The following is a 55,067-nucleotide window of genomic DNA, read 5'->3' on the forward strand; positions in this document are numbered from 1 at the left end:
CCGCCTGGCCGATCTCGGCCTGGCGGCCAGCGCTGTATTCGCCGGCGACACGGCCGCGGATGCCGTGGGCAAAGTTGGCGATGGCCGCCAGCGGCGTGTTCAGTTCGTGCGCCAGAAAGGCCAGGGTCTCGTCGATCGCCATCAGCCGGTGCTGGCGCAGGGTGCGCTCGCGGTGGCGCTCGGCGGCGCGTGCCAGCACCTCGCGCAGGTCGGCCACGCTCAGCGGCTTTTCCAGGATGCGGAAGACTTCGCCGCTGTTGACCGTTTCCAGCAGCACATCCTTGTCGGCATAGGCCGTGACCAGGATGCGCACGATCTGCGGGTATTCCTGCGCCACCTGGCGCAGCAGCTGGCCGCCGTCGCGCCCGGGCATGCGGAAGTCGGTCACCAGCACCGCCACGCGGGCAGGGTCCGCGCGCAGCACTGCCAGAGCCTCGTCGGCGCCGTCTGCCACCAGCACCTCATAGTCGCCGCCGGCGGCCCGGGCGAAATACTTGCGGGCCATCTCCTCGTCGTCGACATAGAGAACGGCAAGCCGTGCCTGCTTCACTTCGCTCATGGCTGGTTACTCCGCACGCGGCAGGTCGAAGCTGAACGCGGTCCACTGGCCCAGTTCGCTCTCGGCATACAGCTGCCCGCCGTGGCGCTCCACCACCGCGTAGCTGATCGACAGGCCCAGGCCAAGCCCCTGCCCCACCTCGCGCGTGGTGAAGAACGGCTCGAACACGCGCGCCAGGTTTTCCTGGGGGATGCCAGGGCCGTTGTCGCGCACCATGATGTGCAGGCGGTGGTTGTCCCACCGGGCCGTGGTATGGATCGCCGGCGCGGCCGTGCCCGCCTTGCGCATGGCCAGCGCGGCATTCGAGAACAGGTTGATCAACACGCCGATGATGGCCGCCTCGTCGCCCAGCACCAGGGTGTCGGCAGGCAGTTCGCGGCTGAGGCTGACGCCGCGCAGCTCATGCGCGGTCAGCCGGATCGACGAATCGAGCGCCTTCTCGAACAGGAACGGCGTGCCTTCCACCTCGGCGCCCGGCTTGCGGTAGGCAAAGGTCTTGAGGTCGGAGACGATATGCTGGATGCGCTGCATCCCCTGCTTGGCGTCGACCAGGCACTCTTCCAGCGAAGGGTTCTCCTTGGCCTGCGGCTCTTCCATCGCCACCTCGATCGCCATCAGGCAGAAGTTGACCGGGTTGTTCACCTCGTGCAGCAGCCCGGCCGCCAGCGTACCGATGGCGGCCATCTTCTCCTGCTGCAGCATCTGGCCCTTGATGTCGGCCAGCCGGCGGTTGATCACCTCGAGCTCAGTATTCTTCTCGGCGACCTCGTCCTTCAGACGGAACAACATGAAGCGCGCCCGCTCGTTGAAGAAGGTATAGACCCCGCTGGCCGCCGCGGCGAACAGCAGGAACAGTGAATTGGCGATAAAAGCGCCCACCGGCTCGATGCCGCCGGGGTGGAACAGGCATGCCAGTACGTACAGCAGGTACGAGAGCACGCCGAACACCAGGTTCTGCCACAAGCCGAACGGCAGCGCGATGCCCGACGCGAAGATCGCGAGGTTAAGCCCGACGTAGTATGGCGACTGCGCCCCTTCAGTCTGCCAGATCATCCACGCAATCATGATCTGTGGCAGCAGCAGCCACGTCAGCGTCAGCCATGGCGCGAAGCGGCGCCCCGCAGCGCTGTACAGCACCACCACCACGCCCGCGATCAACAGCGACACCAGCACGCGCGCCACCCCGAAGGCAAGCTGCTGCTGCGGATACTGGCCGTAATCGAGTCCGACGCCGAGCAGAACCAGCGCGATCGCGGTATAGGCGCCGCCACGGCTGAATGCCAGGCGAAAGTCAGCCAGCTCGGACTGGTAGCCGGCGTAGAGTTGGTTGGTGCTCATGGCGTGCCCCGCAAGGACTGCTTCAGTCAATGGTGGCTTCCGCAAATACGTTGACGCCGGTGGCATCGCCGTAAATGCGGTGCGAGTGCGAATTTTCAGGCAGTAGCTGCGCCATGCCCGCGTCGTCGCGGTAGATCAGGTACCACTCCAGCAGGTGTTCCATGCCGAATTTCTCAGGATTGTCGACGTGGACGTTGGTTACCAGAATCTGCCCTCCGTGCCGCGAGCGGGAGGCGAAATACGAGAGTAGCCGCGTACACACCTTGTCGGACAGGTAGTCGAACAGGCCCGCACAATAGACCGCGTCGAACTCCCTTGCACTGGTATCGTCCGGCGAGATGCGCCGCTTGAGCAGTTCATGCACGGACTGGTGCACCATCTCGACGGCAACCTTGCTCCCGGCGCTGGTGGCCGAGCGTTCGATCGTGCTACGCGTGAACTCCAGCGTCTCTTCGCTGAAGTCGACCAACTGGAACGACAGCAGTTCGGGGTTGGGGTATTCGCGCACGAAGCGCTGGATCTCGAAGGCAGGGCCGCAGCCCACGTTGAGCACGCGGAACGGCCGGCCAGCGGCGCGCGCGCGATCGGCTTGGCGCGTCAGGAAATCGATCAGCAGTTCGATGCGGTTGCGGTGCGCGGTCGCCACCGCCGCCTTGAGGAAGGCGGTGTTGACGATCTGGAAATAGGTGGTGGGACCCTGCTGCGGGTCGTTCAGGATCTGGTTCACCATCTCGTAGTCGCCGGCATAGCCGAGCGGCTTGGTGAAGGTGCGGTATACGAACGGCGCCCGCAGCAAGAGCGGGTGCAGCGCCGACTGCGCGTAAGTGCGGTGCACCGGCGCGATCTCCGGATCCACGCGCTGGGCCTCGCCCTCAAGCCAATCCAGGTAGGTCTTTGTCTTGACCATGATGGGCGTGGCCAGCTCGTAGAAGACGTCCTCGCGGAGCTTGCCTTCAATCTTTGGCAGCGATTCGGTCATGTCGACCTGCTCGACCCAGCGCGACACTTCGGACAGGAACGCGCGCATCTCGTTGACCACGATCTGGTAGTCGCGCCGGATATTGAAGCGCGTGTCCCAGTCCTGCACAAAAAGCTCGGCTTCGCGCGCGACTGACTTGGGCTCGTTGGTCAGGTCCGTCAGTTCGCGCCACTCGTCGATCAGCGTCAGCGACACCACGGCGGTCAGGCCGGTGTTCACCAGGCTCATCACCACGGCCTTGCCGAGGTAGGCGTTCTTGGCCCCCATGCGGACGCTGAGTTCGCTCAGCACCTCGCTGACCTGCACGATCGAATACGGATTGTAGATTTCCATCACCAGAGACTTTCTCTGGAGATTGATGATCGTGCCCCGCACCTGCTCGCCCTGCGAGTTGCGGAAACCAACTACCGGATCGATTTGCGTTTTGGAATACACGGTATTGCGCCAGGGAAAACCGAGAAACGCTGCGGACCGTACAGGCAAGGCGGAACGGCCAGGTACAGCATGAGGGGCGAGGAGGTCGCGGGGATGGCTACCGGTATCGGGACATGCAGCGAATGCTCATAGTGATGCGCTTTAGCCGGTTGCGGGCATGGCTGCCCCCGCCTTGGCAGGAGTAGCATTGCCCCGATCAAGGAGGAATTGCCGCGGGCCATTGTACTGTGCCCGTCGGGGGTCGTACAACCAAGTGCCCTGGCAGGCGCCTGAATGATGCCGGACAACAAAAAAGGCCGGCATGGCCGGCCTTGACTGCCTGGAAGCCCGGCGCAGCGGGCTGGCACGCTCAGTCCGCGCGCACGCCTTCCACCTGGATGGCGAGCTTGACCTCGGGCTTGAAGCCCATTTTCACGCCATAGTCCAGGCCGAAGTCGGCACGGTTGAAATGGCCCACGGCGTCGGCGCCGCAGGCTTCGCGCTTGAGCATCGGGTGCTGGATGCACTTGAAGTCGCGGATTTCCAGCTTAACCGGCTTGGACACGCCGCGCAGCGTCAGCATGCCGTCAACCTCGGTCGGCACGTCGCCCTTGAACTTGGAGAACTTGCCCTTGTAGACGGCCTCGGGGAAGGCTTCCACGTCGAACATGTCCGGGCCCTTGGCGTGCTGGTTCAGCTTGGCATTGCCGAAATCGATCGAAGCCGGGTCGATCTTGACCTCGACCGAGCCCGCCTTGGCGGCACGGTCCAGCGTGACCACGCCGCTGGACTTGTCGAACTTGCCGCGCCAGGTCGACAGGCCGCCCAGGTGGTCGGCCTCGAAGCTCGGGTAGGTGTGGGTCGGATCGAGGTTGTACGTCACGGTATTGGCCGAAGCCACGCCGAAAGCGGCAGTTGCGGAAATGGCCGCGACGGCGGCAACGAGGAAACGCAGTTTCATGAAATCTCCCGACAAATCAGGTTGGGGCGGAACGTTCTCAGGAACGTCGATTGGGTACGTCAGCGGAATACCGGCCTTGCTTCCTACTTCTTGGCCAGCACGATACGGAATTTGATCTGCACGTCGTCGGCCACCACGGAAGTGTCCTTCCATTCGCCGTCGCCGATATTGAAGACCGTGCGCTTGATCGGCAGCGCGCCCTCGAACACCTGGACCGCGCCTTCCTGGCGGTAGGTGGCGGGCACCACCACGTCCACGGTCTTGCCCTTGATGGTCAGCTTGCCGGCCACGTCGTACTTGCCCGGCGTGCCGTTCTTGATGCTGGTGGACTGGAACACGGCCTTGGGGTACTTGGCGGCGTCAAACCAGTCCTTGCCCTTCACTTCCTTGGTGGTCTCGGCGTCGCCGATCTCGAAGCTGGACACATCGATCTCGACCTTGGCCGACGAGGTCGCCAGCTTGGCCGGGTCGAAGCTGACCGCGGCATCGAACTTCTTGAACTTGCCTTCCATCGGCACGCCAATCTGGCGCGCGACCGCGGTCACCGAGCTCTTGGCGGCGTCAACCTGCGCCCAGGCCAGGTTGGCGGCAATGCCGGAGGCGGCCAGGACGGCGGCGATGACGAGCGAGCCGCGGCGGGAATTGCGTTTCATCTCAAAAAACTCCTGTCAGGGTCGGCGCAGCGCGCCGCGGTACGGAAAAAGTTGGCCGGGGCGGCGCCTCAGCGCAGGAACGGCAGCATCCGGCCCAGCGTGCCGTCGCGGTCGACGAACTGGTGCTTGACCGCCGCCGCTGCATGGACAACGACCACAGCCGCCATCAGGTAGTTCAGCCAGATATGGACAAATTTCAGTACTTCTTTCAGTTCGTCGTTCTTTTCCAGCAGCGCCGGCATCTTCCACAGGCCCAGGTAGACCACCGGCACGCCCGCGGCCGAGCTGTAGAGGTAGCCGCTGATCGGCACGATCACGATCAGCAGGTACAGCAGGTGATGGGCGCCGGCCGCAGCCCTGGCCTGCCAGGCCGGCGTGCCGGGCGCCACCGGCGGTGCCGCATGGGTTGCACGCCACAGCACGCGCAGCACGGCAACCGCGAAGATCGTCACGCCCAGCCACTTGTGCCAGGAGTAGAGCTTGAGCTTGGTCGGCGTCAGTCCCGGAATGCCCGTCATGTACAGGCCGAGCCCGAACGCGGCGAAGATCGCCAGCGCAATGACCCAGTGCAAGGCGATCGCGGTGGCACCGTAGCCGGTGGGGGCATTGGCGGTAGAACGCATCGGATTCCTCTCGCTCGCGCAGGAGCGTTTCACAATTTTGGGGAAGGCACCGGCGAGGGCGGACCCGCCCGTGCGCTTACGATTCTCGCATTATTGCGGCGGGCTGTGCGCCGATGAAGGACAGTCCTTCATTAAGTTATTCAAATGCTTTGAAGTGACATTCTGTCGCAAGCGGCACAAAGCCGCAGCGACCTGCCGGCCGCGCTGCGCCAGAAAAGCAAAAAGCCATCCTCACGGATGGCTTTTGCAGCACGTCGCCCCGATTCGGGGGCGGAATGTGGCGTCAGATGCGCTCGGCCAGCACCACGGCCTTGCCGATATAGCTGGCGGGCGTCATGTCCAGTAGCAGCTTCTTGGCGTCGTCGGGGATCGCCAGGCCGTTGATGAAGGTCTGCAGCGCCTCGCGCGAGATGCCCTTGCCGCGGGTCAGCTCCTTGAGCTGCTCGTACGGGTTGGGCACGCCGAAGCGGCGCATCACGGTCTGCACCGGCTCGGCCAGCACCTCCCAGCAGTTGTCCAGGTCTTCGTCCAGGCGCTCGGGGTTGGTTTCCAGCTTGCCCAGGCCGCGCAGGCAGGCCTCATAGGCCAGCAGGCTGTAGCCGAAGGCCACGCCGATATTGCGCAGCACGGTCGAATCGGTCAGGTCGCGCTGCCAGCGCGACAGCGGCAGCTTCTCGGACAAGTGGCGCAGGACCGCGTTGGCCAGGCCCAGGTTGCCTTCGGAGTTCTCGAAGTCGATCGGGTTGACCTTGTGCGGCATGGTCGACGAGCCGATTTCGCCGGCCTTGGTCTTCTGCTTGAAATAGCCCAGCGAGATATAGCCCCAGACGTCGCGGTTCAGGTCGAGCAGGATGGTGTTGGCGCGGGCGATCGCGTCAAACAGCTCGGCCATGTAGTCGTGCGGCTCGATCTGGATGGTGTAGGGGTTGAAGGCCAGGCCCAGGCGGGTCTCGATCACCTGCTTCGAGAAGGCTTCCCAGTCGAAGGTCGGGTAGGCCGACAGGTGGGCGTTGTAGTTGCCCACCGCGCCGTTCATCTTGCCCAGCAGCTCGACCTGCTCGATGCGCTGGATCGCGCGCGCCAGGCGCGCGGCCACGTTGGCCATTTCCTTGCCCAGCGTGGTCGGGCTGGCCGGCTGGCCGTGAGTGCGCGACAGCATCGGCTGCGCGGCATTGAGCCTGGCCAGCTCGACCAGGCGGGCGTGCACGCGCTTGAGCGCCGGCACCACCACGCCCTCGCGGGCGCCCTTGAGCATCATGCCGTGCGAGGTGTTGTTGATGTCTTCCGAGGTGCAGGCGAAGTGGATGAACTCGCTGGCGGCTTCCAGCTCGGCGTTGCCCTTGACCTGTTCCTTGAGCCAGTACTCGACCGCCTTCACGTCATGGTTGGTGACGGCTTCGATTTCCTTGATGCGGGCGGCATCGGCCTCGCTGAACTTGTCCACCAGCGCCAGCAGCGCGGCCTCGGAGGCGGCCGAAAACTTCGGCATGTCGGGCAGGCCGGCCTGCGCCAGCGCGATCAGCCAGTGCACCTCGACCTTGACGCGGTTGCGCATGAAAGCGGCCTCGGACAGCCATTCGCGCAGCGCATCGGCCTTGGCGGCGTAACGGCCATCGATCGGGGACAGGGCGGTGAGCGGCGAAAGCGAAGAGGAGGTCATGCTGGAAACCGGGAAAAGGGAGGCAATGGAAGAAGGCGACGAACAAGGCGCGCCGCGGGGGCTGGCGCTGTCAGCGTTGGCGGCGGGAGGGATCGAAAAAGCGACTTTATGCGGCCGGATGCGTCCAAAACGCAATGCCGGCAGGCCCGCCGGCGCTGCGCAACGCGGGATTTTACCACCCCTGCCCCGGCTCCGGGCAGCGGTAAAGCGCCGCCGCGGGGCATCGGTGCGCAAGCCCGCATTCGCCACGCACCGCGGGTATACTCGCGCACGCCGTTCCAGTAGCCTGTTATGAAGTGCATCGGGCAAGCCGCGTGCCCCACCGCCGCTGCCGCAGAGCGACGATGCACTTCATAACAAGCTCAAGGGGAGAACATGAAGCTGTATGCGTCCCGGACCAGTCCCTACGCGCGCAAGGTGCGCGTGGTGATGGCCGAGAAAAAGATCGAGTGCCAGCTCATCGAAGAGGATGTCTGGTCGCCCGAGACCAGGATCGGCCAGTTCAACCCGCTCGGCAAAGTGCCTTGCCTGGTCATGGAAGACGGCGGCGCGATCTTCGATTCGCGCGTGATCGTCGAATATGTCGACACCTTGACGCCGGTCGGCCGGATGATCCCGCAGGGCGGGCGCGAGCGCCTGGAAGTCCGCTGCTGGGAGGCGCTCGCCGACGGCCTGCTAGACGCTGCGCTGCTGGTGCGCCTGGAGGCAACCCAGCGCGAGCCGCACGAGCGCAGCGAGCGCTGGGTGCAACGCCAGCGCGGCAAGATCGACGCGGCGCTGGTGGCCATGGCGCACGGCCTGGCCGACCGCCCCTTCTGCACTGGCACGCACTATTCGCTGGCCGACGTGGCGGTGGGCTGCGCGCTGTCCTACCTGGACTTCCGCTTCCCCGAGATCGCCTGGCGCGAGAGCCATCCCAACCTGGCGGCGCTGGAGGAAAAGCTGTCCAAACGCCAGTCGTTTATCGATACGGAGCCGCCGCGCGGCTGATCCGCAGCGGCCGACAAGAAAACACCCGCCTCGAGCGGGTGTTTTTTCGTGCAGCGGCAGCGCTTACTGGATGATGCCGCCGCCCAGACAGATGTCGCCGTCATACAGCACCGCCGACTGGCCGGGCGTAACCGCCCATTGCGCCTCGGCAAACCCGAGCGTCAGCGCGTCGCCGTCCACCGCCTGCACCGTGCAGGCGGCATCGCTCTGGCGGTAGCGCGTCTTGGCCGCCATCGGCGCGCCCGCGGCAGGCGGCTCGCCGGCCACCCAGGACAGGTCCGACGCGGTCAGCACCGGCGTCAGCAGCCACGGGTGGTCGTGGCCCTGCACCACGTAAAGCGTATTGTTCGCCATATCCTTGCGCGCCACATACCAGGCATCGCCGTTGCCGTCGCGGCTGCCGCCCAGGCCAATGCCCTTGCGCTGGCCCAGCGTGTAGAAGGCCAGGCCGATATGCTCGCCCACGACCTTGCCCTCGGGCGTCTTCATCGGGCCCGGCTTGGTCGGCAGGTAGCGGTTCAGGAAATCGCGGAACGGGCGCTCGCCGATAAAGCAGATGCCGGTGGAGTCCTTCTTTTTCGCGTTCGGCAGGCCGATCTCGGCGGCAATCTCGCGCACGCGCGTCTTGGGGATCTCGCCCAGCGGGAACAGCGTGCGCGACAGCTGCGCCTGGTTCAGCCGGTGCAGGAAGTAGCTCTGGTCCTTGGTATGGTCGAGCGCCTTGAGCAGCTCGAACCGGCCGGCCGCGTTCTGCCGCACGCGCGCATAGTGGCCGGTGGCGATGGTTTCCGCCCCCAGCGACATGGCATGGTCGAGGAAGGCCTTGAACTTGATCTCGGCATTGCACAACACGTCCGGGTTGGGCGTGCGCCCGGCGGAGTATTCGCGCAGGAAGTCGGCAAAGACCCGGTCCTTGTACTCGGCGGCAAAGTTGACCGCCTCCACGTCAACGCCGATCAGGTCGGCCACCGACACCACGTCCAGCCAGTCCTGGCGCGTGGAGCAGTACTCGCTGTCGTCATCGTCTTCCCAGTTCTTCATGAACAGGCCGATGACCTCGTAGCCCTGCTGCTTGAGCAGCCACGCGGTCACCGATGAATCGACCCCGCCCGACATGCCCACGACGACACGTTTTCCCGCACCACTCACAGCTGCACTCCCAGCGGGACGGCCGCGGCCAGCGCCGACGGGTGCGTGTACAAGGCGTCCAGCGCAAAGCGCTTGCCGGCCAGGTAGTCGTTGACGCAGGCCATCACCAGCGGCGAACGGTGACGCTCCGGGCAGGCGCGCAGTTCTTCCGCGCTCATCCAGACCGTGCGCACGATGCCGGTATCGAGCTGGCGGCCGGCGTCGAGCGAGCCGAGGTCGCCGGTAAAGGCAAAGCGCACATAGGTCACATCGGTGCCGGTGCGCGACGACAGCGAACGGCCCATGTAGCAGCCCAGCAGCGCGCGCGGCTCAAAGGTGTGCGCGGTCTCTTCCAGGGTTTCGCGGATCACGGCGCGGATCAGGCTCTCGCCCGGGTCCAGGTGCCCGGCGGGCTGGTTCAGGCGCAGCCCGTCGGCGGTTTCCTCTTCGACCAGCAGAAAGCGTCCACCGCGCTCGATCACGGCGGCAACGGTCACGCTGGCATTCCAGTCACTTGACATGATGCTCAATTTTTAGGCAATCCCGCATTCTACCGGTTGCGGGCCCATCGTGCAGCGCCGCCGACCCGCCATGGCCCCCGGCCGATGAGCCCGCCTGGTGCTGAATTGCCGGCTGCAACTACCCTTTGGCGGTCGCCGCAAAAGCCGACCGGCCGGTCACCGTTGAACGTCAGATTCCTGTAAGCTGCGAAAAAATTGTTGCGCTGCGGCTTAAGCCTGCGGCGCGCACGGGCCAGCCGTCGGTCCGCCCAACCAGACAAGACGCCAGCTAAAGGAGAAATTGACGATGTACATCGGCATCCCGCAGGAGACGCGGGCCGGCGAGACTCGCGTCGCCGCCACCCCGGAGACAGTCAAGAAGTACGTCGCCCAGGGCCACAAGGTGGTCGTGCAGGCCGGCGCCGGCGTAAGCGCCAGCCAGCCCGACGGCGCGTATGAGGCGGTCGGCGCCACCATCGGCACCGCAGCCGAAGCACTGGGCGCGCAACTGGTTTTGAAGGTGCGCGCGCCGGACGCCGCCGAACTGGCGCAGATGAAGCCAGGCGCCGTACTGGTCGGCATGCTCAATCCCTTCGACGCCGAGAACAACGCGCGCATGTCCGCTGCGAACATCACCGCCTTTGCCCTGGAAGCCGCGCCGCGCACCACGCGCGCGCAGAGCATGGACGTGCTGTCGTCGCAGGCCAACATCGCCGGCTACAAGGCCGTGCTGGTGGCCGCGCACCACTACCAGCGCTTCATGCCGATGCTGATGACCGCTGCCGGCACCGTCAAGGCCGCGCGCGTGCTGATCCTGGGCGCGGGCGTCGCCGGCCTGCAGGCCATCGCCACGGCCAAGCGGCTCGGTGCGGTGATCGAGGCCTCCGATGTGCGCCCAGCGGTCAAGGAACAGATCGAATCGCTCGGCGCCAAGTTCCTCGACGTGCCCTTCCTCACCGATGAAGAGCGCGAGATCGCCCAGGGCGTCGGCGGCTATGCCCGCCCGATGCCGCCGGACTGGATGAAGCGCCAGGCCGAGCTGGTGCACCAGCGCGCCGTCCAGGCCGACATCGTCATCACCACCGCACTGATCCCGGGCCGCAAGGCGCCGGTGCTGCTGCAGGAAACCACCGTGGCGCAGATGAAACCCGGCTCGGTGGTGGTAGACCTGGCCGCGGCACAGGGCGGCAACTGCCCGCTGACGGTGGCCGACGAAGTGGTCAACCACAACGGCGTCATCATCATCGGCCACACCAACCTGGCCAGCATGGTCGCGGCCGACGCCTCGGCGCTCTATGCCCGCAACGTGCTGGACTTCCTCAAGCTGGTCGTCGACAAGGACGGCCAGTTCACGCTGAACCTTGAAGACGACATCGTCGCGGCCTGCCTGATGTGCAGGGACGGCCAGATCGTGCGAGAGGCGGCGTAATTTCCACGGGAGCCGTGCGCCCACTGCTTTTGCATCAAATATAAGGACGTATCACCCATGCAACGCATCATGCTCCGCGCCAAGCTCCACCGCGTCACCGTGACGCAGGCGGACCTCAACTACGAGGGTTCGTGCGGCATCGATCAGGACCTGCTGGACGCTGCCGACATGAAGGAGTTCGAGAAGATCGAGCTGTACAACGTGAACAACGGCGAGCGCTTCTCCACCTACATCATCAAGGGCGAGCGCGGCAGCGGCGAGATCTCGCTGAACGGCGCCGCGGCGCGCCGCGCGCACCTGGGCGACCAGCTGATCATCTGCACCTACGCGCCGATGAGCGACGAGGAGATCGCCGCCTACAAGCCCAAGGTCATCCTGGTGAACGAGAACAACGGCATCAAGGAAATCAAGAAGTTCTGATGGCGGCCTGCCGCAGGGTTGCTCCCCTCTCCCGCTTGCGGGAGAGGGAGCGCGCCGTCAGTCAGAGCCACTGGCCCTTGGCACGCCGTAATGCAGCAAAGAAAAAACACAGTAAAACGCCGCATCCCGGATTCAAAGCAACGGAGGAGAAGTCGATGGAGATGGTGAACCACACGGTGATCAACCTGATCATCTTCGTGCTGGCGATCTACGTGGGTTACCACGTGGTCTGGACGGTTACGCCAGCCCTGCATACACCCCTGATGGCGGTGACCAACGCGATCTCGGCGATCATCATCGTCGGCGCCATGCTCGCCGCGGGCCTGACCGAAGGCGGGGTCGGGCGCGTGATGGGCACGCTGGCAGTGGCACTGGCCGCGGTCAATGTGTTCGGCGGCTTCCTGGTCACCCAGCGCATGCTGGAGATGTTCAAGAAGAAGGAACCGAAGGCCAAGGCGCCTGAGGCCAAGCCGGCGCTGGCCAGGGAGGGCGCGTGATGACCGGTCTTGTCAGCATGAACCTCGTCACCCTGCTCTACCTGGTGGCCTCAGTCTGCTTTATCCAGGCGCTCAAGGGCCTGTCGCACCCGGCCTCGGCGCGCAAGGGCAATGCCTTCGGCATGATCGGCATGGCCATTGCCGTGGTGACCACGCTGGTCCTGATCATCAAGCTGAAGAATGAATTCCTCGCGGCGGGCACGGCCCAGTCGTCGGTGGGCACGGGCCTGGCGCTGATCTTCGCCGCGCTCGTGGTCGGCGGCGGCATCGGTGCCTACGTGGCGAAGAAAGTGCAGATGACCAAGATGCCCGAGTTGGTCGCGGCGATGCACTCGCTGATCGGCCTGGCCGCGGTGTTCATCGCGGTGGCGGCAGTGGCCGAGCCGGCGGCGTTCGGCATCAGCCCGGCAGGCTCGCACCTGATCCCGCTGGGCAACCGCATCGAGCTCTTCATCGGCTGCTTCGTCGGCGCGATTACGTTCTCGGGCTCGGTGATCGCCTTCGGCAAGCTGGCCGGGCGCTACAAGTTCCGCCTGTTCCAGGGCGCGCCGGTGGTGTTCGCCGGCCAGCACTGGCTGAACCTGCTGCTGGCGGTGGCAATGGTGGGCTTCGGCGTCATCTTCTTCCTGTCGCAGGACTGGCTGCCGTTCCTGATCATGCTGGCGATCGCCTTCGTGCTGGGCGTGCTGATCATCATCCCGATCGGCGGCGCCGACATGCCGGTGGTGGTGTCGATGCTGAACTCGTACTCGGGCTGGGCAGCGGCGGGCATCGGCTTCTCGCTGAACAACCCGATGCTGATCATCGCTGGCTCGCTGGTGGGCTCCTCCGGTGCGATCCTGTCGTACATCATGTGCAAGGCGATGAACCGGTCGTTCTTCAACGTGCTGCTGGGCGGTTTCGGCGGCGCGACGGCGGCGGCGGCGACGGGCGATCAGCAGCAGCGCCCGGTCAAGTCGGGTTCCGCCGACGATGCCGCGTTCCTGATGGGCAATGCGGAGACGGTCATCATCGTGCCGGGCTATGGCCTGGCCGTGGCGCGCGCCCAACACGCGCTCAAGGAACTGACCGAGAAGCTGGCGGAAAAGGGCGTGAACGTGAAGTACGCGATCCACCCGGTGGCGGGCCGCATGCCGGGCCATATGAACGTGCTGCTGGCCGAGGCCGAGGTGCCGTACGACCAGGTCTTCGAGATGGAAGACATCAACAGCGAGTTCGGCCAGGCCGACGTGGTGCTGGTGCTGGGCGCCAACGACGTGGTCAACCCGGCGGCCAAGAACGACCCCCAGTCGCCGATTGCCGGCATGCCGATCCTGGAGGCCTACAAGGCCAAGACCATCATCGTCAACAAGCGCTCCATGGCCGCCGGCTATGCCGGGCTGGACAACGAGCTGTTCTACATGGACAAGACCATGATGGTGTTCGGCGACGCCAAGAAGGTGGTCGAAGACATGTTCAAGGCGGTCGACTAAGGCCGTCCGCGCGCCGCGCGCAGGCCCGGGCCATCCCGGCCCTGCCGCGGGCGCTTCTCCCGCCCGGCGCCCGCCGGGCTCCTCCTGCCGCCGGCCCTGACTGCAAGGCCTGTCTTGCAAGGCAGCCGTGGCGCGCTATACTGGCCTGCGAATGCGCACACCGGCTTGCCGCTTGCGCCACGCCTGTGCCTAACCACTGCGCCGAACCCCTGCCCGCCGCTCCATGACCTTCAACCCGCACGACAGGAACCTGTCGGTCTTCCATCACCCGGTCCTGACCGTCCTGGTCGATGACAGCAAGTCGTTCATCGACAGCCTGGCGTTCCAGATGGATGCCTCGCGCGCGGTGATCACCTTCACCGATCCGCGTGAAGCGCTGCAATGGATCCGCGAGGCCTATGCCACCCGCTTCCCGGGCTTCCTGCCGGTGCGCGTGACGCACGACGACCTGACCTTCCTGACCGAGCGGCGCACCGTGCAGCTCGACATCGACCGCATCTACCGCCAGATACACGACTTCAAGCGCTTCCTGCAGCCGGGCGTGGTGGTGGTCGACTATTCGATGCCGCAGATGGACGGGCTGGAATTCTGCCAGGCGCTGCAGGACCTGCCCTGCAAGACCATCCTGCTGACCGGCACCGCCGACGAGAGCATCGCCGTGCAAGGCTTCAACCACGGGCTGATCGACCGCTACGTGAAGAAGCATGAAAGCAATATGGTCGAGCGGCTGGACCAGGAAATCGAGGCCATGCAGCAGGCGTACTTCGCCACGCTGTCGCGCACGCTGCGCGAGCTGCTGACGCGGCATTCGTTCTCATTCCTGTCCGATCCGGCCATCACCGAGCGCGTGCGCCAGCTCATCGCGCGCTATGGCTTTGTCGAGTACTACCTGTACCCCAACCCGGCCGGCATCCTGCTGCTGACCGCGCAGGGCCACGCCACGCTGATGGTGATCGAGACCCGCGCCGGGCTGATGAGCCAGGTGGAGTCGGCCGAAGCCTACGACGCCCCCGCGGCACTGATCGAAGGCCTGCGCGAAGGCCGGCTGGTGCCGTTCTTCTGGCCCGGCAACGGCATGTACACGCCGGCGTGCGTGGACTGGGAACAATACTGCCTGCCGGCAGAGCGCTGCGAAGGCAATGAAGAATTCATCTATGCGCTGTTCGACCTGCCGCGCCACCTGCTGCAGGAGCCGGTGGTCAGCCTGCAGGGCTTCCTGGCGGACTTCAGCCGCAATCCGGATGCACTGACGGGGCGCAAGCGCCCCTGACCCCGCCGCCCGGCGCCGCGGGCGCCGTCAGTCCGCCTGCGGCACCCGGTTGGCGCCGCGCACCATGTCGAAGCGGAACAGCCGGCATTCGATATTGCCGTTGTAGAGCGGCGTGCGGCGCGACTCCTTGAGTCGCAGCCGGCGCGGGAAACCCATGTCGCCGGTAAACACCCACGCCTGCCAGCCCGCGAAATGCTGCTTGAGCGTGGTGGCAAAGGCACTGGCGAACTGGTTGGCGGCGGCCTCCTCCACCTCGTCGCGCGGCATCTCTTCCTCTGGCAGGCGGCGCTGGCCACGCACCGCGATGCGCTCGCCGTACGGGGGATTCATCAACAGCAAACCCGGCTCTTCAAAAGGCGGCTGCACGAAGCGCGCGTCCACCTGCTTGGTGCGCGCCTCGCCCGGCAGGCCGGCACGCTCCCAGTTGGCGCGCGTGATGGCCAGCATGTCAGTGGAGATGTCCGAACCCACCACCTGCAGTTCATCGGCCGAGGCCAGCATGCGGACGCGCTGCGCGTCCGACTTGAGCTTCTGCCAGGCCTTGGTGTCCATGCCCTTGAGCCATTCGAAGGCAAAGCTGCGGCTGCCGCCCGGCGCGATGCCCAGCGCCACCTGCGCGGCCTCGATCAGGAAGGTGCCGCTGCCGCACATCGGGTCGTAGAAAGGCCGGAAGGTCTGGCCCGGCACCCAGCCCGCCAGGCGCAGGATGCCGGCGGCCAGGTTTTCCTTCAGCGGCGCCTCGCCCTTCTCGGTGCGCCAGCCGCGCTTGAACAGCGGCTCGCCGGTGGTGTCGAGGTACAGCGTGCAGTCATGCTCGGTTAGATGGGCATAAATGCGCACATCCGGGCTGGCGGTATCGACGCTCGGGCGCGCGCCCACGCGCTCGCGCAGGGCATCGCAGACCCCGTCCTTGACGCGCAGCGCGGTGAAATTCAGGCTGCGCAGCGGCGACTTGTGCGACGTGATGTCCACACGCAGCGATTCATCGGGCGAAAACCACTGCTCCCAGCGCACGCCGCGCGCCAGCGTATAGATGTCGTCCTCATGCCGGTAGCCGCGCGCCGCCACGCGCATCAGCACCCGGCTGGCAATGCGCGAATGCAGGTTGACCGCATAGGCGGCGGCCATCTCGCCCGAGAAATTGACGCCGCCCGGCACTTCCTGGTGCACCGTGAACGGCGCCAGCGCGGCCATGCCCGGCATCGCGGCGATCTCGCGCAGTTCTTCGGCGAGCGCGCTCTCCAGGCCGCGCGGGCAAGGGGCAAAGAAGGCTTGGGTCATGTGTTGGGTATCCTACAAACAAAAACGTCCGCCGTAGCGGACGGGGATCTATCCGAAGCTTAGCTCAAGCCGCCGCCAGGGCGCGCTCGAGGAAATCCAGCCGGTCCTGGCCCCAGAAGGGCTGGCCGTCATGGACGTACCACGGCGCGCCGAATACGCCGGCCGAAATCGCGTCCTGGGTGTTCTGCGCATAGGCCGCCTGCACCGACTGCGCCTCGCTGGCCTTGAGCAGGCTGGCGCCGTCCAAGCCGGCCTCGTCGGCGATCTGCGCCAGCGTGGCGGCATCGGCGATATTGCGCTGCTGCGCCCAGACTGCCGCGCCAATGGCGCCGGTCAGCTGCATCGCGCGGGCGGTGCCGTGTGCCAGCTGCGCGGCGATGATCAGCTTGCTGGCCGCGTCGCCCGATACCGGGAAGAACGTCGGCTGCGGATGCAGCGGCAGGTCCAGGAATTCGCTCCAGCGCGCCAGCTCCACCAGGCGGTAGGCCTGGCGCTGGGGCGGGCGCTGCGACAGCGGCAGCCCGCCGGAGACGGAAAACACCTTACCCAGGTCGCACGGCTTCAGGTTCACCTGCGCGCCATGGCGTTCGGCGATGGCGGCAAAGCGCGCATGGCCCAGGTAGACGAACGGCGACTGCGGCGTCAGGTAATAGTCAACCAGCTTGCTCATTTCGGTTCCGCAACAGGATTGGCAACAACAGACCGGGCGCCAGGCTCAGAACGGCTTGACGACCACCAGGATCACCACCGCCAGCAGCACCAGCACCGGCAGCTCATTGAACCAGCGATAAAACTTGTGCGAGCGCGTATTGCGCCCCGCCTCGAACTTGCGCAGCAGCACGCCGCAGCCGTGGTGGTAGCCGATCAGCACCAGCACCAGCGCCAGCTTGGCATGCATCCAGCCCTGCCCCGCGCCGCGGCCGATGCCGTAGCCCAGGTACAGCCACAGCCCGAACACCACCGCCGGCACCGCCAGCATGGTCATGAAGCGAAACAGCTTGCGCGCCATCAGCAACAGGCGCTGTGTGCTGGCGGCGTCGGTTTCCATGGCCAGGTTGACGAAGATGCGCGGCAGGTAGAACAGGCCGGCGAACCACGAGACCACGAAGACAATATGCAGCGCTTTGACCCAGAGCATCGGCAGAGAGACGTTCGAGAACGATTGTTATTGTTGTTGGCGCGCGAGCGTCAGGTGCGGATCTCGCCGTGCCCGAATACCACGTACTTCAGCGACGTCAGCCCTTCCAGCCCGACCGGGCCGCGTGCATGCAGCTTGTCGTTGGAGATGCCGATTTCCGCGCCCAGGCCGTACTCGAAGCCATCGGCAAAGCGCGTCGAGGCATTGATCATCACGCTGGCCGAATCGACCTCGCGGATAAAGCGCATGCCCGCCGAGTAGTTCTCGGTGATGATCGAATCGGTATGGTGCGAGCCGTATTCGTTGATATGGGCGACGGCCTCGTCCAGTCCGGCCACGGTCTTGATGGCGAGGATCGGGGCCAGGTATTCCAGGCGCCAGTCTTCCTCCGCGGCATCGACCAGGCCGGTGAAGCCCGCCGCTTCCAGCGTGGCGCGGGTGGCCGGGCACACGCGCAGTTCGACGCCCTTCTCCTGGTAGATGCGGCACAGCGGCGGCAGCGCGGCGGCGGCGATGTCCTGCGACACCAGCAGCGTCTCCATGGTGTTGCACGGCGCATAGCGCTGCGTCTTGGCGTTGTCGCAGACGCGCACGGCCTTGTCCAGGTCGGCAGCGGCGTCGATATAGACGTGGCAGATGCCGTCCAGGTGCTTGATCATCGGCACGCGCGCTTCTTCCATCAGCCGCGCGATCAGGCTCTTGCCGCCGCGCGGCACGATCACGTCGACGTATTCAGTCATCGTGATCAGCCGGCCCACGGCAGCGCGGTCAGTAGTCTCGATCACCTGCACCGCCTCGGACGGCAGCCCGGCCGCGGACAGGCCCTCGGCCACCAGCGCCGCCAGCGCGGTGTTGGATTCGATTGCTTCGGAACCGCCGCGCAGGATGGTGGCGTTGCCCGACTTCAGGCACAGCGCCGCGGCGTCGATGGTCACGTTCGGGCGCGACTCGTAGATGATGCCGATCACGCCCAGCGGCACGCGCATCTGGCCGACCTGGATGCCGGTCGGGCGGAACTTCATGTTCGAGATCTCGCCGATCGGGTCGGCCAGGGCGGCGATCTGCTCCAGGCCCGCGGCCATGGTGGCGATGGCCTTGTCCGACAGCGTCAGGCGGTCGATAAAGGCGGCGTCCTGGCCGTTGGCGCGGGCGCGTTCAACGTCACGCGCGTTGACCGCCTTGAGCTTGTCGGCATCGCGGCGGATGGCAGCCGCGATGGTCAGCAGCGCGCGGTTCTTGTCGGCCGTGGAGGCACGCGCCATGGCGCGCGACGCGGCGCGGGCCTGGCGGCCGACGCGGTCCATGTATTGGTTGAGGTCGAGCTCGTTCATGTCAGTGGCCCTGGGGTGGTGGCCGTCAGTGTGTTTTCCGTCCCCCCGCCGCACGCGGCGGGGGGAAGCAAACCTGTGGAGTTGCGCGTTCAGCGCGCGATCATCAGGGCAAGCTGCTGCAGCCCGTCCCATGGTTCCGCCGGCAGCGGGCTGCCGCCTGGTGGCGGCAGGTCCGACAGGCCCTTGACCTGGCGGTCCAGCCGCGCCGCCAGCGCCAGCGCCGCGTCCAGCCTTGGCTGCGCCAGGCGCTGCGCGGCCTGCGGCACCAGCCGCTCGCGCGGGCCCCAGACGCGCAGCTCGCGCATCAGCACACCCGCCGGCTTGCCGGCCGCCAGCCCCTGCCGGACCTTGGATAATACGCGAATTTCCTCGGTCAGCGCCCACAGCACCAGCACCGTGGCCTCGCCCTCGCCGCGCAGCCCTTCGAGCATGCGCACCAGCCGCGGCACGTCGCCAGAAAGCATCGATTCAGACAGCTTGAACACGTCGTAGCGGGCCACGTTCAGCACCGCATCGTGCACCTGGTCGAAGGTGAGTTCGCCGGGCGGGTACAACAGCCCCAGCTTCTGGATTTCCTGGTGCGCCGCCAGCAGGTTGCCCTCGACCTTGTCGGCGATAAACTGCAGCGAACGCCGGCCAGGCTCGCCGCCCTCGACGCGCTGCTGCTGCAGCGACAGCCGCTCGCCGACCCAGGCCGGCAGCCGGGTGCGGTCCACGGAGTCGACCTTGATCGACACGCCGGCGCCTTCCAGCGCCTGGAACCAGGCCGACTTGGACGCGGCAAAATCCAGCCGCGGCAGCGTCACCAGCAGCACCACGTCGGGCGACGGCTGGGCGGCCACGGCGCGCAGCGCCTCGCCGCCGTCCTTGCCGGGCTTGCCCGACGGGATGCGGAGTTCAACGATCTTGCGGTCGCCGAATAGCGACATCGACTGCTGCGCCTCGACCAGCTGGCCCCAGTGGAAGCCGCGCTCGGCCACCAGCACGTCGCGCTCGGAGAAGCCGGCTTCGCGCGCCGCGGCGCGCAGGCGGTCGACGGCCTCCAGCACCAGCAGGTGTTCGTCGCCGTGCACCACGTACAGCGGCGCCAGGCCCTTGGCCTTCGCCTGCCGCAGGTGTGCGTCGAGCCCGTCGAGCTTGAGCTGCATGCCGTGATCAGATGGCCTTGACGGCGGCCAGCCGGCGCATCAGCTGCTGCACGATATCGCGTTGCATGTCGCGGTACAGCTGCTGCTCTTCGTAGTCCTTGGCCAGCGTGTTGGCTTCGTTGTAGGTCAGGTCGCGCGTCAGCACCAGCTGCGACGGCGGGATCAGTTCCTTGCCGGCGGCGTCGCGCAGGCGGAAGGTGAAGCGCTGTGTCAGGCGGTATTCGCGCACCACGCCGGTGGTGGTGATCGACAAGATCGACTTGGTGCGGGTGTCCTGCAGCACGTCCAGCAGCGCGTCGGCCTCCTTCTGGTCGACCACCACCTGGGTGTCGGAGCCGCCGTGGATGGCGCGGCGCAGGTCCGCGCCCATCAGCGAATTGGCCGGAATCCCGATATAGAGCCGCTTGAAGGCGAAATCCGAGTTGCCGCGCATGTGGAAGCCGCAGCCGGCCAGCAGGCCTGTTGCCGGCACTGCCAGCATTGCCGCGAGCACCTTGCGGCGCCCCATGTTCAGTCGCTTCATTCTTGGCGATTCCTTGTCAGGTTCCGAGACCAGCTTACAACACCACGTTGACCAGGCGGCCGGGCACCACCACGATCTTCTTCGGCGCCTTGCCCTCGGCGAACTTGGCCACGGTCTCGCTGGCGGCGGCGGTTGCCTCGATGGCGGCGCGGTCGGCGTCGGCGGGCACGGTGATGCTGCCGCGCACCTTGCCGTTGATCTGCAGCACCAGTTCGATCTCGCTGCGCACCAGCGCGGCTTCATCGACCTGCGGCCACGGGGCGTCGAGCAGGTCGCCGGCTTCGGCGGCGTAGCCCAGCTGGTCCCACAGGCCGTGGGTGACGTGCGGCACCACCGGGTACAGCACGCGCAGCAGGATGCCGAAGCACTCGCGGCGCGCGGCCGGCGAAGCGGTCTTGGCGTCGTCCAGCGCGTTCAGCATCTTCATCGTGGCGGACACCACGGTGTTGTACTGGATGCGCTGGTAGTCGTAGTTGGCCTGCTTGAGCACGCCGTGGATCTCGCGGCGCAGCTCGGCGTCATCGGCAGTCGGCGTGCCGCCGGCGCCGTCGCGGATGGCCGCGGCATTGGCATAGCCGTAGTTCCACACGCGGCGCAGGAAGCGCGAGGCGCCCTCCACGCCCGAGCCGCTCCATTCCAGCTGCTGCTCCGGCGGCGCGGCGAACATCACAAAGAGGCGCGCGGTGTCGGCGCCGTACTGGTCGATCAGCGCCTGCGGGTCGATGCCGTTGTTCTTGGACTTCGACATCTTCTCGACGCCGCCGATCACCACCGGCTGGCCGTCGGCGATCAGCGTGGCGCCCACCGGGCGGCCGCGCTCGTCGGTGCGCAGGTCGACCTCGGCCGGGTTGTACCAGTGCTTCTTGCCCGAGGCGTCTTCGCGGTAGTAGGTCTCGTTGAGCACCATGCCCTGCGTCAGCAGGTTGGTGAAGGGCTCGTCGAACTTGACCAGGCCCAGGTCGCGCATGACCTTGGTCCAGAAGCGTGCGTACAGCAGGTGCAGGATCGCGTGCTCGATGCCGCCGATGTACTGGTCCATCGGCATCCAGTAATCGTTGCGCGCATCGACCATGGTGGCCGCGTCCGGGCAGGTATAGCGCATGTAGTACCAGCACGAGTCGATGAAGGTATCCATCGTGTCGGTCTCGCGGCGCGCCGGCTTGCCGCACGACGGGCAGGTGCACTGCAGGAAGCGCGCATCCTTGGCCAGCGGGTTGCCGGTGCCGTCCGGCACCAGGTCTTCGGGCAGCACCACCGGCAGGTCTTTCTCAGGGACCGGCACCACGCCGCAGCTGTCGCAGTGGATCAGCGGGATCGGCGTGCCCCAGTAGCGCTGGCGCGAGATGCCCCAGTCGCGCAGGCGCCAGGTCACTTTCTTCTCGCCGATGCCCTTGGCGCCCAGGTCGGCGGCAATGGCTTCGACCGCGGCCTGGTAGCCGAGGCCGTCATACTTGCCGCTGTGGATGCAGGTGCCGTTTTCCTTGTCGCCGTACCATTCCTGCCAGGCTTCGGTCGAGTAAGGCTGGCCCTTCACGTCGATGACTTGCTTGATCGGCAGCTTGTACTTGAGCGCGAAGGCGAAGTCGCGCTCATCGTGCGCGGGCACGCCCATCACGGCGCCGTCGCCATAGCTCATCAGCACGTAGTTGCCGACCCACACGTCGACCTTCTCGCCGGTCAGCGGGTGCACCACCTGCAGGCCGGTCGGCATGCCCTTCTTCTCCATGGTCGCCATGTCGGCTTCCATGACCGAGCCGTGCTTGCATTCGTCGATGAAGGCAGCCAGTTCGGGGTTGTTCAGTGCGGCGTGCGTGGCCAGCGGGTGCTCGGCGGCGACCGCGCAGAAGGTCACGCCCATGATGGTGTCGGCGCGCGTGGTGAACACGTACAGCTTGCCGTCATTGATCGGCTTGCCGTCCTCGCCCGGGATGTCGTGCGGAAACGCAAAGCGCACGCCCACGCTCTTGCCGATCCAGTTCTGCTGCATCACCTTGACGCGCTCGGGCCAGCCCAGCTGGTCCAGGTCGCCCAGCAGTTCCTCCGCATACTCGGTGATGCGCAGGTAGTACATCGGGATCTCGCGCTTTTCCACTACCGCGCCCGAACGCCAGCCGCGGCCGTCGATGACCTGCTCGTTGGCCAGCACGGTCTGGTCGACCGGGTCCCAGTTGACGGTGCCGGTCTTGCGGTAGGCGATGCCCTTTTCCAGCATCTTCAGGAACAGCCACTGGTTCCAGCGGTAGTAGTCCGGGCTGCAGGTGGCGACTTCGCGTGACCAGTCGATCGCCAAGCCCATCGACTGCATCTGCTTCTTCATGTAAGCGATGTTGTCGTAGGTCCAGGCCGCCGGCGCCACGCCGTTGTTCAGCGCGGCGTTCTCGGCCGGCATGCCGAAGGCGTCCCAGCCCATCGGCATCAGCACATTGTTGCCGTTCATGCGCAGGTAGCGCGCCATCACGTCGTTGATGGTGTAGTTGCGCACGTGGCCCATGTGCAGCTTGCCCGACGGATACGGCAGCATCGAGCAGGCGTAGAACTTGGGCTTTTCCTTGCCGTCGGCCCCGGCCGCATGCTCCGACACGCGATAGGCGTCGATGGCTTGCCAGTGCTGCTGGGCGGCTTGTTCAACGGCGGAAGGAAGGTATTTGTCTTGCATGGTCGGGACAGCAGTCAGGACAACGTTTGCGCGGCAACTGGCCTGCCGGCATCCGGGGGAATCGTTGGAATGAGAGCAGCGGGCGCGCCGCTTGCGCGGCGCCCGCCGGGCGTGCAATGCGAAAGAAGACGATTATAACCGTGGCGGCAGGCCAGTTTCGGCCCTGCGCGCCCCGCTGCGCCTTACTTCAGGCCCAGCACGTCCTGCATGTCGAACAGGCCGTTGGGCTTGTCGGCCAGGAAACGGGCGGCGCGCACGGCACCGTCGGCATACGACTGGCGGCTGGACGACTTGTGGCTGATCTCAATGCGCTCGCCGATGCCGGCGAACATCACGGTGTGGTCGCCGACGATATCGCCGCCGCGCACGGTGGCAAAGCCGATCGAGTTGGGGTCGCGCTCGCCGGTGTGGCCTTCGCGGGCATAGACGGCGCAGGTCTTGAGGTCACGGCCAAGCGCATCGGCAATCACTTCACCCATCTTCAGCGCGGTGCCCGAGGGAGCATCGACCTTGAAGCGGTGATGCGCCTCGATCACTTCGATGTCATAGCCGGTCGACAGCAGCCTGGCGGCCACTTCCAGCAGCTTGAAGGTGGCGTTGACGCCGACGCTGAAGTTGGCGGCAAAGACGATGCCGATCGACCTGGCGGCCTCAGCCAGCGCGGCCTTGCCGGCTTCGTCGAAGCCGGTGGTGCCGATCACCATCTTCACGCCCAGTTTCTTAGCCGCGGCCACGTGGGCAAGCGTGCCTTCGGGGCGAGTGAAGTCGATCAGGCAGTCCGCGCCGGCCAGCACCGCTTCCACATCGGCGCTGATCGCCACGCCGGTCTGGCGGCCCAGCAGCAGGCCGGCGTCCTGGCCCAGCGCCGGCGAGCCCGGCACGTCGAGCGCGCCCGCCAGGCTCACGCCCTCGGTGTTCAGCACGTGTTCGATCAGCATGCGGCCCATGCGGCCCGATGCGCCTGCAATGGCGATGTTCATGGTGTCTGGCTCAGCGGAATATGCGCAATGCGCGGAAAGTGATCGAGCCGGCCATGCCTGGCCGGCCCGGAAAACTGGGGGCGCGCCGCCGCCGGCGCGCCGTGTGGCGGATCAGTTGGCGGCCGGCTTGGGGGCCTCGGCCGGCACGGTGGCCTGGGCCGGCGATGCCGCAGCGGCGGGTGCCGCTTCCGGCTGCTGCGCCTGCCGCGGTACAAAGTTCTCCACCGTGGTCTGCGGTTCGGCCGGTGCGGCCGCGGTGGCTGCCGCGCCAGTGGAGATCTTGCCCGGCGTCTGGTCCTTCAACGCCTTTTTCATGCCGTCGATCTCGGCAATCAGCTCATACTCGGACGGCAGTTCATCGCCGCTGAATTTGACCAGCCGGTCGCCTTCAAAATACACCGTATAGCGGCGCTGCTGCACCACCGGGGTATTGCCGCGGCGGAACGAGAACACGTAGTCCCAGCGGTCGGCGTGGAACACGTCATTCAGCAGCGGCGTGCCGAGCAGGAACTTGACCTGGTCGCGCGTCATGCCTTCGCGCAGTTGCGACACGGCCTCGCGCGAGACGAAATTGCCCTGCACGATGTTGATCCGGTACGGCGTAATGGCGTTGGCTACCTTGCGCGAGGTGGAATCGTAGGCTGAGCAGGCGCCGGCCAGCAGGGCCGCGGCCAGCAGGGAGACAACCAGCGTCGGGCGCATGGCGGACGAACGGATAGAACGCATGTATCTCGCTTCCGGGAGGGAAAGAAAAGTACGGCGGCAAGGTACCGCAAGGCGGGCACAAAAACGGCGCAAAATGCGCCGATTGCACCACACACGCCTGTTGCGCCTGCCGCGACAACCACATGGGACGGCAACTGTGCCGGGCGCGTGATGCCGACTTGGGACATCACTACCGCGAGCGACTTTTGCTGCCAAAACCCTTATGATTCAACTATCCAGTCATTGTACTCTAGGGAGTCACCCACATGCCGAGTCCGGCGGACCTCAAGAACATCGGCCTGAAGGCGACCGTGCCCAGGCTGAAGATTCTTGAAATTTTTCAGACCAGTGAACAGCGGCACCTGAGCGCGGAAGACGTCTACCGTATCCTGCTGAACGAGCATATGGATATCGGCCTGGCAACCGTCTACCGCGTGCTGACCCAGTTCGAGCAGGCAGGCCTGCTCTCGCGCAACAACTTTGAATCCGGCAAGGCGATTTTCGAACTCAACGAAGGCAAGCACCATGATCACCTGGTGTGCCTCGACTGCGGCCGCGTCGAGGAGTTCTTCGACTCTGAAATCGAGCACCGCCAGCAAAGCATCGCGCGCGAGCGCGGCTTTACGCTGCAGGAACATGCACTGTCGCTGTACGGCAATTGCACCAAAACAGACTGTCCCCACAGACCCAAACGATAAGCCTGCACGCTCCCCAGCGGAGCGCAGACGGCAACAAAAAACCGGCGCCTGGCGCCGGTTTTTTGTTTGGGCTGCTCGCCGCAGGATGCTGCTGCTCAGGGCGCCTGCAGGTCTTGCAGGTCCTGTTCGGTCACCACCCGTGCCGGGCGTGCCGGCGGCAGGCCGACGAACTCGCCCACCACCTGGCGGAACAGGCTGCGCGCCCACACCAGCATCGGATGGGTGTTGCGGCTGCGGTGCCAGAACATGTTCAGGCCGAGCGTGGTGTTCAGTTCCGCCGGCAGCGGGAACGCCTTCAGGCCATAGGTCTCGCAGGCCATGTCCTTGGTCAGCGCATTGACGGTGAAGATCATGTCGGTCTGCGAGGCCAGTTCGGCCTGGGCACGCCATGAATGTACCGTCAGCGTCGCATTGCGCTTGAGCCCGCGCTGCTGCAGCGCGTAGTCGAGCGGGATCAGCGACGGCGCCGGGCGGCCGGCGCCGCCGGAATGCGCCATGAAGATATGGCCGCAATCCAGGTATTGCTCCAGCGAGCAGTGGTTCTTGAGCACCGGATGGCTCTTGCGCGCGCAAACCCACAGGTTCAGCGACGTCACCATCTCCTCGACGATTTCCGGGTGGCGGGTCGGGAACGGGGAAAAGGCCAGGTCAAGCTCGTTGGCGCGCATCGAGGCGACGTCCGTTTCCCACGAATGGGATTCGACCAGCTTGATATGCAGGTCCGGCGCCAGCTGCTTGATGCGCAGCACAAAACGGTTGAATACCGTGTCGCCCAGCTCGGCGGCAAAGCCGATGCTCAGCGTGCCGGTGGCAATGGCCGGATCGAAATTGTCGGCATCACCCTCGTTGATCGACGACCACAAGTCCAGCATGTCGCGGATCTTCGGGCCCAGTTCCAGCGCACGCGGCGTTGGCGTCAGGCCGTGCGGGACGCGGATGAAGAGGGGATCGTCAAAGATTTCACGCAGCCTGCCCAGCGAGTGCGATACGGCCGGAGCGGTCATATGCATCTTTTCCGCGACATAAGTGGCGTTTCGCTTGCTCAGTAGTTCGGTGAAGATCACTAAAAGCTTCGTGTCTACGTTCACCATGATCAGGCCTCGGTCAGATTATTCTTAGCTAGATGGCCCCACCACTTACACTGGCTGCACATCAGATTTCAACGGCGTCTTAATAGTGTAAGAGGAAAAAACAAGCTCGGAAAGCAAATTCGGCATTTCTAAAATGGCCGTCTACGACATAATTCTGAAAAATTGCGCGTTTTTTCCACTAATGACCGCATTTGTGGACATTTCCCGCGCTGCAGCATCCACCAGTGCATCGTTGTATAGTGGGTCCGCCGCTTCCATTTTTATCATTCTTTTCCGACGGCTCGATCCCGGCCATCATGCCTGAACATTTCCGCCTCCCCGTACCACTCCGGAAAGCCTACCGCTTGCTGAACCACGGCCCCACCGTGCTGGTCAGCGCCGCCGCCGCCGGCAAGCGCAATATCATGGCCGCCGCCTGGGCCATGCCGCTGGACTTTTCCCCGCCCAAGGTGGCAGTGGTGCTGGACAAGAGCACCTGGACCCGGCGCCTGCTGGAAGACAGCGGCGAGTTCGTGCTGCAGGTCCCGACCGTCAGCCAGGTCGACCTGACCGAGGCGCTGGGCTCCAGCTCCGGCCTGGCGCTGATGGAGCAGGAAGGCACCGACAAGTTCGACGCCTACGGCCTGGGCACCTTTGCCGGCACGGTGGTCGGCGCGCCGCTGCTGGACGGCTGCGCGGCCTGGCTGGAATGCCGGCTGCTGCCGGAACCGGCCACGCAGCAGACCTACGACCTGTTCCTTGGCGAAGTCGTGGCCGCGCACGCCGACGCGCGCGTGTTCAGCAACGGGCGCTGGCATTTCGACGGCCATGATGCGCTGCGCACCATCCACCATGTGGCTGGCGGCCATTTCCTGGTGGACGGCGACGCAGTCGACGCGCGCCCGCTGCCCCCCCGCCCGGCTGCCTGAACATCACTGCGCCGGAAAATGAAAAACGCGCCCGAAGGCGCGTTTTTCTTGACTGCGGAAGCTGCCGGATTACTTGGCCGCGACGCGGACCATTTCCAGCACCTTGTTCGAGTAGCCCCACTCGTTGTCGTACCAGCTCACGACCTTGATGAAGGTGCCGTCCAGCGCGATGCCTGCTTCAGCGTCGAAGATCGAGGTGCGGGCATCGCCGCGGAAGTCGGTGGCGACGACCTTGTCTTCGGTGTAGCCCAGCACGCCCTTGAGCGCGCCCTGGCTCTGGGCCTTCATCTCGGCGCAGATTTCTTCGTACGTCGCCGACTTTTCCAGCTCGACGGTCAGGTCAACCACGGACACGTCCGAGGTCGGCACGCGGAACGACATGCCGGTCAGCTTCTTGTTCAGCTGCGGAATCACCACGCCCACGGCCTTGGCAGCGCCGGTCGACGACGGGATGATGTTCTCCAGGATGCCGCGGCCGCCGCGCCAGTCCTTGTTGGACGGGCCGTCAACGGTCTTCTGGGTGGCGGTGGCAGCGTGCACGGTGGTCATCAGGCCGCGCTTGATGCCCCACTTGTCGTTCAGCACCTTGGCCACCGGTGCCAGGCAGTTGGTGGTGCAACTGGCGTTGGAGATGATCGCCTCGCCCTTGTACGACTCGTGGTTCACGCCGTACACGAACATCGGGGTGTCGTCCTTGGACGGGGCCGACATGATCACCTTCTTGGCACCCGCGTCGAGGTGCTTCTGCGCGCCTTCCTTGGTCAGGAAGATGCCGGTCGACTCGACCACCACGTCAGCGCCGATCTCGCCCCACTTCAGCTCGGCCGGATCCTTGACCGCGGTCAGGCGGATCTTCTTGCCGTTGACGACCAGGGTGTTGCCGTCGACCGACACTTCGCCGTCGAAGCGGCCATGCACCGAGTCGTACTTCAGCATGTACGCCAGGTAGTCGGGCTCCAGCAGGTCGTTGATGCCAACGACTTCGATGTCCTTGAAGTTGGCGACTGCGGCGCGGAACACCATGCGTCCGATGCGGCCGAAGCCGTTGATGCCGATCTTGATGGTCATGACTGTCTCTCCTGAGGATCGATTGAAACCTGTGGGCGCCGCTGCTGCCGCGCGGCGCACCACGCGGCTCCAGCGCCCGGATGCTTAGATAAGGGTGTCCTTCACCGTGCGGACCACGTTGTCGACGGTAAAGCCGAAGTGCTTGAACAGCACGCCGGCCGGGGCCGATTCACCGAAGGTGTCGATGCCCACCACCGCCTGGACCTGGTACTTCCACCAGAAGTCCGTCACGCCCGCCTCGACCGCCACGCGCGGCACGCCGGCCGGCAGCACGCTGGCCTTGTAGGCGGTGTCCTGCTTGTCGAACACGGTGGTGGCCGGGACCGAGACCACGCGCACATGCACGCCTTCGGTAGCCAGTGCGTCAGCGGCGCCAACGGCCAGGCCCACTTCGGAGCCGGTGGCCAGGATCACGGCGTCCGGACGCTTGGTCTTGGGGTTGACGCTGTCGCGCAGCACGTAGCCGCCGCGCGCGATGTTGGCACGGGTGGTTTCGTCGCGGCGCTGGAACGGCAGGTTCTGGCGGCTGAAGATCAGGCAGCTCGGTCCGTTCTCGCGGCGGATCGACTCGGCCCAGGCCACGGCGGTCTCGGTGGTGTCGGCGGTGCGCCAGACGTCCATGTTCGGGATCAGGCGCAGGCTGGCGACGTGCTCGATCGACTGGTGGGTCGGGCCGTCTTCGCCCAGGCCGATCGAGTCATGGGTGAACACGAACAGCGAGCGGATCTTCATCAGCGCCGCCATGCGCAGCGCGTTGCGGCTGTAGTCCGAGAAGGTCAGGAAGGTGGCGCCGTAGGGAATGTAGCCACCATGCAGCGTGATGCCGTTCATGATGGCGCTCATGCCGAACTCGCGCACGCCGTAGTTGATATGGTTGCCCCAGGCATCCACGCGCACGGCCTGGCTGCCCGACCAGTTGGTCAGGTTCGAGCCGGTCAGGTCGGCCGAGCCGCCGAGGAACTCGGGCAGCACCGGGCCGAAGGCCTCGATGGTGTTCTGGCTGGCCTTGCGGGTGGCGATGGTCTCGGCCTTTTCCTCGCACTTGGCGATAAATGCTTCGACGGCGGCGTCGAACGAACCCGGCAGCTCGCCTTTCATGCGGCGGCGGAACTCGCCGGCCTCATACGGGTGGCGCTCGGCGTAGGCATCGAACAGCGCGTTCCAGGCACGCTCCAGCGCCTGGCCATTGGCCTTGGCGTCCCAGGTGTCGTAGACCTCGGCCGGCACTTCGAACGGGGCGTGGGCCCAGCCCAGCGCCTCGCGCGTGGCCAGCACTTCGGCGCCGCCCAGCGGGGCGCCGTGCACGTCGTGGCCGCCTTCCTTATTGGGCGCGCCCTTGCCGATCTTGGTGCGGCAGCAGATCAGGGTCGGCTTGTCGCTGGCCTTGGCCTGCGAGATCGCCATGTCGACGGCGGTCACGTCATGGCCGTCGATGCCGCGGATCACGTTCCAGCCATAGGCTTCGAAACGCTTCGGGGTATCGTCGTTGAACCAGTGCACCACGTCGCCGTCGATCGAGATGCCATTGTCATCCCACAGCGCGATCAGCTTGTTGAGCTTCAGCGTGCCGGCCAGCGAGCTGGCTTCGTGCGAGATGCCTTCCATCAGGCAACCGTCGCCGAGGAAGACATAGGTGTGGTGGTTGACGATGTCGAAGCCGGGGCGGTTGAATTCTTCGCCCAGCAGGCGTTCGGCCAGCGCCATGCCGACGGCATTGGTGATGCCCTGGCCGAGCGGGCCGGTGGTGGTTTCCACGCCCGGGGTGATGCCGTATTCCGGGTGGCCGGCGGTCTTGCTGTGCAGCTGGCGGAAATTCTTCAGCTCTTCGACCGGCAGGTCGTAGCCGGTCAGGTGCAGCAGCGCATAGATCAGCATCGAGCCGTGGCCGTTGGACAGCACGAAGCGGTCGCGGTCGGCCCACTGGGGGTTGCTCGGGTTGTGCTTCAGGTGCCGGCCCCACAGCGCCACGGCGATGTCTGCCATGCCCATCGGCGCACCGGGGTGGCCGGAATTGGCCTGCTGGACGGCGTCCATGGCAAGCACGCGGATGGCGTCGGCCATCAGCTTGGCGGGCTGGGAAGCAAAAGGACTTGTGGCGGGATGGGCAAGGGCGGACATTCTGGCGGATTCGGGCGTGAGCCTGACGGCAGGAAAACCGCAATTTTAGCAGAAGCTATTGGGTTTTCCGGACTCCCGGACAGCGCCTGCGGCGCAGCGAGGGCGATCACCGCAAGCCCCATGCGCCCCCCGCCCCCGGTCATCGGAACTATCCGGCCACGGACATGCCTGATGCTTCACCCCAACCAGCCCGGCCGGCCGCTGCGCCGCACTTCGACAGCGTAGCGCGGCACGCGTAAGATGCACTCTCGCACCGCGCGGCACGCCAGCCGCGCCGGGTTTCCCGCACTCAGGAGACGATCATGACCAGACCGGCCAACACCCCCTGGCTCACCCCCTACCTGACCGTCGCCAACGGGCGCGCCGCACTGGACTTCTACAGCCGAGCCTTCGGCTTCGCCGCCGGCAACGTGGTCGACGAAAACGGCGTGCCGACCCATGCCGAGATGCACTACCAGGGCCAGCTGGTGGTGATGTTCGCGCCCGAGGGCGCCTGGGGCAGCACCGCGCGCACGCCGCGCTCGCTGGGCGTCGAGTGCCCGCAGACCTTCTATGTCTATTGCGACGATGTCGACGCCATGCACCAGCGCGCGGTCGACGCCGGCGCGGTCAGCCTGATGGCGCCGGCCGACCAGTTCTGGGGCGACCGCTATTGCATGGTCGAAGATCCCGACGGCTACCGCTGGGGCTTCGGCAAACCGCTGGACCAGGCAGCAGGCCAGGCAAGCTGATGGCACCTCGCTTCTTCGTCGGCGGCACAGACACCGTCCTGGCCGCCGAGTCCGATTTCCCGCTGCCCGAGCCAGTGGTGCGCCACGCGCAGGTGCTGCGCCTGGTGCCGGGCGACGCCATGACGCTGTTCGACGGCCGCGGCGGCAGCCACGCGGCCACGCTGGTCGAGCTGGGCAAGCGCCACGCGCTGGCGCGCATCGGCGCGCATGACGCGGCCGAAGCCGAGCCGCCCTTCCGCGTCACGCTGGCGCAGGGCCTGGCCGGCGGCGACAAGATGGACTGGCTGATCGAAAAGGCGGTCGAACTGGGCGTCACGGCAATCCAGCCGCTGCAGGCCAGCCGCTCGGTGGTGCGCCTGTCGGGCGAGCGCGCGCACAAGCGCCACGCGCACTGGCAGGCACTGGTGCAGGCCGCCTGCGAGCAATGCGGACGCAACCGCTTGCCGGAGGTTGCGCCGGTCGCTAACTTTGAAACATGGCTGGCGCAGTCCGCGGCTGGCGGTGCCAGGCTGCTGGTATCGCCGCGCGCCACGTACTCGCTGCCGGCGTTCATCGCCGAACAACGCGAAGCCTTGCTGGCCGGCGGCGTCACGCTGCTGATCGGCCCCGAAGGCGGCCTGGCGCCCGAGGAGGAGCAGGCGGCAAGGCAAGCGGGTTTCACCGGCGTGTCGCTCGGCCCCCGCATCCTGCGTACTGAAACCGCCGGGCTGGCATGCCTGGCAACCCTTAATGCCTTGCTTGGCGGATTCTGACGGCGGCGGCCATCCGGTCATCGCGTCAACCTTGCAACCCTGACTGAAAGGAGTCGACCATGGGACTACTCGATAGCGTGCTGGGCGGTGTGCTCGGACAACTCGGCGGCGCGCGCGGCGAGGCTGGCGATACCGGCGGCGGGCTCGACCCCAAGCTGATGATGGCGCTCGGCCTGCTGGCAACGCTGGCCATGCGCGGCCGCGGGCAAGCCGGCGGCGGCGCGGGCGATGCGCCGGCGGCCGATGATGGACTGGGTGGCCTGGGCAGCCTCGGCGGGCTGCTGGGCGGCATGCTCGGCGGCGGCGGTGCCGGCGCGGCGCCCGGCGGCGCCACCGGCGGCCTGGATCTTGGCTCGTTGCTCGGCGGCCTGCTTGGCGGCCAGGGTGGCGCGCCGGCCAACAGCCAGGCGCTGGGTGCGGCCGCCGGCGGCATCGGCGCGCTGCAGCAGATCCTGGCGCAGGCCGGGCTGGGCGAGCAGGTGAACTCGTGGATCGGCAGCGGCGCCAACCAGCCGGTCACGCCGTCGGCGCTGAGCAGCGCGCTGGGCAACACCGGCGCGCTCGAATCGCTGGCACAGACCACCGGCATGTCGCAGGACGACGTGGCCGCGCAACTGAGCGAAGGGCTGCCGGAGCTGATCGACCGGCTCACGCCACATGGGCATCTGCCGGCGCAGGAGTAAGGCCAGCACCTCGCCAGAAAGCAAAAAGCCCGCTGATGCGGGCTTTTTGCTTGCTATACCGTGGAACGGCCAGGCCAGCGCAATCAGGCGAACGAATAAAACACCCGGAACTGCACCTTGCGCTCGCCCCAGAACTCGGCGGCGTCGCGGAATACGTCGAGCAGCACCTCGCGCCCTTCCTTGTCGAACTTCTGCGCAATCGGCAGGCCTTCCAGCACGATCACAAAGCCCGGCTGCGGGCCGGCCTTGTAGATCATGTCGGTCAGGCAGTCAGCCAGCGCGTCGAAGTTCTTGCCGAAGTGCTTCGGGAAGGTGAACGACGTGGCGATGGTTTCCAGGATCTCGGCCTTGCTCGCGCAATGGGCGCAATTGGCATAGAGGAAATGCTGCCCGAGATCGGCGGCCGCCTGGGCCAGCTCAGGCACGCGGAAGGCGCGGATCGACTGGACGATGTTCGGACGCACCGTCTTGAACAGATTCATGGCCCCCTCGCTGGTGCCGTCATTCCAACCGGGACCGGCGGGCATGGCCACGGGCGCAGTCGCGGGCGGGAGTTTTTGCATGAGCTCCTGGCTCGGCATCATCAGCACGTTGTCGTATAGGTTCTGGGCCTGCTGCTGAGCCCGCTGCCAGCCATCTCCGGCGCCGCGCTCTTCGCGGGCGGCAAGGGCGTCGCCCAATCCGAAAATGTCAGTCATCATTTGAGTATCCGTTTGAAGCTGTTGTAGTGATCTTCCGTGTAGTAACAATCGTTGGCAGCGCGTTGTTCCCCGCCGCAGACGATCCGCTTGGCTCCCCGGTTCCGGCTCCTGGCGCTCTTGACCGTGTATTCGCGGTAATACCCGCGTTCACGTTGCGGCAGGATGCGCTCGTAATTGCCGAATCTCGATCCGTCCTTGTCATACAGGAACGGGCCGCCGGCTTCGATGCGCTCCAGGGTCTGCCGTGCATCGTTGGGCAACTGCTGCACTGCAATGGTTCCCATCCCTTCGGTCTGCACCTGCCGCGCCAGTGTCGGCTGCGCCAGGGCCAGCACCAGCGCCGCGCCGGTCATGGACCGGGCCAGCATGCGCGTTGCGTGCCGCATCAGAGAAACTTGGAAACCCACGTTGCTTGTCTTGGTTGAACCGGAAATCGAGCCTGCCGCTGGTTGGGTAGACGATCTATCTGTCCGGGCCACCCTGGCCAGCGCCCTGCGCTACCCGTAGAGGAGCGCGATGGATGCCGGCCGTACCGGGGCGCTCATGGCGAGCGCCTGTATCAAAGGCGTAAGGTTACGCGCATGCACGAAATTAAGCAATCCCGGCCCGGCGGCACCGATAATTCTTCAATTGTTTCAATATGTTAAGCGTATGTGTGCGCATACTAACCATGCATATATGGATGCAAAAAAAGCCGGGCGAACCCGGCTTTTCGTCACAATAGCCTGCTACCGGCCATGCAACCGGCGCTACCAGGCGGTTTAGCGCTTGGCAGCGGCGTCCACCACGACCAGCGAGGTCATGTTGACGATGCGGCGCACCGTGGCCGACGGCGTCAGGATGTGCACCGGCGCCTTCACGCCCAGCAGGATCGGCCCGATCGCGACGTTGTTGCCCGCAGCAACCTTGAGCAGGTTGTACGAGATATTGGCCGCGTCGATGTTCGGGCAGACCAGCAGGTTGGCTTCGCCCTTGAGCGCGCCGTCCGGCACCAGCTGGTCGCGCAGCTTCTGGTCGAGCGCGCTGTCGCCGTGCATTTCGCCGTCGATCTCCAGGTCCGGGGCGCGATCACGCAGGATGGCGAGGGTTTCGCGCATCTTGCGGGCCGAAGGCGCTTCGGACGAACCGAAGTTCGAATGCGACAGCAGCGCGATCTTGGGCTCGATGCCGAAGCGCTTCAGTTCCTCGGCGGCCATCAGCGTGATCTGGGCCAGTTCTTCGGCGGTCGGGTCGACGTTGACGTGCGTATCCACCAGGAAGATCTGGCGGCCCGGCAGCACCAGGCCGTTCATCGCCGCGTAGACCTTGTTGGTGCCGCCCAGCACCTGGTCGATATAGCGCAGGTGCGCCGCGGTGTTGCTGACGGTGCCGCAGATCATGCCGTCGGCCTCGCCCTTCTTGACCAGCATGGCGCCGATCAGCGTGGTGCGGCGGCGCAGCTCCAGCTTGGCGTACTCGGGCGTGATGCCCTCGCGCGCCATCATGCGGTAGTAGGCGTCGGAGTAGTCGCGGAAGCGCTCGTCGTGCTCGGGGTTGACCACGGTGAAGTCCACGCCGGCGCGCAGGCGCAGGCCGAAGCGCTCGATGCGGTGCTGCAGCACGGCCGGGCGGCCGATCAGGATCGGGTTGGCCAGCTTTTCGTCAACGATCACCTGCACCGCGCGTAGCACGCGCTCTTGCTCGCCTTCAGCGAAGACGATGCGCTTCTTCTCCATCTCGACCTTGCGCGCGGCGGCGTAGATCGGCTTCATCAGCGTGCCCGAGTGGTACACGAACTGCTGCAGCTGCAGGCGGTAGGCGTCCATGTCCTCGATCGGACGGGCGGCCACGCCGGACTTCATCGCGGCCTCGGCCACGGCAGGCGCCACCTTGACGATCAGGCGCGGGTCGAACGGCTTCGGAATCAGGTACTCGGGGCCGAACGACAGGTCCTGGATGCCATAGGCAGTGGCGACGATGTCGCTCTGCTCCTGGCGTGCCAGCTCGGCCAGCGCATTGGCCGCGGCGATTTCCATCTCACGCGTGATGGTGGTGGCGCCGCAGTCCAGCGCCCCGCGGAAGATGAATGGGAAGCACAGGACGTTATTGACCTGGTTCGGGTAGTCGGTACGGCCGGTGGCCATCACCGCGTCCGGGCGCACTTCCTTGACCAGCTCCGGCGCGATTTCCGGGTTCGGGTTGGCCAGGGCCAGCACCAGCGGCTTGTCGGCCATGCGCTGGACCATGTCCTGCTTGAGCACGCCAGCGGCGGACAGGCCTAGGAAGATGTCGGCGCCGTCGATCACTTCGGCCAGCTTGCGCTTGTCGGTCTTCTGGCAGAAGCGCGCCTTTTCCGGGTCCATCAGCTCGGTACGGCCTTCGTAGACCACGCCGGCCAGGTCCGTCACCCAGATGTTCTCAATGGGCAGGCCGATATCGACCAGCAGGTCCAAGCAGGCCAGCGCGGCCGCGCCGGCGCCCGAGGCTACCAGCTTGACCTTCTTGATGTCCTTGCCGACCACCTTCAGGCCGTTGATGATGGCCGCGGACACCACGATGGCGGTGCCGTGCTGGTCATCGTGGAAGACGGGGATCTTCATCTTCTCGCGCAGCTTGCGCTCGACGTAGAAGCACTCCGGTGCCTTGATGTCTTCCAGGTTGATGCCGCCGAAGGTGGGCTCCAGCGCGGCGATGATCTGGACCAGCTTCTCCGGGTCCTTTTCGTCGACCTCGATATCAAACACGTCGATACCGGCAAACTTCTTGAACAGGCCAGCCTTGCCTTCCATCACCGGCTTGGAAGCCGCGGCGCCAATGTCGCCCAGGCCCAGCACGGCGGTGCCGTTGGTGATCACCGCGACCAGGTTGCCGCGGGCGGTGTAGCGGAAGGAGTTGGCCGGATCGGAAACGATCTCTTCACAAGCGGCGGCCACGCCCGGCGAATAGGCCAGGGCCAGGTCGCGCTGGTTCGACAGCGGCTTGGTCGGCGTGACCGAGATCTTGCCGGGGGTGGGAAACTCGTGGTACTCGAGCGCCGCTTTGCGCAGCGCCTCACGCTGCTGCTGTTTCAGATCGTCTTGGGACGGGGACTGCTGAGGGCTGGTCATCGGCGCATCTTCCAATCGGTGGAGCCGTCATTGACGAGGCAGGGGACGATCGGCGGACCGGCTCCACGTGCCCGCCCTTCTCTTCCTTTGGAACCCAGCATTTTATATAGTGAAATACTATTTCACAATAAGCGTTTTGCTTGGGGCACCTTTGCGATTCGGTACAATATGCCCCATCCTCCGGGGCAATACCAGCAAGCGTAGCGCCTGCCCGCAGAAGTGGCGCACCGCGTGCCGGTCATGGCTGTCGTGCGCGGCAGTATCTTGCTGAAATGCCGAGCGCACCCCATCCTGACGCGCTGCGCCGGCGCCGCGGGATTGCCCCGGATCGCCAATCATCTTCGCGCAACGCGCAGCCCTTCCGATCCCGTCCACCCGGCGGGGCGGATCTTCCCGACGACGATGTCCCACGCCCAGCCAGCCCAGCTTTCCGAGTTCGACCTGATCCGCCGCTATTTCACGCGGCCGGTGCGCAAGGCCGCGCTCGGCGTAGGCGATGACTGCGCGCTGATTGAGGGCCGCCCCGGCCATCACCTTGCCATCAGCACCGATATGCTGGTCAGCGGCCGGCATTTCTTCCCGGACGTGGCGCCGCGTGCACTCGGCCACAAGGCGCTGGCCGTGAACCTGTCCGACCTGGCCGCCATGGGCGCCGAGCCGCGCGCGTTCACACTGGCGCTGGCCCTGCCCGAGGCCGACCCCGCCTGGCTGGCCGAACTGGCCGACGGCATGCTGGCGCTGGCCGACGCCCACGGCTGCGAACTGGTCGGCGGCGACACCACGCGCGGTCCGCTGACGCTCTCGCTGACGGTGTTCGGCGATGTGCCGCTGCGTGCCGCGCTGCGCCGCGACGCCGCCCGGCCCGGCGACGATATCTGGATTTCCGGCACGCTTGGCGACGCCCGCCTGGCGCTGGGCGACTGCCGCGGCGAATGGCTGCTGCCGGAGCCCGAGTTCAGCCAGGTGCGCCCGCGCATGGACACGCCCACGCCACGCGTGGCACTGGGCATGGCCCTGCGCGGCATGGCGCATGCCGCACTCGACATCTCCGACGGCCTGGTCGGCGACCTGGGCCATATCCTGGAACGCTCGCAAGTCGGCGCGCTGGTCGACGTCGATGCGCTGCCGCGCTCGGCGGTGCTGGCCGGCCAGCCGGACGCGATCCAGCGTGAATGCGTGCTGGCCGGCGGCGACGACTACGAGCTGTGCTTCACCGCACCCGCCGGCAACCGCGACGCCATTGCGGCGATCAGCGAACGCCTGGCGCTGCCGCTTACACGTGTCGGCGCGATCACGCCCGAGCCCGGCCTGCGGCTGGTCGACGGTGCCGGCAACCCGACCCGGTACGAAGGCGCCAGCTTCGACCATTTCGCTGCCCCCTGACACCGGGTCACAGGCATGTCATGATGCCGGCATCGGCGCGCTGCGCGGGCGCGGGAGTCCCGCAGGCATGGCAGTGCAAGCCGGCCATAACCATAAGCAGTAACTGCATCACACGAGCCAACTTTGATGTCCACCTTCCCTCCCGGGGCCGCGCCGCGCGACCCCGCCCTGACCCTGGAAGCCGGCCAGACCGTCAAGGTCACGCGCCCGAGCGCGCGCTTCATGCTGGCCCATCCGGCCCACCTGATCGCCTTCGGCTTCGGCTCGGGCCTGTCGCCCGTTGGGCCGGGCACGGTCGGCACGCTCTACGGCTGGCTGTCGTTCGTGGTGATTTCGCTGTGGATCGCGCCCACCACCTGGCTGTGGATCATCGCCGGCGGCTTCCTGGTCGGCCTGTGGGCGTGCGCACGCACGGCGCGCGACATGGGCGTGCACGACCATGGCAGCATGGTCTGGGACGAGATCGTTGCCTTCTGGCTGGTGCTGGCCTTTGTCATGCCGACCAGCTTCTGGGGGCAGTTTGCCGCCTTCCTGTGGTTCCGGCTGTTCGACATCGCCAAGCCGGCGCCAATTGGCCACTATGACCGCACGCTCAAGGGCCCGGGCCTGCGCGGCGGCTTTGGCGTGATGTTCGACGACATCTTCGCGGCCTTCTATACGCTGCTGGTGTTTGCGCTGTGGCGCTCGTTCTGAGCCACGCATCGCCAGCCATGACAAGCTGATTCCCCCCAAAACTACCCTGTATCCACCATGTCTGTCAGCCGCCTGCTCGACCAGCTCGCCATCCAGGCCGGCGTCGCCCTTGCCGACAAATCCCTGATGCTGGCCACTGCCGAATCCTGCACCGGCGGGCTGGTGGCTGCCGCCATTACCGATGTATCCGGCTCGTCCGGCTGGTTCGAGCGCGGCTTCGTCACCTATTCCAATGAAGCCAAGTCCACCATGCTGGGCGTGCCCGCCAAGCTGATCCGCGACCACGGCGCGGTCAGCGAGGAAGTGGCGCGCGCCATGGCCGAAGGCGCGCTGCTCAACAGCCGCGCTCAGGTGGCGCTGTCCGTCACCGGCGTGGCCGGCCCCAACGGCGGCACCCCGGAAAAGCCGGTGGGCATGGTCTGCTTCGGCTGGAGCAACCGCATTACCACGCATACCGAGACCCAGCGCTTTCGCGGCGACCGCGGCCAGATCCGCCGGCAGGCGGCCGAGCATGCCATGCGGGGGCTGCTGGAGCTGATCCGGAACGAGGCCTGAAGCCGGCGGCCGGCAACCTCCGCCCAGTAAAAAACCGCGCCGTCTCCGGTGCGGTTTTTTTCCGTGCCCGGCCTCAGCCGTGGCGATAGCGATTGATAGTCTCGCGCGTCTGCAGCGCGACATTGCGCGCCGCAGACGCAAAATCCTTCTCGCGGCTGGCGTAAAGGATGGCGCGCGACGAGTTGATCATCATGCCAGTGCCGTCCGCGGTGCGCCCCGCCTTGACCGTGGCCTCGATGTCGCCACCCTGGGCGCCGATGCCCGGGATCAGCAGCGGCATGTCGCCGACGATCTGGCGCACGCGCGCAATTTCGTTGGGGAAGGTCGCGCCGACCACCAGGCCCATCTGGCCGGTGGTGTTCCAGCGCTCGCGCGCAGCCTCGGCCACCAGCTGGTACAGCGGCTTGCCGTCGACCTGCAGGAACTGCACGTCCGAGCCGCCCGGGTTGGAGGTGCGGCACAGCACGATTACGCCGCGGTTCGGGTAGGCCAGGTAGGGCTGCATCGAATCGAAGCCCATGTACGGGCTGACCGTGACCGCGTCAGCCCTGTACCGCTCGAAGGCCTCCAGCGCGTAATGCTCGGCGGTCGAGCCGATGTCGCCGCGCTTGGCGTCCAGGATCACCGGGATGCCGGGGTGGGCGTCGTGGATATAGTGGATCAGCTGCTCGAGCTGGTCTTCGGCGCGCTGCGAGTGGAAGTACGCAATCTGCGGCTTGAAGGCACAGACCAGGTCGGCGGTGGCGTCAACGATCTCGCGGCAGAACGAAAAGATGGCGCCGCCCGCCCCGGTCAGGGACAGCGGCAGCTTCTGCGGGTCAGGGTCGAGCCCGACGCACAGGAGGGAATCGTTGCGCTGCCAGGCGGCAGCAAGCTGCTCGGTGAAAGTCATGGGTACTCGGAATATCCTGGTGGCGCCGGCGCACCATTGGCCGCGACCGGCGCGGTTGGCCGCAGCGGCGTGAAAACCTCTCACCCCTGCAGCATATGTCGCTTCCGGCAATTTTACCCGCTGCGTGCTATCGTTTTGCGCTTCCTCTCAAAACAAAGCGCGGCATGACGCACAGCCGCGCCCCGTCATGTCTCTCGATCGCCGCGGTATCTTCCTGCTTGTCGTGCTCACCCTTGCCTGGGGTATCAACTGGCCCATCATGAAGGTAGGCGTAGCGCACTTTCCGGCACTGGGCTTCCGCCTGCTGTGCATGGCGGGCGGGCTGGTGGCGCTGGGGCTGGCGCTGCGGCTGCGCGGCGATTCGCTGGCCGTGCCGCGGCGCGAATGGGGCACGGTGGTCCGCCTGGCCATTCCCAACATGGTGATCTGGCACCTGTTTGCGATCTGCGCGGTCAAGATGCTGTCCTCGGGCCGCGCCGCCATCCTGGGCTACACCATGCCGATCTGGGCAGTGGTCTGGGGCCTGGTCTTCTTCCGCGAACGCATTGGCGCCTGGGCCTGGCTGGGCATCGGCTGCGCGCTGGCCGGCACGGTGCTGCTGCTTTCCGGCGAGATCACCGCGCTGACCGGCAGCCCGGCCGGCACGCTGCTGATGCTGCTGGCCGCGGCCGGCTGGGGCTTCGGCACCCAGCTGATGAAGCGCACCCAGACCGACGTGCCCATCGGCGCCATGACGTTCTGGATGCTGGCCGTGACCCTGCCCTTCCTGGCGGCCGGCTCGCTGCTGCTGGAAGACGGCTGGCGCATGCCCACGGCCATCGAATGGGGCGCCATCGCCTACAACGCGGTGGTGGTCTTCGCCTTCTGCCACCTGGTCTGGTTCGGGCTGGCGCGCAGCCTGCCGCCGGTGGTATCGAGCCTGTCGATCATGTTCATCCCGGTGGTCGGCGTGTTCTCGGGCATGTGGATGCTGGGCGAGCAGCCGCACTGGCAGGATTACGCGGCGATCGTGCTGATGTTCCTGGCGCTGTCCTCGGTGATGCTAGCGCCGCTGCTGTGGCGGCGGCTGCAGGGCGTGCTGGGCTGATCGCCGAGTGGGCGCGCCCCCCGGTCGTGAGAGGGCAACAGCGGGCCGTGTGCGCGGAGATTTCACTTAACAAGCCACCCAACGTTGGGCTACACTCGCGGCCATCACAATCCCGGAGAAATTACGTGGGCAGTAGCATCGGGTGTTCGAGTTGCCGCAGCAGCGCTGCGACCTCTGCGAATGCCATGTCACTGCGGGCTGCGTAACGACGACCCGCCCGGAGCACCCGGCTCCGCGCCTCGTCGGCCTCGTCCGCAGCAGAACTGCGGGCGAGTGTCTTTCCGTGCCACCGGCGGCGCCATCCATGCGCGCCGCACCGCGTGCGGATTTTCCCTCTCCCGGCTAGCCAGCCAACCCAGGCAAACGCCATCGCCTTGTACTGCCCGCCGAGTCCGTTGCGTCCGGCAGCCGCGGTACAGCGCGATCACGCTTGCCCGTGGCCCGGCCCTGGCAGGGCGCCTTCCGGCGTCTCGCCAGGCCATGCAGGGCATGACGGACTACCTGGGAATGCGGCGAGCCGCCTGCGCTTGTCTTCGCGCTTGTCTTTGTTTTTCGTCGCAATCAGCAATAAGGAATCCCGGGGATGATCAACCTGTTCGTCCTGCAGAAAGGCCGGCTTGCCCAGGAGCAGGTCGACGAGCGCAATGAGCTGCTGCAGCACAAGCCGATCTGGATCGATGTCGTCAATCCCGACGACGAGGAACTGAACTGGATCAAGGAAGCCTATGGCGTCGCCCTTCCCGAACTGGAGGACCTGGGCGACCTGGAAGCGTCCGCGCGATATTTCGAGGGCGAGGACGAGAATATCCATATCCGCACCGACTTCCTGCTGGACGAGGAAGAGGCCTTATCGCGCAACGTGCGCGTGGCTTTCGTGCTCACGCGCGACGTACTATTCTCCATCCACGACGAAGACCTGCCGGTGTTCCGGCTGGTGCGGCTGCGCGCGCGTATGCGCCCGGGCTCGGTGCGCAATGCCAAGGACGTGCTGATGGACCTGTACGCGACCGACGCCGAATATTCCGCCGACTCGATCGAGGAAATCTACGAGCGGCTTGAAGAAGCGAGCCGCCGCGTATTGGCCGAGAACGTGACCGATGCCGCCGCCGCCGACGTGCTGGAAACCATCGCCCGCGAGGAAGACTTGAACGGGCGCATCCGCCGCAACGTGATGGACACGCGCCGCGCGGTGTCCTTCCTGATGCGCAGCCAGTTGCTGTCGGCCGAGCAGCAGGACGAGGCCCGCCAGATCCTGCGCGACATCGACTCGATCGAGAACCACACCGCGTTCCTGTTCGACAAGATCAACTTCCTGATGGACGCGACCGTCGGTTTCATCAACATCAACCAGAACAAGATCATCAAACTGTTCTCGGTGGTGTCGGTGGCGCTGATGCCGCCCACGCTGATCGCCAGCATCTATGGCATGAACTTCAAGTTCATGCCGGAGCTGGACTGGGCCGCGGGCTATCCGTGGGCGATTGCGCTGATGGCGGTGTCGGCGGCGATTCCGCTGGTGTATTTCCGCAGGAAGGGCTGGCTGAGCTGAGGCGCTGAATCTGCCGCTGCCTCGCTCCCCTCTCCCGCGCGCGGGAGAGGGGAGCAAACCCTCAGTCGGGCAGCGTGGCTGCGCCCATCCGCCGCGCGATGATGCCCGCCTTGGCGCGGAAGTTCACGCGCACGTTGGCGCAGTACTCCTTCTTGTCGAAGCACTTGGGCGCAGGCAGCGCCGCGGCCAGGCGCGCGGACTGGCCCACGCTGAGCTTGTCCGCGCCGGTGCGGAAGTAGTGCTGCGCCGCGGCCTGCGCGCCGAACACGCCCTCGCCCCACTCCACCGAATTCAGGTAGATCTCGTAGATGCGCTGCTTGTCCAGCCAGAACTCGAGCATCCACGTGATGGCCAGTTCCTGGCCCTTGCGCAGGTAGTGCTGCTCGGACGACAGGAACAGGTTCTTGGCCAGCTGCTGCGTGATTGTGGAACCGCCGCGCACGATGCGCCCGCGCTTCTTGTTGCGCTCCCACGCATCGAGCATGGCATCGAGCTCATAGCCGGGGTGGTTGACGAAGTCGGCATCCTCGCTGGCGATCACCGCGCGCTTGAGGTTGCGCGAGATGCGGTCGTAAGGCACCCATTGCCGGTCGAGGCCGCAGTTCCAGACGTTGATGCCGCACAGGCGCCAGCGCTCGGCGCGCATGAAGGTGGTGGTGGTCGGGTTGATGTACTGCCACGAGGCGATCTGCACGAAGAAGTACAGCTGCATCGCCACCACGCCCGCGGCCACGCAGCCGAGCAGGTAGCCCAGCCAGCGCACCGGGTTGAACACGGCACGGGCCGGCGCGGCGCTGGCCGTGCGGTTGCGGTTGGCCACGGCTGGCGGCGCCCCGGTCAGCCCTTGCGTTCGGCCTGCAGCGCGGCGCGCAGCTCGGCCAGCACGGGCGCGGTGCGGGGCCGCACGCCACGCCAGATATAGAAGGCCTCGGCGGCCTGTTCGACCAGCATGCCCAGGCCGTCGCTCACGCGCGCGCCGCAGCGGGTGGCGAACTGCAGGAACACGGTAGGCTCGGCGCCGTACATCATGTCGTAGGCCAGCACGCCTTCGCCCAGCAGGAACTCGGGCACCGGCGGCACTTCGCCATGCAGGCTGCTGGACGAGGCATTGATCACCACGTCGACGGCTTCGTCCTCGGACAGCCCGTCGAGCGCGTCGAGCCCGCCGCCCCACAGTTCCACGCCGTACTGGTCGGCGGCTTCGACAAATTCTTCCAGCATGTCGCTGGCGCGCGACGCGGTGCGGTTGGCCACCACGATGCGCGACGGCCGGCATTCGATCAGCGGCAGCATCGCGCCCATGGCGGCGCCGCCAGCGCCCAGCAGCAGCACGCGCTTGCCTTCGATCAGCGTGTCGAGGTTGTCCTGGATATCGCGCACCAGGCCGATGCCGTCGGTGTTGTCGCCATGGATCATGCCCTCTTCGATCCACAGCGTGTTGACCGCGCCAGCGGCCTCGGCGCGCTCGGTCAGGCGGTCGGCCAGGTCATAGGCCTCCAGCTTGAACGGCACCGTCACGTTGCAGCCGTAGCCGCCATCGGCAAAGAACTGACGCACGGTGTCGGCAAACCCGTCCAGCGGCGCCTCCAAGCGGTCGTATTGCACCGCTTCGCCGGTCTGGCGCGCAAAGGCGGCGTGGATCGCCGGCGAGCGGCTGTGCGCCACCGGGTTGCCGATCACCACATAGCGGTCGGAAGTGGCTTGGGAAGAATCAGTTGATGTCATCAGCGTGCCTGCAAGCGGGTTTCCAGCCCGCTGCGCGAAAACTTGAAAGTGGAAATGACTTCAAGGATGTCCTGGCGCGACGCCATCTCGGCGGTAAAGGGGCCGAACGGCGCGGCCGCGCGCACGATCGCCACGGCCTGGCGGTCCAGCGCGGGATCGCCCGAGCTCTTGACCACGTCGATGGCATCGACGTTGTAGCCGTCGCGGTTGTAGCCGAGCTTGCCCAGCCGATTGACGTTGATCACCAGGATCAGCTGGCCGTACAGCGGCTTGCCGTTGCGTTGCGGGAAATCAGTGGTGCCGCGCGCCTCGATCTTGTGGCGCAGCCGGTCGTAGTACTGCGCGTAGTCGACCGCCTGGGCGCTGGTGGCGGTCAGCTGGAAGCGCTTGGGCCGCTTGGCGTAGTGGTCCAGGTTGCGGCCGATCTCGGCCTCCAGCCTGGCCATCTCGTCGGTCGAGGTGCGCTCATCCTGGCCGCGCTGCGGGGTGTCCTGGCGCTTCTCGCCGGGCTTGAGCGGCTGGTTGCGCACCGGCGGCGCGGCCTCGCGCGACTGGGTCAGCAGGCGTTGCTGCTCCTGCTCCAGCTGCTCGACGCGGCGCTGCACCTGGCGCACCAGGTCGCCTTCCTGCGTCTGGGTCTGCGCGGGCAGCGGCGTGGTGGCGCGCTGCAGGTCATGGTCGCCGCCGCCGTCCAGGTTGGCTTGCGCCAGCGCGGTCGGGTTGCGCGGCTTCTGCGCCGACTTGGCATTGACCAGCACCACGTCCAGCGCGGCATCGCTGCGCTTGATCTCGAACACCTCGGGCGCGGCCACCCGCACCATCAGCAGCAGCACGTGCACGGCCACGGAAATGGCCAGCGCCTTGGCCAGCGTACTGCTGTTGTGCCACCTGGCATGCCACCAGTGGCGGGGAGCGGCGAGAGTGGCGTTCACGATGGATGGAGGGTGGCTGAAGGGGCCGGCGGCGGCCTGGCAAGACCGGGGCCACTAGCCCCGGATCAGACAGGCATTGTAAGTGAACGCCGCCGATTTCCGAAGGCTTCAGCCGGCCGCCGGGGTGCCGGTGTCGCGCTCGCCCGACGCCGCCCCGGCATCGTCGTCGCCAGGTTCGGCCGGGGTTTCGGCCGAGACCCCGGCGGCCTGCTCAGCGGCTTCCTCGGCGGCCGCCTCGGCAGCGGCTTCGGCGGACAACTCTGCGGCTTCCTCGTCGCTTTCCAGCTCTTCCTCGGGCACTTCGCCTTCACCGGCGAAGATTTCCAGCACCCGGCAGGACACTTCCAGCGTGATCTCGTCGGTCTCGCCGATCTCCAGCAGCACCTGCGTGCCGCGCTGCGCCTGGACCAGCTCGGGCACGCGCGTGACCAGCGGGATCTCGGTAAAGCGCACCGCGCCTTCCTTGAGCACCGAGGCCACCATGCGCTCGCGCTTTTCCTGCTTGAGCCAGCGCAGGCACCAGTAGCGCTCCATGGTCGACTGGTGGTCGGCATAGGCGGCGTAAGTGCCTTCGAAGTCCGCCACCGCGGCCAGCAGGTCGGCGTCCTTGGGCTTGAACGGCGCCACCAGCTTGGCGGTCACGCCGTGCTGGGCCACCGCCAGGATCTGCCACTGGTTGACCAGGTCGACATAGCGGCGCAGTGGCGAGGTGCTCCACGCGTACTGCGCCACGCCCAGACCCTCATGCGGCGCCGGGTAGGTCTGCATGCGGGTGCGGTGCATGCCCCACGCCTTCTGCGTGCGGTAGATGCCCGGCACGCCGTTGTCGGCCAGCAGCTTGCCCCAGGTGCTGTTGGCCAGGATCATCAGCTCGGCCACGATCTTGTCCAGCGGCGAGCCGCGCTTGCGCTGTTCGATGCGCACGCGCTGGCTGCCGTCGGCCTGGTCGTCCAGGTAGAAATTGAAGTCGGCGCGGTTGTGGGTCTCGGGGCGCAGGCCGCTGGCCAGGCGCGCCTTCTGGCGCTCGTCGTACAGGTAGCCGGCAAAGTGCCACAGCTGCGTCAGTGCGTCGCGGAACGGGTAGTCGCCGGTGCCCGCGGCAAGCGCAGCCTCGGTGATGACATCGTCGAGCAGGTTGTGGCGCAGGTTGGCGGCGATCGGCACCATCTCGGCGCGGGTCTCGCTGCCGGTGATCAGCCACACGGTCGGGTCCACCGTCACGTAAAGCGACAGCGCCGGGCACGTGCGCCCTTCCTGCAGCGTGTAGCGCTCCACCACGGCGTCGGGCAGCATGGTGATCTTGTCGCCCGGGAAATAGACCGTGGACAGCCGCTGGCGCGCGACCGCATCGAGCGGTTCGCTGCGGCGGATGCCCAGCGCGGGCGCGGCGATATGGATGCCGATGCGCAGCTTGCCGTCGGGCAGCCTGGTCACGGACAGCGCATCGTCGATCTCGGTGGTGGTGACGTCGTCGATGGAGAATGCCTCCACGTCAGCCACCGGCAAATCGGCGGGCGGCTCGGGCACGTCGGTATCCGGGAAGCCGGTGCCCTTGGGGAAGCATTCCGCCAGGAACTTGGCCTCATGCAGCGCGCGCGCGCTGGCGACACCGCCGGCGGCCACCATCAGCCGCATCGGGGTCATGCCCAGCGCCGTGCAGGCCGCATCCATGGCCTTGAATTCCAGGCTGTTCTTGTCCGGCTTGAACAGCAGCTGCAGCACCTTGTTGCGGAACGTCTCCGGCAGCGTCAGCGCCTTGAGCTGGTCTTCATACTCGGCCTGCACCAGCGCCTGCTGGCGCTTGCGCTCGAGCGCGGCCAGCGCCGCCTTGAGCTGGTCTTCGGGCGCGCGCTGGTAGCGGCCGCGCCCCTTGCGGCGGAAGTACACCGGGTTGCCATGCAGCGCCATCGCCAGCGCCGCCTGCTGCACCGGGCCGGGCTCGGCGCCGTAGTACTCGGCGGCCAGCTCGGCAAAGCCGAATTCTGCCTCTGGCGCGCATTCCCACAGGAAGTCCAGGTCGATCTCGGCCGTCATGTCGCCGGTCTGGCGCACCAGCTCGATTGCCGACGGCTGCGCGAACTGCAGCAGCACGTCGCGCGACTTGACCTTGGTGCGCTTGCCCGCTGGCAACTCCACCTGGTAAGCCTCGCCCTGCTGGTTCAGCACGGTGCCGGCGCGGATTTCGCCGCCTTCTTCGAACAGCAACTGCATCGATCGGTACTTTCAGAAATGCGCGGAACCGCGCCTGGCCGCCAAGAGGCAGCGCCGGGGCGGGTCCTGTGGGAGAAATGGTGCAACCGGGCGCAAATTCGTGCGAACGGAAGCGAGTGCGGCGCGCGGGGTGCGAATCGCTGGCCGCGAGCCGCGCCGTATCGGTACGGCCCGAGACCTGGAATGATACCGCACCCCGCTCCGGCGGCTGCGGGGGCCGGCGCACCGGCAAGGTGCGTGCACCCGGCCCGCAGCGGCGCGCAGGCTCAGAGCGACATGCCGCCGCTGGCCTCGATCGCCACGCCGTTGACGTAGCTGGCGTCGTCGCTGGCCAGGAAGGCGTAGATGCTGGCGATCTCGGCCGGCTCGGCCAGGCGGCGCAGCCAGCAGGACGATTTCATGCCGTCCAGCACCTTTTCCGGCACGGTCTGCAGGATCTCGGTATTGACGAAGCCCGGGCACACGGCGTTTACGCGCACGCCCTTGGGGCCCAGCTCGCGCGCCCAGGTCTTGGTAAAGCCGATCACGCCGAACTTGCTGGCGGCGTAGTTGGTCTGGCCGAAGTTGCCGTACAGGCCGACCACGCTGGAAGCGTTCAGGATCACGCCCTTGCCCTGCTCGGTCATCAGGCCGGCCACGGCCTGCGCGCAGTTGAAGACGCCCTTCAGGTTGACGTCGATGACGGCATCGAACTGGGCCTCGGTCATCTTGGCCAGGCGTGCATCCTTGGTGATGCCGGCGTTGTTGACGAGGATGTCGACGCGTTCGTGCGCGGCCAGCACGGCGGCCACCATGGCATCGACTTCGTCGCGCCGGGTCACGTCGACGCGGTAGGCCGACACGGTGGCGCCGGTGGCGGCCAGCTTGTCGGCGGCCTCGCGCACGCGCCCTTCCTGCACGTCGCACAGGACAACGATGGCGCCGTCGGCGGCAAAGCGCTGCGCGGTGGCAAACCCGATGCCGGCGGCGGCACCGGTGATGATGGCAACCCGACCCTGCAGTTTCATCTCGTGATCTCTTTCTTGGTTTCGGTAGTGTGTGTGGAGGGGCTTCGGTCTGTGGTCCGCAAATACCTGGGATGCGGAATCGCCTCGGTCCCCGGGGATGGCCGCGACAGCAGGTCCGGCAGGAACACTTCTGTCACGAGCATGACGCCGCCGCCTCGCCGGAACACCGAGCGCCGCGCCGGCAGCATGGGCAGTGGCGCCATGGCCGGCAGCACGCGCTGCAAGGCCTGGCGCAGCGGATGGTGCGGCAGCAGCCGCGCAAACTGGAACGGCTCGCGCGCCACCGCCGGATCGACAAACAACCGACCGCCAAGCGGGCGCTCGCCCAGCCCGCGCAGGAACGGCCAGTCGCGGCGCGCATGGCGGCAGCGCACCACGGTATGGGCAAACACGGCGGGAATATCGTCGCAGATCAGCAGCACCTCGCGCGTCAGCGCGGGGGTGCGGTCGTGCTGGCCCAGCACCTGCCATTCATCGGCCAGCGGGCGCTGCGGGCGCTGCAGCAGGCGCGCCACGCGAAAGCGCTCCGACGCTGCCACCAGGCGCGCCGTCAGCGAGCCGTCGTCACCGGTCACCCAGCGCCGCAGGTTGGGCGTGATGGCTGCATCGAAGGCCAGGTGCGGGCTCCAGCCGCAGCGGCGCGCGGACTGCGCGCTCATGCCGGGCCTGCGCCGGCCGGCACCTTGCCGCCGGGGCCATAGCCGCAGAAGGCGAGCACATCGTCGACGTAGTCGGCAAATTCGCTGATGCCGTGGTCGCTGCCCTCGATCACGCGGATGTTCGCGCCCGGGCAGGCCGCGACCATCTCTCGGTAGTCCAGTACCTCGTCGCCGGTGGCGGCGATCAGGTAATAGCGTTCGGGATCGGTGATGGTGTCCACGCGCAGGTCCAGCAGCTCCTGCAGGTGGCGGCGCTCGACCGTGACCGAGCCGCCGCCGTGCCACAGCGGCTGTTCACCCAGGTACGTTTCCAGGTCGGTCCAGGGGTGGATGGCCGGATTGAGCAGCACGGTCTTGCAGCCATGGCGCTCGCCCAGCCAGCGGGCATAGAAGCCGCCCAGCGACGAGCCGACGATGGCGATCTCCTGGTCGCCGCCGGCCTGCGCGGCGCGGATCGCGGCCTGCGCCTGGGCAATGGCCATTTCGGGCGAGACATTGAGCGTGGGGCAGGCGTAGTAGCGGCCCACGCCCCACTCGCGCATGCGCTCCTGCACCAGCCGGGCCTTGAACGACTGGGGCGAGGAGCGGAATCCGTGCAGGTACAGCAGCATGGTCGTCCTTCCCGCCGGTCAGCGTGCGGCGCCCTGAGCCAGGGCGTCCAGCAGCTTCTGGTGCACGCCGCCGAAGCCGCCGTTGCTCATCACCAGCACGTGGTCGCCCGGCTGCGCCGCGGCACACACGGCCTGCACCAGCGCGCCCAAGTCCTGGAAGGCGGCAGCCTTGTCGCCCAGCGGCGCCAGCGATTCGGCCAGGTCCCAGCCCAGCGCGTCCCTGCCGGCCGGGGCGCCGTAGCCGAACACCAGGTCGGCCTGCTCCAGGCTGGCCGGCAACTGCGCCTTCATCACGCCCAGCTTCATGGTGTTGGAGCGCGGCTCCAGCACCGCCAGGATGCGGGCATCGCCGACGCGGCGGCGCAGCCCTTCCAGCGTGGTCTGGATCGCGGTCGGATGGTGGGCGAAGTCGTCATAGACCGTCACGCCGCCGGCCACGCCGCGCACTTCCATGCGGCGCTTGACGTTGGCAAAGCGGGACAGCGATTCGATCGCCTGCGCGGCCGGCACGCCCACATGACGCGCGGCGGCGATCGCGGCCAGCGCATTCATGCGGTTGTGGGTGCCCTGCAGGTCCCATACCACGGTGCCCTGGACGGCACCGCCAAACCAGACGTCGAAGGCGTCCTTGCCGGGCGCCGCCGTGGTGGCAGCATCGCTCTCGCGCCAGTCGCCTACGCCAAACTGCTCGACCTCGCTCCAGCAGCCGCGCTCCAGCACGCGTGCCAGGCTTTCCTCCACGCCGTTGACGACGATCCGGCCCTGGCCGGGCACGGTGCGCACCAGATGGTGGAACTGGGTCTCGATCGCCGCCAGATCCGGGAAGATGTCGGCGTGATCGTATTCCAGGTTGTTCAGGATTGCGGTGCGCGGGCGGTAGTGGACAAACTTGCTGCGCTTGTCGAAGAAGGCGGTGTCGTACTCGTCGGCCTCGATCACAAAGAAGTCCGATTCGGTCACGCGTGCCGAGATGCCGAAGTTCTGCGGCACCCCGCCCACCAGGAAGCCGGGGTTATAGCCGGCATCCTCCAAGATCCAGGCCAGCATCGACGTGGTGGTGGTCTTGCCGTGCGTGCCGGCCACCGCCAGCACCCACTTGCGCGCCAGCACGTGCTCGCCCAGCCATTGCGGACCCGACACATAGGGCAGGTTGCGGTCGAGGATGGCCTCCATCAGCGGATTGCCGCGCGAGACCACGTTACCGATCACGAACAGGTCCGGCTCCAGCGACAGCTGGGCGGGGTCGAAGCCTTCGATCAGCTCGATCCCCTGGGCCTCGAGCTGGGTGCTCATCGGCGGGTAGACATTGGCATCGCAGCCGGTGACGCGGTGGCCGGCCTCTTTTGCCAGTACCGCCAGGCCGCCCATGAAGGTGCCGCAGATGCCAAGGATATGAATATGCATGGGTTCCCGGAAAGACTTGAAGCCCGCAGGCGTGGGGATTCGGCACCCGGCGTGGCGCGGCGGCACGGCGGCTGTTTCAGGCCGTGTCTTGCGGTGCGGTGGCCGGGCAGGAAGCCTTCGATTGTACCCGAGCGCCCGCGGCCTTCGCTGCACTGCGGCAGCGCGCGCGCCGGTTGCGCGGGAGCCTCCGGTATCATGGGGCATGACCCGACGCACCACCCCCGACCCTACCCGCCTGCGCGAGGAAATCGCCCAGGCTGCCGCCCGGATGATTGCCGAGGACGGTGCCGACTACGCCACCGCCAAGCGCAAGGCCGCCCGCCAGGTGCTGGGCGAGCAGCGCGTGCCCGGCGAATGGCTGCCCGACAACGAGCAGGTCGAAGCCGAGGTACGCGCCTACCAGGCGCTGTTCCACGCCGACAGCCAGCCCCGCGTGCTGGCGCTGCTGCGCCGGCTGGCTGTGCTGGCCATGGAAGACCTGGCGCCGTTCCGGCCTTACCTGGTCGGCGCCGTGCTCAACGGCACCGCCACCGAGCACTCCGATATCTATCTGCAGTGCTTCTGCGACAGCGCCAAGGATGCGACGCTGCACCTGATCAACGCCGGCGTGGACTTCGAGACCAGCGAGAGCCGGCATTTCAGCGGCCGCGGCGAGGTCGAGACCCTCAGCTTCCTGTGGAAGGGCCAGTGGCCCGACCGCCGCGAGGCCCGGCTTCTCGCCGGCGAGGTGCGCGCGGAACTGGGTGCCCCAGTCGGCATTCATATAGCACTGTATGATGCCGTCGACGAACGCGGCGCCGTGCGTGCCGACGCCTCGGGGCGCCCGGCCCGCGCCGACGTGCAGGCGGTACGGGCGCTGATGGACGCGCCCGGCGATGCCGACCCGGCCTGACGCCCGCCCCCTACTACACAGGTCCGAGCCATCCCCATGACTGAAACCGTTTCCTCGCCCGCCCGCCGCTCCCGCCTCTGGCTGTGGATCGCCGTGGCCGTGGTCGCCTGCGCCACCGGCGCACTGGCCGGCCATTTCGTGTTCTCGCCCAAGCCCGCCAGCGACCAGGCGGTGGAAACCTTCTTCCAGACACGCCTGCCCGACGCCGCCGGCGCTGACCTGGACCTGGGCAAGCTGCGCGGCAAGACCGTGGTGATCAACTTCTGGGCGCCCTGGTGCGGGCCGTGTGTCGAGGAAATGCCGGAGCTGACCGCGCTGCATGAGGAATACAAGAGCCGCCAGGTCGAGTTTGTCGGCATCGGCATCGATTCCGCCGCCAATATCCAGCAGTTCACCACGAAGGTCCCGGTGGCCTACCCGCTCGCCGTGGCCGGTTTTGCCGGCACCGAGCTGTCGCGCAACTTCGGCAACAGCGCCGGCGGCCTGCCCTATACGGTGGTGATCAACCCGGACGGATCGGTGAAGTATCGCAAGATGGGACGGGTGACGGCTGAGGAACTGCGGGCCGTGCTGCCACGGGCCTGAGCATATTCTTCCGCCAAGTTCGCTGAATTTCGGTTTTCTTCAGCGATTTGTTTCGCCGGGGCACCAAAACGGCCGAAAAGTGCTTCAAGGGCCGCCGAAGCGTCGCAAAGGTCGCCAAGCCTTGTATCGCGCGCTAGACAAATCCCTCTAAGCTACGGTAATCTCCGCGCAATTTCGTTGATCTGGTCGAGCCGCCGTGACTGCAACCCGCTCCCTCCGTCGCTCAGCCCGCTACCGCAAGGTGCTGGTCCTGCATGGGCCAAACCTGAACCTGCTGGGCACGCGCGAGCCAGAAACCTACGGGCACACGACGCTTGCCGATATCGACGCGGCCCTCGCCGAACGCGCGGCAAAAGCCGGCGTTTCGCTGGATACGTTCCAGTCCAACCATGAGGGGGCACTGGTCGACCGCATCCACGCCGCACGCGCGGAAGGGGTCGAGTTCATCATCATCAACCCGGCTGCCTACACGCACACCAGCGTGGCACTGCGCGATGCCCTGGCCGGCGTGGCGATCCCGTTCGTCGAGGTGCACCTGTCCAACGTGCACCGGCGCGAAAGCTTTCGCCACCACTCCTATTTCTCTGACGTGGCGGTCGGAGTGATCTGCGGGCTCGGCTGGCAGGGTTACCTGCTGGCGCTGGACTATGTGCTGGACCAGGAGCAGCCGCCACCCGAGAGTTCGGGGAGCTGAACTCCCAAGATTTTTTCGACAACCTGCGCGCGCCGCCCGGCGGCCTGCGCCCGTTGGCGTGCCTCGGCACGCCGGGCGCGGATTTCCGGTGGCCGGCAACACGATTCTTCCGCCGCGGCCCGTCCCGGGCAGCGGCCGGATAACCCGATTCAGGAGGATAAAAAGATGGACCTGCGCAAGCTGAAGACGCTTATCGACCTGGTGGCCGAATCCGGCATCTCCGAGCTGGAAGTCACCGAAGGCGACGGCAAGGTACGCATCGTCAAGCAACCGCCGCAAATCGTCGCCGCGCCGATGGCCATGCCGCAGATGCAGGCGCTGCCGCCCGCCGCGGCCGCCGCACCGGCTGGTGCCGCGGCACCGGCTGCAGAGCCCGTCGCCCAGCTGCCCGCCGGCCATGTGGTGACCTCGCCGATGGTAGGCACGTTCTACCGTGCGCCGTCGCCGGGCGCCGCGCCGTTCGTCAACGTCGGCGACTCGGTCAAGGAAGGCCAGACCGTCTGCATCATCGAAGCCATGAAGCTGCTCAACGAAATCGAGTGCGACAAGGCCGGCGTCATCAAGGAAATCCTGGTCGAGAACGGCCAGGCCGTCGAATACGGCCAGCCGCTGTTCGTCATCGGCTGATCCTGACCGGCATGCCATGCCGCACGCTGCCATCGGCCACGCAAGTGGCCCCCGCAGCAGTGCCCGCGCGGCATGCCATGGCGTTGTTTGGCGCCAGGGACGTTGTGGGCTTCGCGGCCCGTTCCGTGCAGTTCCATGCAGTTCCGCGCAGTATGGCGGCCGCGGCGGCGACAGCCCCCGGGCCGCGCGCCCGGCGTGCCGTTGCGGCACGCAGCGGGACCGCTACTGTTCTCGCAGAGAGAGACCATGTTTGAAAAAATTCTGATCGCGAACCGCGGCGAAATCGCTCTTCGCATCCAGCGCGCCTGCCGCGAACTGGGCATCAAGACGGTCGTGGTGTACTCCGAGGCCGACAAGGAGGCCAAGTACGTACGCCTGGCAGACGAAGCCGTCTGCATCGGCCCGGCCCCGTCGCCGCTGTCGTACCTGAACATGCCGGCCATCATCTCGGCCGCCGAAGTGACCGACGCGCAAGCCATCCACCCCGGCTACGGCTTCCTGTCCGAGAACGCCGATTTTGCCGAGCGTGTGGAGAAATCCGGCTTCGTCTTTATCGGCCCGACCGCCGACAGCATCCGCCTGATGGGCGACAAGGTGTCGGCCAAGCAATCCATGATCAAGGCCGGCGTGCCGTGCGTGCCCGGCTCGGACGGCGCCCTGCCCGACGACCCCAAGGAAATCCTGGCCACTGCGCGCCGCGTGGGCTACCCGGTGATCATCAAGGCCGCAGGCGGCGGCGGTGGCCGCGGCATGCGCGTGGTGCACACGGAAGCCGCGCTGATCAACGCCGTCAACATGACGCGCGAAGAAGCCGGGCGCGCCTTCGGCAATCCCGAGGTCTACATGGAGAAGTTCCTTGAGAACCCGCGCCATGTGGAAATCCAGATCCTCGCTGACCAGCACCGCCAGGCGATCTGGCTGGGCGAGCGCGACTGCTCGATGCAGCGCCGCCACCAGAAGGTGATCGAGGAAGCGCCCGCACCGCACATTCCGCGCCGCCTGATCGAGCGCATCGGCGACCGCTGCGCCGAGGCCTGCAAGAAGATGGGCTATCGCGGCGCCGGCACGTT

Annotated in this window: 54 protein-coding genes (1 of these 54 cut by a window edge); 21 read left to right on the plus strand and 33 right to left on the minus strand. The window is 66.6% G+C overall.

The genetic code is table 11. From position 1 onward, the window contains the following. The 7 genes from AC1Q7H_RS02830 to purB all read right to left on the minus strand — a co-directional run. A partial coding sequence (locus AC1Q7H_RS02830; protein WP_492380946.1) for a response regulator occupies nt 1-559 on the minus strand: 559 nt, incomplete at its 3' end. Between the two features lie 6 nt (nt 560-565). Further along, nucleotides 566-1,897, minus strand: coding sequence for a sensor histidine kinase (locus tag AC1Q7H_RS02835; RefSeq protein ID WP_013957948.1), 1,332 nt, complete (start codon nt 1,895-1,897; stop codon nt 566-568). A 22-nt stretch (nt 1,898-1,919) separates the two neighbouring features. Next, entirely contained in the window at nt 1,920-3,311 is a 1,392-nt protein-coding gene (locus AC1Q7H_RS02840) for a class I SAM-dependent methyltransferase (protein ID WP_211980280.1), read from the minus strand. A 349-nt stretch (nt 3,312-3,660) separates the two neighbouring features. Then, nucleotides 3,661-4,251, minus strand: coding sequence for a YceI family protein (locus tag AC1Q7H_RS02845; RefSeq protein WP_013957950.1), 591 nt, complete (start codon nt 4,249-4,251; stop codon nt 3,661-3,663). A gap of 83 nt (nt 4,252-4,334) precedes the next feature. Next, nucleotides 4,335-4,904 (minus strand): YceI family protein, encoded by a 570-nt coding sequence (locus tag AC1Q7H_RS02850; protein ID WP_013957951.1) that lies wholly within the window; start codon nt 4,902-4,904, stop codon nt 4,335-4,337. A gap of 68 nt (nt 4,905-4,972) precedes the next feature. After that, nucleotides 4,973-5,527 carry a cytochrome b gene (locus tag AC1Q7H_RS02855; protein ID WP_114133767.1) on the minus strand — a complete coding sequence of 185 codons (555 nt, stop codon included), beginning with the start codon at nt 5,525-5,527 and terminating at the stop codon, nt 4,973-4,975. 283 nt (nt 5,528-5,810) lie between these two features. Then, complete coding sequence (purB, locus tag AC1Q7H_RS02860; protein WP_013957953.1) at nt 5,811-7,187, minus strand: adenylosuccinate lyase; 1,377 nt, start codon at nt 7,185-7,187, stop codon at nt 5,811-5,813. Nucleotides 7,188-7,562: 375 nt separating this feature from the next. On the opposite strand from purB, the gene AC1Q7H_RS02865 reads away from it, so the two are divergent. After that, on the plus strand, nt 7,563-8,177 hold the full coding sequence (locus tag AC1Q7H_RS02865) for a glutathione S-transferase C-terminal domain-containing protein (RefSeq protein WP_013957954.1): 615 nt from the start codon (nt 7,563-7,565) through the stop codon (nt 8,175-8,177). 63 nt (nt 8,178-8,240) lie between these two features. Here the strand turns inward: AC1Q7H_RS02865 and mnmA are convergent, their stop codons facing one another. Then, on the minus strand, nt 8,241-9,326 hold the full coding sequence (mnmA, locus tag AC1Q7H_RS02870; RefSeq protein ID WP_211980281.1) for a tRNA 2-thiouridine(34) synthase MnmA: 1,086 nt from the start codon (nt 9,324-9,326) through the stop codon (nt 8,241-8,243). Next, nucleotides 9,323-9,826: an NUDIX hydrolase gene (locus tag AC1Q7H_RS02875; RefSeq protein WP_013957956.1), complete on the minus strand. Its 504-nt coding sequence runs from the start codon at nt 9,824-9,826 to the stop codon at nt 9,323-9,325. The genes mnmA and AC1Q7H_RS02875 overlap by 4 nt, the downstream gene beginning before the upstream one ends. Nucleotides 9,827-10,112: 286 nt before the next feature. Here AC1Q7H_RS02875 and AC1Q7H_RS02880 point away from each other — a divergent pair, with 286 nt between their 5' ends. From AC1Q7H_RS02880 to AC1Q7H_RS02900, 5 genes are all read left to right on the plus strand, one after another. After that, the gene (locus AC1Q7H_RS02880; protein ID WP_013957957.1) at nt 10,113-11,234 is read left to right on the plus strand and encodes a Re/Si-specific NAD(P)(+) transhydrogenase subunit alpha; all 1,122 of its coding nucleotides are present in this window, start codon (nt 10,113-10,115) and stop codon (nt 11,232-11,234) included. Between the two features lie 57 nt (nt 11,235-11,291). Then, on the plus strand, nt 11,292-11,654 hold the full coding sequence (panD, locus tag AC1Q7H_RS02885; protein WP_013957958.1) for an aspartate 1-decarboxylase: 363 nt from the start codon (nt 11,292-11,294) through the stop codon (nt 11,652-11,654). A 155-nt stretch (nt 11,655-11,809) separates the two neighbouring features. Further along, on the plus strand, nt 11,810-12,151 hold the full coding sequence (locus AC1Q7H_RS02890) for an NAD(P) transhydrogenase subunit alpha part 2 (protein ID WP_013957959.1): 342 nt from the start codon (nt 11,810-11,812) through the stop codon (nt 12,149-12,151). Next, entirely contained in the window at nt 12,151-13,623 is a 1,473-nt protein-coding gene (locus AC1Q7H_RS02895) for an NAD(P)(+) transhydrogenase (Re/Si-specific) subunit beta (protein ID WP_211982330.1), read from the plus strand. Before AC1Q7H_RS02890 ends, AC1Q7H_RS02895 begins: the two co-directional genes overlap by 1 nt. A gap of 223 nt (nt 13,624-13,846) precedes the next feature. Further along, nucleotides 13,847-14,893: a response regulator gene (locus tag AC1Q7H_RS02900; protein ID WP_010813222.1), complete on the plus strand. Its 1,047-nt coding sequence runs from the start codon at nt 13,847-13,849 to the stop codon at nt 14,891-14,893. 27 nt (nt 14,894-14,920) lie between these two features. Here AC1Q7H_RS02900 and AC1Q7H_RS02905 read toward each other — a convergent pair whose 3' ends face one another. The 9 genes from AC1Q7H_RS02905 to AC1Q7H_RS02945 all read right to left on the minus strand — a co-directional run bounded on the left by AC1Q7H_RS02905 (nt 14,921) and on the right by AC1Q7H_RS02945 (nt 24,676). Beyond that, entirely contained in the window at nt 14,921-16,174 is a 1,254-nt protein-coding gene (locus tag AC1Q7H_RS02905) for a THUMP domain-containing class I SAM-dependent RNA methyltransferase (RefSeq protein WP_013957961.1), read from the minus strand. Between the two features lie 64 nt (nt 16,175-16,238). Then, complete coding sequence (locus tag AC1Q7H_RS02910) at nt 16,239-16,844, minus strand: 2-hydroxychromene-2-carboxylate isomerase (RefSeq protein WP_013957962.1); 606 nt, start codon at nt 16,842-16,844, stop codon at nt 16,239-16,241. Nucleotides 16,845-16,889: 45 nt separating this feature from the next. After that, nucleotides 16,890-17,312, minus strand: a complete 423-nt coding sequence (locus AC1Q7H_RS02915) for a CopD family protein (RefSeq protein WP_013957963.1) — start codon at nt 17,310-17,312, stop codon at nt 16,890-16,892. Nucleotides 17,313-17,362: 50 nt separating this feature from the next. Beyond that, a complete protein-coding gene (locus AC1Q7H_RS02920) occupies nt 17,363-18,643 on the minus strand; it encodes a glutamate-5-semialdehyde dehydrogenase (protein WP_013957964.1) in 1,281 nt (426 codons plus the stop codon). Nucleotides 18,644-18,732: 89 nt separating this feature from the next. Beyond that, nucleotides 18,733-19,791: a DNA polymerase III subunit delta gene (holA, locus tag AC1Q7H_RS02925; RefSeq protein ID WP_013957965.1), complete on the minus strand. Its 1,059-nt coding sequence runs from the start codon at nt 19,789-19,791 to the stop codon at nt 18,733-18,735. A gap of 7 nt (nt 19,792-19,798) precedes the next feature. Beyond that, the gene (locus tag AC1Q7H_RS02930) at nt 19,799-20,314 is read right to left on the minus strand and encodes an LPS-assembly lipoprotein LptE (protein ID WP_013957966.1); all 516 of its coding nucleotides are present in this window, start codon (nt 20,312-20,314) and stop codon (nt 19,799-19,801) included. A 34-nt stretch (nt 20,315-20,348) separates the two neighbouring features. After that, a complete protein-coding gene (leuS, locus tag AC1Q7H_RS02935) occupies nt 20,349-22,970 on the minus strand; it encodes a leucine--tRNA ligase (RefSeq protein ID WP_013957967.1) in 2,622 nt (873 codons plus the stop codon). A gap of 182 nt (nt 22,971-23,152) precedes the next feature. Next, entirely contained in the window at nt 23,153-23,950 is a 798-nt protein-coding gene (dapB, locus tag AC1Q7H_RS02940) for a 4-hydroxy-tetrahydrodipicolinate reductase (protein WP_013957968.1), read from the minus strand. Between the two features lie 111 nt (nt 23,951-24,061). Then, nucleotides 24,062-24,676: an outer membrane protein assembly factor BamE gene (locus tag AC1Q7H_RS02945; RefSeq protein ID WP_211980286.1), complete on the minus strand. Its 615-nt coding sequence runs from the start codon at nt 24,674-24,676 to the stop codon at nt 24,062-24,064. A 245-nt stretch (nt 24,677-24,921) separates the two neighbouring features. On the opposite strand from AC1Q7H_RS02945, the gene fur reads away from it, so the two are divergent. After that, nucleotides 24,922-25,353, plus strand: a complete 432-nt coding sequence (fur, locus tag AC1Q7H_RS02950; protein ID WP_010813212.1) for a ferric iron uptake transcriptional regulator — start codon at nt 24,922-24,924, stop codon at nt 25,351-25,353. 95 nt (nt 25,354-25,448) lie between these two features. On the opposite strand, the gene AC1Q7H_RS02955 is transcribed toward fur, so the two are convergent. Continuing rightward, complete coding sequence (locus tag AC1Q7H_RS02955) at nt 25,449-26,444, minus strand: LysR family transcriptional regulator (RefSeq protein WP_013957970.1); 996 nt, start codon at nt 26,442-26,444, stop codon at nt 25,449-25,451. 296 nt (nt 26,445-26,740) lie between these two features. Here AC1Q7H_RS02955 and AC1Q7H_RS02960 point away from each other — a divergent pair, with 296 nt between their 5' ends. Next, the gene (locus AC1Q7H_RS02960; RefSeq protein ID WP_492378453.1) at nt 26,741-27,352 is read left to right on the plus strand and encodes a flavin reductase family protein; all 612 of its coding nucleotides are present in this window, start codon (nt 26,741-26,743) and stop codon (nt 27,350-27,352) included. Nucleotides 27,353-27,421: 69 nt separating this feature from the next. Here AC1Q7H_RS02960 and gap read toward each other — a convergent pair whose 3' ends face one another. After that, nucleotides 27,422-28,420, minus strand: a complete 999-nt coding sequence (gap, locus tag AC1Q7H_RS02965) for a type I glyceraldehyde-3-phosphate dehydrogenase (RefSeq protein ID WP_010813209.1) — start codon at nt 28,418-28,420, stop codon at nt 27,422-27,424. 84 nt (nt 28,421-28,504) lie between these two features. Beyond that, nucleotides 28,505-30,538: a transketolase gene (gene tkt / locus AC1Q7H_RS02970; RefSeq protein ID WP_492380947.1), complete on the minus strand. Its 2,034-nt coding sequence runs from the start codon at nt 30,536-30,538 to the stop codon at nt 28,505-28,507. 302 nt (nt 30,539-30,840) lie between these two features. Here tkt and AC1Q7H_RS02975 point away from each other — a divergent pair, with 302 nt between their 5' ends. The 3 genes from AC1Q7H_RS02975 to AC1Q7H_RS02985 are packed head-to-tail and all read left to right on the plus strand — an operon-like array spanning nt 30,841 to nt 32,704. Then, a complete protein-coding gene (locus tag AC1Q7H_RS02975) occupies nt 30,841-31,269 on the plus strand; it encodes a VOC family protein (RefSeq protein ID WP_013957973.1) in 429 nt (142 codons plus the stop codon). Further along, complete coding sequence (locus tag AC1Q7H_RS02980) at nt 31,269-32,021, plus strand: 16S rRNA (uracil(1498)-N(3))-methyltransferase (protein ID WP_013957974.1); 753 nt, start codon at nt 31,269-31,271, stop codon at nt 32,019-32,021. The genes AC1Q7H_RS02975 and AC1Q7H_RS02980 overlap by 1 nt, the downstream gene beginning before the upstream one ends. A gap of 59 nt (nt 32,022-32,080) precedes the next feature. Then, the gene (locus AC1Q7H_RS02985; protein ID WP_211980289.1) at nt 32,081-32,704 is read left to right on the plus strand and encodes a YidB family protein; all 624 of its coding nucleotides are present in this window, start codon (nt 32,081-32,083) and stop codon (nt 32,702-32,704) included. An 83-nt stretch (nt 32,705-32,787) separates the two neighbouring features. On the opposite strand, the gene AC1Q7H_RS02990 is transcribed toward AC1Q7H_RS02985, so the two are convergent. The 3 genes from AC1Q7H_RS02990 to AC1Q7H_RS03000 form a co-directional block, all read right to left on the minus strand. Next, nucleotides 32,788-33,405: a barstar family protein gene (locus AC1Q7H_RS02990; protein ID WP_013957976.1), complete on the minus strand. Its 618-nt coding sequence runs from the start codon at nt 33,403-33,405 to the stop codon at nt 32,788-32,790. Beyond that, nucleotides 33,402-33,773, minus strand: coding sequence for a guanyl-specific ribonuclease (locus AC1Q7H_RS02995; RefSeq protein WP_011616017.1), 372 nt, complete (start codon nt 33,771-33,773; stop codon nt 33,402-33,404). The genes AC1Q7H_RS02990 and AC1Q7H_RS02995 overlap by 4 nt, the downstream gene beginning before the upstream one ends. Nucleotides 33,774-34,166: 393 nt before the next feature. Further along, the gene (locus tag AC1Q7H_RS03000; protein ID WP_153954204.1) at nt 34,167-36,491 is read right to left on the minus strand and encodes an NADP-dependent malic enzyme; all 2,325 of its coding nucleotides are present in this window, start codon (nt 36,489-36,491) and stop codon (nt 34,167-34,169) included. Nucleotides 36,492-36,893: 402 nt separating this feature from the next. On the opposite strand from AC1Q7H_RS03000, the gene thiL reads away from it, so the two are divergent. The 3 genes from thiL (at nt 36,894) to AC1Q7H_RS03015 (ending at nt 39,122) form a co-directional block, all read left to right on the plus strand. Then, nucleotides 36,894-37,874: a thiamine-phosphate kinase gene (gene thiL / locus AC1Q7H_RS03005; protein WP_211980290.1), complete on the plus strand. Its 981-nt coding sequence runs from the start codon at nt 36,894-36,896 to the stop codon at nt 37,872-37,874. Between the two features lie 126 nt (nt 37,875-38,000). Further along, complete coding sequence (locus AC1Q7H_RS03010; RefSeq protein WP_492380948.1) at nt 38,001-38,567, plus strand: phosphatidylglycerophosphatase A family protein; 567 nt, start codon at nt 38,001-38,003, stop codon at nt 38,565-38,567. 57 nt (nt 38,568-38,624) lie between these two features. Beyond that, complete coding sequence (locus AC1Q7H_RS03015; protein WP_013957981.1) at nt 38,625-39,122, plus strand: CinA family protein; 498 nt, start codon at nt 38,625-38,627, stop codon at nt 39,120-39,122. A gap of 73 nt (nt 39,123-39,195) precedes the next feature. Here AC1Q7H_RS03015 and pyrF read toward each other — a convergent pair whose 3' ends face one another. Beyond that, nucleotides 39,196-40,014: an orotidine-5'-phosphate decarboxylase gene (pyrF, locus tag AC1Q7H_RS03020; protein WP_013957982.1), complete on the minus strand. Its 819-nt coding sequence runs from the start codon at nt 40,012-40,014 to the stop codon at nt 39,196-39,198. A 187-nt stretch (nt 40,015-40,201) separates the two neighbouring features. Here pyrF and AC1Q7H_RS03025 point away from each other — a divergent pair, with 187 nt between their 5' ends. Then, nucleotides 40,202-41,101, plus strand: coding sequence for a DMT family transporter (locus AC1Q7H_RS03025; RefSeq protein WP_153954203.1), 900 nt, complete (start codon nt 40,202-40,204; stop codon nt 41,099-41,101). A 583-nt stretch (nt 41,102-41,684) separates the two neighbouring features. Next, complete coding sequence (corA, locus tag AC1Q7H_RS03030) at nt 41,685-42,650, plus strand: magnesium/cobalt transporter CorA (protein WP_013957984.1); 966 nt, start codon at nt 41,685-41,687, stop codon at nt 42,648-42,650. A gap of 61 nt (nt 42,651-42,711) precedes the next feature. Here the strand turns inward: corA and mtgA are convergent, their stop codons facing one another. From mtgA to mpl, 8 genes are all read right to left on the minus strand, one after another. Continuing rightward, the gene (gene mtgA, locus AC1Q7H_RS03035) at nt 42,712-43,413 is read right to left on the minus strand and encodes a monofunctional biosynthetic peptidoglycan transglycosylase (protein WP_041228464.1); all 702 of its coding nucleotides are present in this window, start codon (nt 43,411-43,413) and stop codon (nt 42,712-42,714) included. A gap of 74 nt (nt 43,414-43,487) precedes the next feature. Next, nucleotides 43,488-44,375, minus strand: a complete 888-nt coding sequence (gene aroE / locus AC1Q7H_RS03040) for a shikimate dehydrogenase (protein WP_013957986.1) — start codon at nt 44,373-44,375, stop codon at nt 43,488-43,490. After that, nucleotides 44,375-45,307 carry an energy transducer TonB family protein gene (locus tag AC1Q7H_RS03045; RefSeq protein ID WP_013957987.1) on the minus strand — a complete coding sequence of 311 codons (933 nt, stop codon included), beginning with the start codon at nt 45,305-45,307 and terminating at the stop codon, nt 44,375-44,377. The genes aroE and AC1Q7H_RS03045 overlap by 1 nt, the downstream gene beginning before the upstream one ends. Before the next feature lie 108 nt (nt 45,308-45,415). Then, nucleotides 45,416-47,518, minus strand: a complete 2,103-nt coding sequence (locus tag AC1Q7H_RS03050) for a ribonuclease catalytic domain-containing protein (RefSeq protein WP_013957988.1) — start codon at nt 47,516-47,518, stop codon at nt 45,416-45,418. A gap of 266 nt (nt 47,519-47,784) precedes the next feature. Continuing rightward, nucleotides 47,785-48,525: a 3-oxoacyl-ACP reductase FabG gene (fabG, locus tag AC1Q7H_RS03055; protein WP_013957989.1), complete on the minus strand. Its 741-nt coding sequence runs from the start codon at nt 48,523-48,525 to the stop codon at nt 47,785-47,787. After that, a complete protein-coding gene (locus AC1Q7H_RS03060; RefSeq protein ID WP_013957990.1) occupies nt 48,522-49,184 on the minus strand; it encodes a chorismate--pyruvate lyase family protein in 663 nt (220 codons plus the stop codon). The genes fabG and AC1Q7H_RS03060 overlap by 4 nt, the downstream gene beginning before the upstream one ends. After that, complete coding sequence (locus AC1Q7H_RS03065; protein WP_013957991.1) at nt 49,181-49,795, minus strand: YqiA/YcfP family alpha/beta fold hydrolase; 615 nt, start codon at nt 49,793-49,795, stop codon at nt 49,181-49,183. The genes AC1Q7H_RS03060 and AC1Q7H_RS03065 overlap by 4 nt, the downstream gene beginning before the upstream one ends. An 18-nt stretch (nt 49,796-49,813) precedes the next feature. Beyond that, nucleotides 49,814-51,199: a UDP-N-acetylmuramate:L-alanyl-gamma-D-glutamyl-meso-diaminopimelate ligase gene (gene mpl, locus AC1Q7H_RS03070; protein WP_492378447.1), complete on the minus strand. Its 1,386-nt coding sequence runs from the start codon at nt 51,197-51,199 to the stop codon at nt 49,814-49,816. A 202-nt stretch (nt 51,200-51,401) separates the two neighbouring features. On the opposite strand from mpl, the gene AC1Q7H_RS03075 reads away from it, so the two are divergent. The 5 genes from AC1Q7H_RS03075 to accC form a co-directional block, all read left to right on the plus strand. Then, nucleotides 51,402-52,091 carry a UDP-N-acetylmuramate--alanine ligase gene (locus AC1Q7H_RS03075; protein ID WP_492378446.1) on the plus strand — a complete coding sequence of 230 codons (690 nt, stop codon included), beginning with the start codon at nt 51,402-51,404 and terminating at the stop codon, nt 52,089-52,091. A gap of 36 nt (nt 52,092-52,127) precedes the next feature. After that, complete coding sequence (locus tag AC1Q7H_RS03080) at nt 52,128-52,676, plus strand: TlpA family protein disulfide reductase (protein ID WP_013957994.1); 549 nt, start codon at nt 52,128-52,130, stop codon at nt 52,674-52,676. Nucleotides 52,677-52,872: 196 nt separating this feature from the next. Then, nucleotides 52,873-53,370, plus strand: a complete 498-nt coding sequence (gene aroQ, locus AC1Q7H_RS03085; RefSeq protein WP_211980293.1) for a type II 3-dehydroquinate dehydratase — start codon at nt 52,873-52,875, stop codon at nt 53,368-53,370. Between the two features lie 165 nt (nt 53,371-53,535). Next, nucleotides 53,536-53,997 (plus strand): acetyl-CoA carboxylase biotin carboxyl carrier protein, encoded by a 462-nt coding sequence (gene accB / locus AC1Q7H_RS03090; protein WP_114130930.1) that lies wholly within the window; start codon nt 53,536-53,538, stop codon nt 53,995-53,997. 246 nt (nt 53,998-54,243) lie between these two features. Next, on the plus strand, nt 54,244-55,067 hold the 5' portion of the coding sequence (accC, locus tag AC1Q7H_RS03095) for an acetyl-CoA carboxylase biotin carboxylase subunit (RefSeq protein ID WP_018312111.1). It continues 529 nt past the right edge of the window; the window shows 824 of its 1,353 coding nt (coding positions 1-824); the start codon lies at nt 54,244-54,246; the stop codon falls past the right edge of the window.

This window comes from Cupriavidus sp. GW823-FHT06D04 (genome assembly GCF_058795055.1).

Excerpts from the sequence above, each read along its gene's own strand:
- panD (WP_013957958.1), top strand. The coding sequence starts at position 11,292 with ATGCAACGCATCATGCTCCGCGCCAAGCTCCACCGCGTCACCGTGACG.
- AC1Q7H_RS02880 (WP_013957957.1), top strand. The coding sequence starts at position 10,113 with ATGTACATCGGCATCCCGCAGGAGACGCGGGCCGGCGAGACTCGCGTC.
- AC1Q7H_RS03075 (WP_492378446.1), top strand. The coding sequence starts at position 51,402 with ATGACCCGACGCACCACCCCCGACCCTACCCGCCTGCGCGAGGAAATC.
- AC1Q7H_RS02865 (WP_013957954.1), top strand. The coding sequence starts at position 7,563 with ATGAAGCTGTATGCGTCCCGGACCAGTCCCTACGCGCGCAAGGTGCGC.
- dapB (WP_013957968.1), bottom strand. The coding sequence starts at position 23,950 with ATGAACATCGCCATTGCAGGCGCATCGGGCCGCATGGGCCGCATGCTG.
- AC1Q7H_RS02845 (WP_013957950.1), bottom strand. The coding sequence starts at position 4,251 with ATGAAACTGCGTTTCCTCGTTGCCGCCGTCGCGGCCATTTCCGCAACT.
- AC1Q7H_RS02835 (WP_013957948.1), bottom strand. The coding sequence starts at position 1,897 with ATGAGCACCAACCAACTCTACGCCGGCTACCAGTCCGAGCTGGCTGAC.
- AC1Q7H_RS02890 (WP_013957959.1), top strand. The coding sequence starts at position 11,810 with ATGGAGATGGTGAACCACACGGTGATCAACCTGATCATCTTCGTGCTG.
- AC1Q7H_RS03050 (WP_013957988.1), bottom strand. The coding sequence starts at position 47,518 with ATGCAGTTGCTGTTCGAAGAAGGCGGCGAAATCCGCGCCGGCACCGTG.
- AC1Q7H_RS02985 (WP_211980289.1), top strand. The coding sequence starts at position 32,081 with ATGGGACTACTCGATAGCGTGCTGGGCGGTGTGCTCGGACAACTCGGC.
- leuS (WP_013957967.1), bottom strand. The coding sequence starts at position 22,970 with ATGCAAGACAAATACCTTCCTTCCGCCGTTGAACAAGCCGCCCAGCAG.
- AC1Q7H_RS03010 (WP_492380948.1), top strand. The coding sequence starts at position 38,001 with ATGTCCACCTTCCCTCCCGGGGCCGCGCCGCGCGACCCCGCCCTGACC.
- AC1Q7H_RS03000 (WP_153954204.1), bottom strand. The coding sequence starts at position 36,491 with ATGACCAGCCCTCAGCAGTCCCCGTCCCAAGACGATCTGAAACAGCAG.
- AC1Q7H_RS02990 (WP_013957976.1), bottom strand. The coding sequence starts at position 33,405 with ATGATGACTGACATTTTCGGATTGGGCGACGCCCTTGCCGCCCGCGAA.
- AC1Q7H_RS02945 (WP_211980286.1), bottom strand. The coding sequence starts at position 24,676 with ATGCGTTCTATCCGTTCGTCCGCCATGCGCCCGACGCTGGTTGTCTCC.
- gap (WP_010813209.1), bottom strand. The coding sequence starts at position 28,420 with ATGACCATCAAGATCGGCATCAACGGCTTCGGCCGCATCGGACGCATG.
- AC1Q7H_RS02900 (WP_010813222.1), top strand. The coding sequence starts at position 13,847 with ATGACCTTCAACCCGCACGACAGGAACCTGTCGGTCTTCCATCACCCG.
- AC1Q7H_RS03015 (WP_013957981.1), top strand. The coding sequence starts at position 38,625 with ATGTCTGTCAGCCGCCTGCTCGACCAGCTCGCCATCCAGGCCGGCGTC.
- AC1Q7H_RS02905 (WP_013957961.1), bottom strand. The coding sequence starts at position 16,174 with ATGACCCAAGCCTTCTTTGCCCCTTGCCCGCGCGGCCTGGAGAGCGCG.
- purB (WP_013957953.1), bottom strand. The coding sequence starts at position 7,187 with ATGACCTCCTCTTCGCTTTCGCCGCTCACCGCCCTGTCCCCGATCGAT.
- AC1Q7H_RS03025 (WP_153954203.1), top strand. The coding sequence starts at position 40,202 with ATGTCTCTCGATCGCCGCGGTATCTTCCTGCTTGTCGTGCTCACCCTT.
- fabG (WP_013957989.1), bottom strand. The coding sequence starts at position 48,525 with ATGAAACTGCAGGGTCGGGTTGCCATCATCACCGGTGCCGCCGCCGGC.
- thiL (WP_211980290.1), top strand. The coding sequence starts at position 36,894 with ATGTCCCACGCCCAGCCAGCCCAGCTTTCCGAGTTCGACCTGATCCGC.
- AC1Q7H_RS02995 (WP_011616017.1), bottom strand. The coding sequence starts at position 33,773 with ATGCTGGCCCGGTCCATGACCGGCGCGGCGCTGGTGCTGGCCCTGGCG.
- AC1Q7H_RS02910 (WP_013957962.1), bottom strand. The coding sequence starts at position 16,844 with ATGAGCAAGCTGGTTGACTATTACCTGACGCCGCAGTCGCCGTTCGTC.
- fur (WP_010813212.1), top strand. The coding sequence starts at position 24,922 with ATGCCGAGTCCGGCGGACCTCAAGAACATCGGCCTGAAGGCGACCGTG.
- AC1Q7H_RS02980 (WP_013957974.1), top strand. The coding sequence starts at position 31,269 with ATGGCACCTCGCTTCTTCGTCGGCGGCACAGACACCGTCCTGGCCGCC.
- aroE (WP_013957986.1), bottom strand. The coding sequence starts at position 44,375 with ATGACATCAACTGATTCTTCCCAAGCCACTTCCGACCGCTATGTGGTG.
- mpl (WP_492378447.1), bottom strand. The coding sequence starts at position 51,199 with ATGCATATTCATATCCTTGGCATCTGCGGCACCTTCATGGGCGGCCTG.
- AC1Q7H_RS02975 (WP_013957973.1), top strand. The coding sequence starts at position 30,841 with ATGACCAGACCGGCCAACACCCCCTGGCTCACCCCCTACCTGACCGTC.
- AC1Q7H_RS02855 (WP_114133767.1), bottom strand. The coding sequence starts at position 5,527 with ATGCGTTCTACCGCCAATGCCCCCACCGGCTACGGTGCCACCGCGATC.
- AC1Q7H_RS02955 (WP_013957970.1), bottom strand. The coding sequence starts at position 26,444 with ATGGTGAACGTAGACACGAAGCTTTTAGTGATCTTCACCGAACTACTG.
- corA (WP_013957984.1), top strand. The coding sequence starts at position 41,685 with ATGATCAACCTGTTCGTCCTGCAGAAAGGCCGGCTTGCCCAGGAGCAG.
- AC1Q7H_RS02930 (WP_013957966.1), bottom strand. The coding sequence starts at position 20,314 with ATGAAGCGACTGAACATGGGGCGCCGCAAGGTGCTCGCGGCAATGCTG.
- AC1Q7H_RS02920 (WP_013957964.1), bottom strand. The coding sequence starts at position 18,643 with ATGAACGAGCTCGACCTCAACCAATACATGGACCGCGTCGGCCGCCAG.
- AC1Q7H_RS03060 (WP_013957990.1), bottom strand. The coding sequence starts at position 49,184 with ATGAGCGCGCAGTCCGCGCGCCGCTGCGGCTGGAGCCCGCACCTGGCC.
- AC1Q7H_RS02915 (WP_013957963.1), bottom strand. The coding sequence starts at position 17,312 with ATGCTCTGGGTCAAAGCGCTGCATATTGTCTTCGTGGTCTCGTGGTTC.
- AC1Q7H_RS02850 (WP_013957951.1), bottom strand. The coding sequence starts at position 4,904 with ATGAAACGCAATTCCCGCCGCGGCTCGCTCGTCATCGCCGCCGTCCTG.
- AC1Q7H_RS03080 (WP_013957994.1), top strand. The coding sequence starts at position 52,128 with ATGACTGAAACCGTTTCCTCGCCCGCCCGCCGCTCCCGCCTCTGGCTG.
- AC1Q7H_RS03065 (WP_013957991.1), bottom strand. The coding sequence starts at position 49,795 with ATGCTGCTGTACCTGCACGGATTCCGCTCCTCGCCCCAGTCGTTCAAG.
- holA (WP_013957965.1), bottom strand. The coding sequence starts at position 19,791 with ATGCAGCTCAAGCTCGACGGGCTCGACGCACACCTGCGGCAGGCGAAG.
- AC1Q7H_RS02895 (WP_211982330.1), top strand. The coding sequence starts at position 12,151 with ATGACCGGTCTTGTCAGCATGAACCTCGTCACCCTGCTCTACCTGGTG.
- accB (WP_114130930.1), top strand. The coding sequence starts at position 53,536 with ATGGACCTGCGCAAGCTGAAGACGCTTATCGACCTGGTGGCCGAATCC.
- tkt (WP_492380947.1), bottom strand. The coding sequence starts at position 30,538 with ATGTCCGCCCTTGCCCATCCCGCCACAAGTCCTTTTGCTTCCCAGCCC.
- AC1Q7H_RS02960 (WP_492378453.1), top strand. The coding sequence starts at position 26,741 with ATGCCTGAACATTTCCGCCTCCCCGTACCACTCCGGAAAGCCTACCGC.
- AC1Q7H_RS02875 (WP_013957956.1), bottom strand. The coding sequence starts at position 9,826 with ATGTCAAGTGACTGGAATGCCAGCGTGACCGTTGCCGCCGTGATCGAG.
- pyrF (WP_013957982.1), bottom strand. The coding sequence starts at position 40,014 with ATGACTTTCACCGAGCAGCTTGCTGCCGCCTGGCAGCGCAACGATTCC.